Origin of the sequence: Flavobacterium glaciei (assembly GCF_003350545.1) — a bacterium.
Taxonomy (GTDB): Bacteria; Bacteroidota; Bacteroidia; order Flavobacteriales; family Flavobacteriaceae; genus Flavobacterium; species Flavobacterium glaciei.
The window spans coordinates 64413-122083 of record NZ_QQBA01000010.1 but is presented as its reverse complement, the minus strand read 5'-3'; the positions used below and the strand labels follow the sequence as shown (position 1 = coordinate 122083).

At 32.4% G+C, this 57671-nt stretch carries 58 protein-coding genes (2 of these 58 cut by a window edge); 39 read left to right on the top strand and 19 right to left on the bottom strand.

Translation table 11 applies throughout. The annotated features are described in order from the left end of the window. Positions 1-706, top strand: partial view of an acyl-CoA dehydrogenase family protein gene (locus DFR66_RS10160; protein ID WP_114754733.1) — the 3' end only. The gene continues 1100 nt to the left of window position 1, outside the view; only the last 706 of its 1806 coding nucleotides appear in the window; its start codon lies beyond the left edge, outside the window; it ends in the stop codon at positions 704-706. Positions 707-852: 146 nt separating this feature from the next. Here DFR66_RS10160 and DFR66_RS10155 read toward each other — a convergent pair whose 3' ends face one another. Then, the gene (locus tag DFR66_RS10155) at positions 853-1773 is read right to left on the bottom strand and encodes a YihY/virulence factor BrkB family protein (RefSeq protein WP_114754732.1); all 921 of its coding nucleotides are present in this window, start codon (positions 1771-1773) and stop codon (positions 853-855) included. Between the two features lie 400 nt (positions 1774-2173). Between DFR66_RS10155 and DFR66_RS10150 the strand changes: the two genes are divergently transcribed. Both DFR66_RS10150 and DFR66_RS10145 read left to right on the top strand, forming a co-directional pair. Next, positions 2174-2797, top strand: a complete 624-nt coding sequence (locus DFR66_RS10150) for a superoxide dismutase (protein WP_242008666.1) — start codon at positions 2174-2176, stop codon at positions 2795-2797. Between the two features lie 271 nt (positions 2798-3068). Next, a complete protein-coding gene (locus DFR66_RS10145) occupies positions 3069-4274 on the top strand; it encodes an LETM1-related biofilm-associated protein (protein WP_114754730.1) in 1206 nt (401 codons plus the stop codon). Between the two features lie 286 nt (positions 4275-4560). Here DFR66_RS10145 and DFR66_RS10140 read toward each other — a convergent pair whose 3' ends face one another. After that, positions 4561-5040 carry a Dps family protein gene (locus DFR66_RS10140; protein ID WP_114754729.1) on the bottom strand — a complete coding sequence of 160 codons (480 nt, stop codon included), beginning with the start codon at positions 5038-5040 and terminating at the stop codon, positions 4561-4563. A 97-nt stretch (positions 5041-5137) separates the two neighbouring features. Here DFR66_RS10140 and DFR66_RS10135 point away from each other — a divergent pair, with 97 nt between their 5' ends. Next, a complete protein-coding gene (locus DFR66_RS10135; protein WP_114754728.1) occupies positions 5138-6079 on the top strand; it encodes a LysR substrate-binding domain-containing protein in 942 nt (313 codons plus the stop codon). A 30-nt stretch (positions 6080-6109) separates the two neighbouring features. Here the strand turns inward: DFR66_RS10135 and DFR66_RS10130 are convergent, their stop codons facing one another. Continuing rightward, on the bottom strand, positions 6110-6307 hold the full coding sequence (locus tag DFR66_RS10130; protein WP_114754727.1) for a hypothetical protein: 198 nt from the start codon (positions 6305-6307) through the stop codon (positions 6110-6112). A gap of 171 nt (positions 6308-6478) precedes the next feature. Next, the gene (gene mnmD / locus DFR66_RS10125) at positions 6479-7141 is read right to left on the bottom strand and encodes a tRNA (5-methylaminomethyl-2-thiouridine)(34)-methyltransferase MnmD (protein WP_114754745.1); all 663 of its coding nucleotides are present in this window, start codon (positions 7139-7141) and stop codon (positions 6479-6481) included. Between the two features lie 309 nt (positions 7142-7450). Between mnmD and DFR66_RS10120 the strand changes: the two genes are divergently transcribed. Further along, positions 7451-8518 (top strand): branched-chain amino acid aminotransferase, encoded by a 1068-nt coding sequence (locus DFR66_RS10120; protein WP_114754726.1) that lies wholly within the window; start codon positions 7451-7453, stop codon positions 8516-8518. 99 nt (positions 8519-8617) lie between these two features. Here DFR66_RS10120 and DFR66_RS10115 read toward each other — a convergent pair whose 3' ends face one another. Further along, positions 8618-9004 carry a pyrophosphohydrolase domain-containing protein gene (locus tag DFR66_RS10115; protein ID WP_114754725.1) on the bottom strand — a complete coding sequence of 129 codons (387 nt, stop codon included), beginning with the start codon at positions 9002-9004 and terminating at the stop codon, positions 8618-8620. A gap of 80 nt (positions 9005-9084) precedes the next feature. Here DFR66_RS10115 and DFR66_RS10110 point away from each other — a divergent pair, with 80 nt between their 5' ends. The 5 genes from DFR66_RS10110 to DFR66_RS10090 all read left to right on the top strand — a co-directional run bounded on the left by DFR66_RS10110 (position 9085) and on the right by DFR66_RS10090 (position 12186). After that, positions 9085-9273: a hypothetical protein gene (locus DFR66_RS10110; protein WP_114754724.1), complete on the top strand. Its 189-nt coding sequence runs from the start codon at positions 9085-9087 to the stop codon at positions 9271-9273. A gap of 220 nt (positions 9274-9493) precedes the next feature. After that, entirely contained in the window at positions 9494-10624 is a 1131-nt protein-coding gene (locus DFR66_RS10105; protein ID WP_114754723.1) for an SRPBCC family protein, read from the top strand. Positions 10625-10685: 61 nt separating this feature from the next. Next, positions 10686-11228 carry an RNA polymerase sigma factor gene (locus tag DFR66_RS10100; protein WP_114754722.1) on the top strand — a complete coding sequence of 181 codons (543 nt, stop codon included), beginning with the start codon at positions 10686-10688 and terminating at the stop codon, positions 11226-11228. A gap of 33 nt (positions 11229-11261) precedes the next feature. Further along, the gene (locus DFR66_RS10095; protein ID WP_114754721.1) at positions 11262-11675 is read left to right on the top strand and encodes a hypothetical protein; all 414 of its coding nucleotides are present in this window, start codon (positions 11262-11264) and stop codon (positions 11673-11675) included. A 49-nt stretch (positions 11676-11724) separates the two neighbouring features. After that, a complete protein-coding gene (locus DFR66_RS10090) occupies positions 11725-12186 on the top strand; it encodes a sensor of ECF-type sigma factor (protein ID WP_114754720.1) in 462 nt (153 codons plus the stop codon). A gap of 65 nt (positions 12187-12251) precedes the next feature. On the opposite strand, the gene DFR66_RS10085 is transcribed toward DFR66_RS10090, so the two are convergent. Continuing rightward, positions 12252-13307 carry a WD40/YVTN/BNR-like repeat-containing protein gene (locus DFR66_RS10085; RefSeq protein WP_114754719.1) on the bottom strand — a complete coding sequence of 352 codons (1056 nt, stop codon included), beginning with the start codon at positions 13305-13307 and terminating at the stop codon, positions 12252-12254. Between the two features lie 116 nt (positions 13308-13423). Between DFR66_RS10085 and DFR66_RS10080 the strand changes: the two genes are divergently transcribed. The 3 genes from DFR66_RS10080 (at position 13424) to DFR66_RS10070 (ending at position 18387) form a co-directional block, all read left to right on the top strand. Continuing rightward, positions 13424-14848: a hypothetical protein gene (locus tag DFR66_RS10080; RefSeq protein ID WP_114754718.1), complete on the top strand. Its 1425-nt coding sequence runs from the start codon at positions 13424-13426 to the stop codon at positions 14846-14848. Between the two features lie 117 nt (positions 14849-14965). Next, the gene (locus DFR66_RS10075; protein WP_114754717.1) at positions 14966-16951 is read left to right on the top strand and encodes a KUP/HAK/KT family potassium transporter; all 1986 of its coding nucleotides are present in this window, start codon (positions 14966-14968) and stop codon (positions 16949-16951) included. 179 nt (positions 16952-17130) lie between these two features. Beyond that, on the top strand, positions 17131-18387 hold the full coding sequence (locus DFR66_RS10070) for an RsmB/NOP family class I SAM-dependent RNA methyltransferase (protein WP_114754716.1): 1257 nt from the start codon (positions 17131-17133) through the stop codon (positions 18385-18387). Between the two features lie 106 nt (positions 18388-18493). On the opposite strand, the gene rho is transcribed toward DFR66_RS10070, so the two are convergent. Beyond that, a complete protein-coding gene (gene rho, locus DFR66_RS10065; RefSeq protein ID WP_114754715.1) occupies positions 18494-20302 on the bottom strand; it encodes a transcription termination factor Rho in 1809 nt (602 codons plus the stop codon). A gap of 183 nt (positions 20303-20485) precedes the next feature. Between rho and DFR66_RS10060 the strand changes: the two genes are divergently transcribed. From DFR66_RS10060 to DFR66_RS10050, 3 genes are all read left to right on the top strand, one after another. Beyond that, positions 20486-20899 carry a DUF4293 family protein gene (locus DFR66_RS10060; RefSeq protein WP_114754714.1) on the top strand — a complete coding sequence of 138 codons (414 nt, stop codon included), beginning with the start codon at positions 20486-20488 and terminating at the stop codon, positions 20897-20899. A gap of 158 nt (positions 20900-21057) precedes the next feature. Further along, complete coding sequence (locus DFR66_RS10055; protein WP_114754713.1) at positions 21058-21720, top strand: response regulator; 663 nt, start codon at positions 21058-21060, stop codon at positions 21718-21720. A 56-nt stretch (positions 21721-21776) separates the two neighbouring features. Further along, positions 21777-23504, top strand: a complete 1728-nt coding sequence (locus DFR66_RS10050; RefSeq protein ID WP_114754712.1) for a tetratricopeptide repeat-containing sensor histidine kinase — start codon at positions 21777-21779, stop codon at positions 23502-23504. Here DFR66_RS10050 and DFR66_RS10045 read toward each other — a convergent pair. Beyond that, complete coding sequence (locus DFR66_RS10045) at positions 23479-23976, bottom strand: metallophosphoesterase family protein (protein ID WP_114754711.1); 498 nt, start codon at positions 23974-23976, stop codon at positions 23479-23481. The genes DFR66_RS10050 and DFR66_RS10045 overlap by 26 nt on opposite strands. Before the next feature lie 244 nt (positions 23977-24220). On the opposite strand from DFR66_RS10045, the gene truA reads away from it, so the two are divergent. The 16 genes from truA to DFR66_RS14180 all read left to right on the top strand — a co-directional run bounded on the left by truA (position 24221) and on the right by DFR66_RS14180 (position 43639). Next, positions 24221-24955, top strand: coding sequence for a tRNA pseudouridine(38-40) synthase TruA (gene truA / locus DFR66_RS10040; protein WP_114754710.1), 735 nt, complete (start codon positions 24221-24223; stop codon positions 24953-24955). A gap of 81 nt (positions 24956-25036) precedes the next feature. After that, positions 25037-26791 carry an ABC transporter ATP-binding protein gene (locus tag DFR66_RS10035; RefSeq protein WP_114754709.1) on the top strand — a complete coding sequence of 585 codons (1755 nt, stop codon included), beginning with the start codon at positions 25037-25039 and terminating at the stop codon, positions 26789-26791. Between the two features lie 20 nt (positions 26792-26811). Further along, complete coding sequence (locus DFR66_RS10030; protein WP_146841160.1) at positions 26812-27387, top strand: hypothetical protein; 576 nt, start codon at positions 26812-26814, stop codon at positions 27385-27387. 161 nt (positions 27388-27548) lie between these two features. After that, a complete protein-coding gene (lpdA, locus tag DFR66_RS10025) occupies positions 27549-28937 on the top strand; it encodes a dihydrolipoyl dehydrogenase (protein ID WP_114754744.1) in 1389 nt (462 codons plus the stop codon). 226 nt (positions 28938-29163) lie between these two features. Further along, positions 29164-30000, top strand: coding sequence for a serine O-acetyltransferase (locus tag DFR66_RS10020; RefSeq protein ID WP_199755509.1), 837 nt, complete (start codon positions 29164-29166; stop codon positions 29998-30000). A 2-nt stretch (positions 30001-30002) separates the two neighbouring features. Continuing rightward, the gene (gene cysK / locus DFR66_RS10015) at positions 30003-30920 is read left to right on the top strand and encodes a cysteine synthase A (RefSeq protein ID WP_114754707.1); all 918 of its coding nucleotides are present in this window, start codon (positions 30003-30005) and stop codon (positions 30918-30920) included. 641 nt (positions 30921-31561) lie between these two features. After that, entirely contained in the window at positions 31562-31915 is a 354-nt protein-coding gene (locus DFR66_RS10010; RefSeq protein ID WP_242008662.1) for an endo-arabinase, read from the top strand. Between the two features lie 325 nt (positions 31916-32240). Then, entirely contained in the window at positions 32241-37496 is a 5256-nt protein-coding gene (locus tag DFR66_RS10005; protein ID WP_114754705.1) for an endonuclease, read from the top strand. 687 nt (positions 37497-38183) lie between these two features. Then, positions 38184-39173, top strand: a complete 990-nt coding sequence (locus DFR66_RS10000) for a 2-hydroxyacid dehydrogenase (protein ID WP_114754704.1) — start codon at positions 38184-38186, stop codon at positions 39171-39173. Between the two features lie 614 nt (positions 39174-39787). Further along, on the top strand, positions 39788-40078 hold the full coding sequence (locus DFR66_RS14095) for a YceI family protein (protein ID WP_262510420.1): 291 nt from the start codon (positions 39788-39790) through the stop codon (positions 40076-40078). Positions 40079-40187: 109 nt separating this feature from the next. Further along, positions 40188-40358, top strand: a complete 171-nt coding sequence (locus DFR66_RS14090) for a YceI family protein (RefSeq protein WP_262510419.1) — start codon at positions 40188-40190, stop codon at positions 40356-40358. 54 nt (positions 40359-40412) lie between these two features. Beyond that, on the top strand, positions 40413-41306 hold the full coding sequence (locus DFR66_RS09990) for a DnaJ C-terminal domain-containing protein (protein WP_114754703.1): 894 nt from the start codon (positions 40413-40415) through the stop codon (positions 41304-41306). Continuing rightward, the gene (locus DFR66_RS09985; protein WP_114754702.1) at positions 41303-41596 is read left to right on the top strand and encodes a chaperone modulator CbpM; all 294 of its coding nucleotides are present in this window, start codon (positions 41303-41305) and stop codon (positions 41594-41596) included. The genes DFR66_RS09990 and DFR66_RS09985 overlap by 4 nt, the downstream gene beginning before the upstream one ends. A gap of 187 nt (positions 41597-41783) precedes the next feature. Beyond that, entirely contained in the window at positions 41784-42119 is a 336-nt protein-coding gene (locus DFR66_RS09980) for a universal stress protein (RefSeq protein ID WP_114754701.1), read from the top strand. Continuing rightward, on the top strand, positions 42109-42618 hold the full coding sequence (locus DFR66_RS09975) for a universal stress protein (RefSeq protein WP_114754700.1): 510 nt from the start codon (positions 42109-42111) through the stop codon (positions 42616-42618). The genes DFR66_RS09980 and DFR66_RS09975 overlap by 11 nt, the downstream gene beginning before the upstream one ends. A 769-nt stretch (positions 42619-43387) precedes the next feature. Next, positions 43388-43639 (top strand): sodium/calcium exchanger protein, encoded by a 252-nt coding sequence (locus DFR66_RS14180; protein ID WP_338419548.1) that lies wholly within the window; start codon positions 43388-43390, stop codon positions 43637-43639. A 33-nt stretch (positions 43640-43672) separates the two neighbouring features. Here the strand turns inward: DFR66_RS14180 and DFR66_RS09965 are convergent, their stop codons facing one another. Then, positions 43673-44797: a cysteine desulfurase family protein gene (locus DFR66_RS09965; RefSeq protein ID WP_114754699.1), complete on the bottom strand. Its 1125-nt coding sequence runs from the start codon at positions 44795-44797 to the stop codon at positions 43673-43675. Between the two features lie 20 nt (positions 44798-44817). Then, positions 44818-45738 (bottom strand): EamA family transporter, encoded by a 921-nt coding sequence (locus tag DFR66_RS09960; RefSeq protein WP_114754698.1) that lies wholly within the window; start codon positions 45736-45738, stop codon positions 44818-44820. A gap of 201 nt (positions 45739-45939) precedes the next feature. Between DFR66_RS09960 and DFR66_RS09955 the strand changes: the two genes are divergently transcribed. Beyond that, the gene (locus DFR66_RS09955; protein ID WP_114754697.1) at positions 45940-46884 is read left to right on the top strand and encodes a hypothetical protein; all 945 of its coding nucleotides are present in this window, start codon (positions 45940-45942) and stop codon (positions 46882-46884) included. 138 nt (positions 46885-47022) lie between these two features. Here DFR66_RS09955 and DFR66_RS09950 read toward each other — a convergent pair whose 3' ends face one another. Next, positions 47023-47574 carry a Smr/MutS family protein gene (locus tag DFR66_RS09950; protein WP_114754696.1) on the bottom strand — a complete coding sequence of 184 codons (552 nt, stop codon included), beginning with the start codon at positions 47572-47574 and terminating at the stop codon, positions 47023-47025. After that, positions 47567-47749, bottom strand: coding sequence for a hypothetical protein (locus DFR66_RS09945; RefSeq protein WP_114754695.1), 183 nt, complete (start codon positions 47747-47749; stop codon positions 47567-47569). Before DFR66_RS09945 ends, DFR66_RS09950 begins: the two co-directional genes overlap by 8 nt. A gap of 101 nt (positions 47750-47850) precedes the next feature. Between DFR66_RS09945 and DFR66_RS09940 the strand changes: the two genes are divergently transcribed. Beyond that, complete coding sequence (locus DFR66_RS09940; protein ID WP_114754694.1) at positions 47851-48129, top strand: DUF2752 domain-containing protein; 279 nt, start codon at positions 47851-47853, stop codon at positions 48127-48129. A gap of 34 nt (positions 48130-48163) precedes the next feature. On the opposite strand, the gene DFR66_RS09935 is transcribed toward DFR66_RS09940, so the two are convergent. Next, entirely contained in the window at positions 48164-48862 is a 699-nt protein-coding gene (locus tag DFR66_RS09935) for a DUF1003 domain-containing protein (RefSeq protein WP_114754693.1), read from the bottom strand. A 383-nt stretch (positions 48863-49245) separates the two neighbouring features. Here DFR66_RS09935 and cysM point away from each other — a divergent pair, with 383 nt between their 5' ends. Beyond that, positions 49246-50133: a cysteine synthase CysM gene (gene cysM, locus DFR66_RS09930; RefSeq protein WP_114754692.1), complete on the top strand. Its 888-nt coding sequence runs from the start codon at positions 49246-49248 to the stop codon at positions 50131-50133. A gap of 124 nt (positions 50134-50257) precedes the next feature. Then, positions 50258-50950, top strand: coding sequence for an SGNH/GDSL hydrolase family protein (locus DFR66_RS09925; RefSeq protein ID WP_242008661.1), 693 nt, complete (start codon positions 50258-50260; stop codon positions 50948-50950). A gap of 79 nt (positions 50951-51029) precedes the next feature. Here DFR66_RS09925 and DFR66_RS09920 read toward each other — a convergent pair whose 3' ends face one another. The 3 genes from DFR66_RS09920 to DFR66_RS09910 form a co-directional block, all read right to left on the bottom strand. Then, positions 51030-51440, bottom strand: a complete 411-nt coding sequence (locus DFR66_RS09920) for an OsmC family peroxiredoxin (RefSeq protein WP_114754690.1) — start codon at positions 51438-51440, stop codon at positions 51030-51032. A 95-nt stretch (positions 51441-51535) separates the two neighbouring features. Beyond that, entirely contained in the window at positions 51536-52588 is a 1053-nt protein-coding gene (locus DFR66_RS09915) for a sensor histidine kinase (RefSeq protein WP_114754689.1), read from the bottom strand. 670 nt (positions 52589-53258) lie between these two features. Then, a complete protein-coding gene (locus tag DFR66_RS09910) occupies positions 53259-53486 on the bottom strand; it encodes a hypothetical protein (protein WP_114754688.1) in 228 nt (75 codons plus the stop codon). A 299-nt stretch (positions 53487-53785) separates the two neighbouring features. On the opposite strand from DFR66_RS09910, the gene rlmD reads away from it, so the two are divergent. The 3 genes from rlmD to DFR66_RS09895 all read left to right on the top strand — a co-directional run bounded on the left by rlmD (position 53786) and on the right by DFR66_RS09895 (position 56624). Next, positions 53786-55201, top strand: a complete 1416-nt coding sequence (rlmD, locus tag DFR66_RS09905; protein ID WP_114754687.1) for a 23S rRNA (uracil(1939)-C(5))-methyltransferase RlmD — start codon at positions 53786-53788, stop codon at positions 55199-55201. A gap of 81 nt (positions 55202-55282) precedes the next feature. Beyond that, positions 55283-55819 carry a DUF6452 family protein gene (locus DFR66_RS09900; RefSeq protein WP_114754686.1) on the top strand — a complete coding sequence of 179 codons (537 nt, stop codon included), beginning with the start codon at positions 55283-55285 and terminating at the stop codon, positions 55817-55819. 13 nt (positions 55820-55832) lie between these two features. Then, entirely contained in the window at positions 55833-56624 is a 792-nt protein-coding gene (locus DFR66_RS09895) for a DUF6048 family protein (protein WP_242008660.1), read from the top strand. Between the two features lie 51 nt (positions 56625-56675). Here DFR66_RS09895 and DFR66_RS09890 read toward each other — a convergent pair whose 3' ends face one another. The 3 genes in view from DFR66_RS09890 to DFR66_RS09880 are tightly spaced (at most 58 nt apart) and all read right to left on the bottom strand, a layout consistent with a single transcriptional unit that may run on beyond the window. Next, positions 56676-57032: a four helix bundle protein gene (locus DFR66_RS09890; protein WP_114754684.1), complete on the bottom strand. Its 357-nt coding sequence runs from the start codon at positions 57030-57032 to the stop codon at positions 56676-56678. 54 nt (positions 57033-57086) lie between these two features. Next, on the bottom strand, positions 57087-57323 hold the full coding sequence (locus DFR66_RS09885) for a hypothetical protein (protein ID WP_114754683.1): 237 nt from the start codon (positions 57321-57323) through the stop codon (positions 57087-57089). Between the two features lie 58 nt (positions 57324-57381). Continuing rightward, on the bottom strand, positions 57382-57671 hold the end of the coding sequence (locus DFR66_RS09880) for a THUMP domain-containing class I SAM-dependent RNA methyltransferase (RefSeq protein WP_114754682.1). 886 nt of this gene lie beyond the right edge of the window; only the last 290 of its 1176 coding nucleotides appear in the window; its start codon lies off the right edge, out of view; the stop codon is at positions 57382-57384.

The following is a 57671-nucleotide window of genomic DNA, read 5'->3' as shown; positions in this document are numbered from 1 at the left end:
AGCCGTTTCAGAAGATGTTCAAAACTGTTCTGATGAAGGAATTCAAATTTTTGGAGGTATGGGATTCTCTGAGGATACTCCAATGGAAAGCGCATGGAGAGATGCAAGAATTGCTCGTATTTACGAAGGTACAAATGAGATTAACAGAATGCTTTCAGTAGGTATGTTAATTAAAAAAGCAATGAAAGGGCATGTCGATTTATTAGGACCTGCTATGAAAGTATCTGAAGAATTGATGGGAATTCCATCATTTGACACACCAGACTACTCTGAATTATTTGCAGAGGAAAAAGAAATCATCAAAAACTTGAAGAAATCTTTCTTGATGGTTGCTGGTAGTGCTGTTCAAAAATTTGGAGCGGACTTAGATGCACACCAACAATTATTAATGGCTGCTTCCGATATGCTAATTGAGGTTTATATGGCAGAAAGTACTATATTAAGAACTGAAAAATTGGCTAAAAAAGAAGGAGAAGATAAAGTACAAGAACAAATTGCAATGGCTAAACTGTATTTATACAAAGCCGTTGATATTGTAAACCAAAAAGGAAAAGAAAGTATTATTTCTTTTGCTGAAGGTGATGAGCAACGTATGATGTTAATGGGATTACGTCGTTTTACAAAATACACAAACATGCCAAATGTAGTGGCATTAAGAGAAACAATTACTGCTAAACTAGTAGCAGAGAATGAATATTGTTTCTAATAAAAGTTAGTTTTTAGTTTTTTTTTAACCGCCTTGTACCTGCAAAAAAACAAGGCGGTTTTTTAATGCAAACTATTTTTAAACAATCTACTATTTCTTAAAAATGATATTTAAATAAAGTAAGCTCCAATAAATATTCGAAAAAATTATTTCACCTCATTCACCTCTATTACTTCTACTTTAATAGCTACCGCATAATCATTTGGGACAATTTTATTGCCATGAGCATTCGCATATACTTTAGTAAACTCGGCACCAAAATATAATATGATTGCCGAATAGTATACCCAAACTAAAATAATTACAATAGAGCCTGCTGCACCATAAACAGTAGCAACCGTTGACCTTCCTAAGTAAAAACCTATTGCAAATTTTCCTATCATAAAAAAGAAAGAGGTAAAACCAGAACCTATTAAAGCATCTTTCCACACAATTTCACCATCCGGTAATGTTTTAAAAATCACCGAAAATAAAATGGTTGTGGTTATAAATAACACGATAATATTCAATACATAAAAAATATAAACGGTAGTATCCGGAAAGTTAATAATCAAACGTGCATTGATTACATCCATCATTGTATTAAGTATTAAACTAACCATGAGCAAGAATCCCACCGATGCAATCATTGAAAAAGACATCAATCTGTTCTTAACAAACTTCATGAAACCTTTATTAGGTTTAGCTCGTAAACCCCAAATAAAATTAATAGAACTTTGAATTTCAGCAAAGACTCCCGATGCCCCAACAAGGAGCATAATCCCACCAAAGAGGGCAGCAAAAGTATTACTATCTGAAAGTTCAATGTTTTTAATTGTTTCTTGAATTTGCAAAGCGGCTTGATTGCCAACCATCCCGTTTATTTGTCCGAAAAAACGCCCCGTAACAGCTTCTTTTCCAAAGAAAAAACTAAAAATTGAAAGTATAATAATGAGTAACGGCGGTAACGAAAAAATAGTGAAATATGATAAAGAGGCACTCAATTTTATAGCGTTATCATTTTCAAACTCTTCGTAGGTTCTTTTTAAAATACTCCAGCCGTCTTTAGCTAATTTTCTTTTTTTCATTTAAATAAAATGTATATGTAAATATTCAATTGAGATCTAACAATGATGTTGCTAACAACAAATATTTGATTTTCAAAATTACAAAGAAGTACGACACAAAATAGAAATGAATTTTACATAATTTAAACTAAATCATATATCAACAACCTGTAATCCTAAAACATCTCAAAATTTAAGTCTTTCTTAACCCCTTTTGAAATGTATTTCCATAATTTTATAGAGTAAATGAATAAAGACATTAGATATGAAAAACAATAACAGTAGAAGAAACTTTTTAAAACAAACGGCAATACTTTCAACAGGAACTATATTAGCAAGTAGCGTATTACAAGGGGCTTTTGCAAATACTACGTCTTCCCTACTTGAAGATGTAACACATAAAATTGAAGATAAAAACACTATCGAAGGCGCATTTGTTCTTCCTAAATTACCTTATTCTACTGATGCTCTTGAGCCTCATATTGATAAAACTACAATGGAAATTCATTATAGTAAACATCATCAAGCCTACGTGACCAACTTGAATAAGGCAATAGGAACTCTAGATAAAAAGCTCATTGAATATTCTAACTCGCTCGAAACTATATTTGAAAAAATGTCACAGTTTCCGGATGCTGTTAGAAATAATGCGGGAGGCCATTACAATCACACCTTATTTTGGGAGTTACTCTCGCCTGCTGGAGGTGGTTTGCCAAAAGGAAAACTCGCCGAAGCAATTACAAGTAGTTATGGATCATTTGATGAATTCAAAAAACAATTTGCTGATGCATCTATGAAACGTTTTGGTTCTGGTTGGGCATGGTTAGTGGTTAAAGATGGGAAATTAGTTATTGGTTCTACAGCAAATCAAGACAATCCATTAATGAGTTTACGAGGTAAAGGATTAAAAGGAAGACCTATTTTAGCTCTAGACGTTTGGGAACACGCTTATTATCTAAAAAATCAAAACCGAAGAGCTGATTATATAGCTTCTTTTTGGAATGTTATCAATTGGGATGCTGCTGAAGCTTTATTCAATTCTTAAATACCTGAAAGGCCCTGTTTTATTGCAATTCAGGGCTTCTTATTATAAAACACTTGTTGCATCAAAATCCAATTTTACAAATTTAATTCATATTTGAAATAAATAAAGGTTTGATTCTGAGTGTTTTTTTATCAAAAATTATAACATTTAAATTTAACTTGTTTAAAACTATTAAAACAATACTAATTAATTGTAGTATGTGTGTTAAACTAAAAAGCTCCAGTTAAAACTATCGCAAAAAAGTATAGCTTTGTACCTTCAAATTAAAGCAATGATTAACCCTTCGGCATCAGGTTGGATAGATAAATTTTTTATAGAACAAAAAATTTCAGAAAAAACGGTTTCTAAAACTACTGATACATTTTATCAAAAAGTTAGAGATACAGGGTTTATTTATGGCCACATAATTACATTTGATACCGTAAATACAATTGAAACTAAAGGCTGGTTTAAAGAGGAAATCTCTAAAGTTGCATTATTAAATACTTTATATGGTGTTTTTTGTTTGACCAAAAACGAAATAAGTTCTGAAAATTTCATCAAACAAACAGTTACTTTTTATAACCAAATGAATCCTCAAGGTTTCAATTTATTTAAAAAAATACTTCCTAAAAATTCACTTTCATTAACACTCGAAAAAATAATTGATGAGCGTGTTCAAACGAATGACAGTATTATCAGTAAAAATTTTTCACATCTGGTAACAAATGCTTTACTATTTATAGATGTTTTGGCCTTTCGCCAATACTTAATACATGGTGAAATACCAGAAAAATATCTTAAGAAAATAGAAGAAACAATTGTAAATATTGTGACGCTAGCTTTAAAAACTAAATCTAAAAAATCACAATATGATGATTTATTAATAAAACTATTTGAAGCTTCTATACGGTACAGTAAATTTTCCAGAATCTCTGTACAAAGTTTGGAAACACTACAATTAGATTATTTTACGAATGAATTAGAACAATATTATTTAATAGATATTGCTGGAATGGCTTTATGGAGTGATGGCAAAATTGAGAATAACGAAGCTTATTTTTTACATACATTGGCAGAAACAGTATCTATTTCAGATAATTTTGTAAGGCAAAGTATAGATAGCACTGATGCATTTATAACCAAACATAAAAAAGAAATACCGTATTTCAACTATTCAAATCCTATGAAGCATTTTTATGATCAAACGACTCAAAGTGTTGTTACGCTCATAAGCCGAAATAAAAATAGGTTGATAAAGGAAATTGTGCAAAGCAAAGAATTAATGGTGTTATTAGCTTATTCCACCCGAAGAGATCTTGATGAAAAAGAAAAGAAAAAAGTTAAAAAACAATTGTTAGAAATTTGTAAAACCATTCCGTCCCTGACTATTTTTTTGCTCCCAGGAGGAAGTCTACTCTTGCCTATTTTAATCAAATTTATACCTACATTATTGCCATCTACCTTTAATGAAAATCTGGATAAGGATAACTATTAAAAAACACTATTCTTAACAGTCCTAAGAAAAATTAGACAAATTAATCATTAATTAGGATATTAATAAACTTGATATTTTTTCGGGTTTATCTTATTTGAATTTCACTAAATTCTTTATTTATTAAAATTAATTTACTCATTGATTTCTTAATTTGTTTGTTACCTAAATTTTAGTTTTGAACATAAAAATAGTAGGTATTAATATTCAATTCATAAAATTAAAAAAAACAGAAAAACCAGATAAAATCATCCGATTTTATCTGGTTTTTTAAAATTCGACAATAAATTTACAAGGTTTCCTCTAACCAAGCTTGCATCATCCAAATAGTTTTTTCTTGTTCTGATATAAAATCACTCATCATTGAATTTGTACCTTCATCATTAATTTCACCCGTTTTCGTCAGGATTTTTCTTTCTATCTTTAACAAATGAGACAACGACGTAACTATCAAATGTACTGCTTCCTCATCTTTTGAAACATTTTTACCTACAACTAACTGATTGTTTTTAATGTAATCCTCAAAAGTATGCAATGGCGTTCCTCCTACTGTAAGAACCCTTTCAGCAATTAAATCAATTTTAATTTGAGCATCAGTATATAATTCTTCAAATTTAACATGTAAATCAAAAAAACGTTTCCCCCTTATATTCCAATGAATACCTCTTAAATTTTGATAATACACTTGAAAATTAGACAACAAAATATTCAATTCACTTACAATCAATTCTGATTCTTTAATTGGTAATCCTAAGATATTTGTTTTCACAATTTAAATTTTTAAACAAAATTACGCAATAAAACACCACTTTACACTATAAGTCAAATTGATTGTTTTTATATTTGCATCAGAAATTACTATAAAAATGACAATAACTCAATTAAAATATGTTTTGGCTGTTGCCGAATACAAAAATTTCACGCTAGCTGCCGAAAAATGTTTTGTAACTCAACCTACATTGAGCATGCAAATTCAAAAAATAGAAGAAGAGTTAAGCATTCAGATATTCGACCGATCAAAAAAACCAATACAACTCACTGATATTGGTCAAAAAATTGTCAATCAAGCAAAAAATATTGTCAATGAAGCTGATCGAATTCAAGACATTGTAGAGCAACAAAAAGGATTTATAGGTGGGGAATTCAGATTGGGAATAATTCCAACCATTATGCCTACACTTTTACCTATGTTCTTGAATAATTTTATAAAAAAGTATCCTAAAGTAAAACTCATAATCGAAGAGTTGAATACGGACGAAATAATAATAAAACTCAACAATGGTCATCTTGATGCCGCCATTGCCTCTACTCCATTGATGGAAGAAAAAATAAAGGAAATTGTATTGTATTACGAACCTTTTGTAGCATACATTCCAGAAAGCCACCATCATTTTCAGAAAGAAGAAATTGAGGTTTCAGACTTAAACTTAGATGAAATTTTGCTATTGCAAGACGGACACTGTTTTAGAGATGGAATTTTAAATTTATGTAAAAATGTAACTAAAAATGAAACAAGTCGTTTTCAAATTGAAAGCGGAAGTTTTGAAACTCTTATTAAATTAGCAGATGAAGGTTTGGGTACAACTTTGCTTCCTTATTTGCACACCCTTGATTTGAAAGAAACCGATAAATTAAAACTGCGCCATTTTAAGGAACCTAAACCAGCTAGAGAAGTCAGCTTAATTTTTCCTAAAAGCGAATTAAAAATACAAATAATAGATGCTCTTAGAAATACAATTGCAGGAGTCATAAAAGGTGCCATCGTATTTCAAAATGTACAAATTATAAGCTCACTTCCTAAAAAATAAAAAAAGGAACCTTTTTGAGGTTCCTTTTTTTTATGAATTTACTATTAATAAACATTGTTTTAATTCTGGTTTTCCAATGGTAAAATTTATTAACCATTCTCGCAATTGCTCCATTTCGTATGGTAGTAATGTTTTTATGGCTTTTTCTAATTCCTTGCAAAAAAGCAATGGATCAAAACTCACTCTTTCTAAAATTGATTTTGTATAATCATACATGATTTTTGACATAGTAAACGTTGATTTTAGTTAGATTTTGATTCTAAAGTGTGGTAAAAATACATATTTATTTTTTACAACATCATTATTTAACTTAGTTTTAATTATTTTTATTTTACATGATCAAACTTGCACAAAAAAAACAAATAAATTATTGAAAACAAGAGATTTAAACAATAATCATCACCCTTTATTAGCACGAAACATTTCTCTTTTTCCGGGTGGCCCAGCAAGTTTTTCAACAGTAAAGCCCACTTCAATCATACTCCTTTTTACAACTCCTCGAGCGGCATAAGTAACCAGTACACCATTCGCTTTAAGCGCCTTATACATCTTCTCAAAAATAGCAGTGCTCCACAATTCAGGTTGTACTCTATAGCCAAAAGCATCAAAATAAATCAAATCATATCTATCAATATCGTCAATTTCTTCAAAAAATTGTTTCCTTTTCGTAAGTGAAAAATCATCTCTTAAATTAATTTTTTCTCCCCAATTACTTTCATGCATTTTATCGAAAATTGCACTTTCTGGCATTGCATTTAATTCTGTAACATAATTCATCAGTAAAACTTCATCTACCGAAATTGGATAGGCTTCTACTCCAACATAATCAATTGATTGCTGCATTTTTTTTGCCTCCAGCAACGTGATAAAGGCATTTAAACCAGTGCCAAAGCCTATTTCTAAAATAGAAACATTTCTGTTTTGAAATAACGAAAGACCATTTTTAATAAATACATGTTGTGCTTCCTGTATGGCGCCATGTTTAGAATGATAACATTCGTCCCAATCTGCTAAGTGAATGGTCGTTGAGCCATCAAGTGTTTGGATTATTTCTCTTTTCAAAACTGGAAATTTGAGGTTGTTGTGAATTAAAAACTGTAATTGATGTCCAAAATTAATCAAAATCTAATACGTTTGACTCTGAAAAATTTAAATTTATTGTAGAATCAATAGAATTGGCCATAATTTTTTTGTTTTGTCTAAAATGCAAACAAATCTTAGTTACATACAATAATTAAAAGTTTTTTGACAAGTCTTTTGTTGATTTTTATTTAATTTTGCAAAGATTAAACCGCAACTTATAAAACAAAAGTCTTTTTTATTAAGTTCCAGTTTGTCATTAAAAAAAAAACCAAAAAACAATATATTACTATGAGTACTACTCAAACTAACAAAATTGAAACAATAAAAGCTTCCTCTACAAAAATAAACGAGGTTGATTTTTCAAACTTAAGCTTTGGTTCTGTTTTTACAGATCATCTATTTGAATGTGATTATAAAAACGGGGAATGGCAAAAACCGGTCATTAAACCTTACGCACCTTTTTTGTTAGACCCATCTACAAGAGTATTTCATTATGGTCAAGCAATTTTTGAAGGTATGAAAGCTTACAAAGATGAAAATGATGACGTTTGGCTTTTTAGACCTGATGAAAACTACAAGCGTTTTAATACCTCGGCAGTAAGAATGGCTATGCCAGAAGTTCCCGAAGATATATTTATGAGCGGTTTAAATCAATTGTTGCAATTAGACGAAGCTTGGATAAAAAAAGGAAAAGGAAATGCCATGTATATCAGACCATTTATGATTGCAACTGGTACTGGAGTTATTGCTAATCCTTCTGATAACTACAAATTCATGATTATTTTATCACCTGTTAGTTCGTACTATTCTGGTGAAGTAAAGGTTCTTATAGCAGAACATTACAGTAGAGCTGCAAATGGAGGAATAGGAGCTGCAAAAGCTGCTGGGAATTATGCAGCTCAATTTTACCCAACTAATCTAGCCAATAAAGAAGGTTTTCAACAGGTAATTTGGACTGATGATGCAACACACACTAAACTGGAAGAAGCGGGTACAATGAATGTGTTTTTTAGAATAAACGATACATTACTAACTGCTCCGGTAAGCGAAAGAATTCTTGATGGTGTGACTAGAAAAACACTTATTGATCTAGCAAAAAGTATTGGTATACAAGTAGAAGTACGTTCTGTATTAGTATCTGAACTTGTTGAAGCTGCTAAAAACGGATCTTTGAAAGAAATTTTTGGTGCTGGAACTGCTGCTGTAGTAAGTGTTATTTCTGGATTTTCTTATCAAGATGTATATTATGAATTACCGAAGATTGAATTTACAATGGCTTTACAACTTAAAACTAAATTAGAAAATATTCAAAATAAATTGGAAGAAGATAATTTTGGATGGACTGTTAAAATATAAATCCAATATTACATAATTTTAAAAAAGCGATTTTCAAGTTGAAAATCGCTTTTTTTATAGCATAGTTTATGATCAAATAAAAACTTTGTACGCCACAGTTTATTCTTCAATTATTTTTGAAAAATCAGGTTTAAAATAATTTGGCCCTTTCATGACTTTCCCATCTTCACGATAAATAGGCTTTCCGTCTTCGCCTAATTTACTCATATTACTTCGTTGGATTTCATCAAAAACTGCTTCTATTTTATGTTGCAAACCATGTTCTATAATGGTCCCGCACAAAATATACATCATATCACCCAATGCATCCGCAATTTCTACTAAATCATTGTTTTGAACTGCTTCAAGATATTCTTCATTTTCCTCTTTCATTAAGTTGTAACGAAGTGTGTGTTTGCTTTCACCTAAATTAGCTTTAGGTATTTCACTATGACCTATTTCAAAAGCCGTGTGAAATTCTTTAACTGAGTTTATCTGTTTTTGCATATTTTATTTTGTTAAATGAAAAGGCAAATTAGCAACTATTTCTAAACTATTAACTAAATTTGCTGGAAATAATTTATACTATGTTTAGTCAAGGTCAATTAGTGTTTGCAGGATTATTTTTTGTTGCTTTTGTTATTGCTGCAATTTATGCCTATCGAAAAGATTTAAAAATCCACAAAGAATTTTATAAAGGGAATTACAAAATTCTAATAGGATTTGTGGTTTTTATTGGGATTCTGTTTTTGATAAAAGTATTTTTCAAACGCTAGTTTTTAAAATACTTGACAAAGTAAATTACAATTCTTACCTAGTTTTCTTCAAAAAAGCATCAGATACAAACAATTGAAAATTGTAAAATCATCTATAATTTTGCACATTAACATAGTGTAAAATACGATTGATTTATAAATTAATCCATATTTATTTAACACTTTCGATGACTTGTAAATAAAACCTTTAACTTTACAAAAATTAACAAACCTGTATATTATGAGGATTTTAAAATACTTATTTCTTTTACTATTGCTAAGTTTTGTGGCGTTATCCATTTTTGTGGCAACTCAAAAAGGAGATTTTACCGTAGAAAGAAGTCAAATCATAAATTCTCCTAAATCAACTGTATTTAATTTTGTTAATGATTATAGAAACTGGGAAGATTTTAGTTCTTGGGTTCTTGATGATCCAGCAATGCAAATTAGATATGCAATAAAAACAACTGGTCCCGGTGCTAACTTTTCTTGGGAAGGCAAAGAAAGTAGCGGTGATATCATGACTCTTTCAGTAAAAGAAAATGACAGTATTGTTCAAAAAATGAATTTAGATGGAACTTCATCATCTGTGTTGTGGAGTTTTAAAGATACAATAGGCGGAACAAAAGTAACCTGGAAAAATACTGGTAAAATGAGTTTCACCATGAAAGTTTACTCTACTTTTAATGGGGGAATACATAAAATAATGGAAGAAATGTATGAAAAGAGTTTAGCTAATTTAGATAAAAACCTTGATTTCGAAATTAATACACATACTGTTAAAGTAAACGGATTAGTAAAAAAACTTGGCACTTTTTACTTGAGACAGACTTTTACTAGTGAGATTTCTAAGGTAACTAAAAACTCCCAAATCGTGTTTCCAAAAATAATTGCTTTTTGTAAACAAAATAATATCGAATTAAACGGAAAGCCATTTATAATTTACCACACCTACGATACAGTAAATGGATTGACTAAATTATCCTTTTGTATACCTATAAAAAATCAAATTCTAACAAGTTCAGGAAGTGATATTTTAACAGGAAAAATGGAACCATTTGACGCCATTAAAACAACTTTAACTGGAGATTATTCGCATACAAAAAAAGCTTTAGATAAAGCTAAAACACACATTAATACTAATCGAATTACTCTTGACCCAACTTTTTCTCATGTTGAGAATTTTACCATAAGCAAAACCGAAATTAAAAATCCTTCAAAATGGGTTACGGAAATTTATTATCCAATACAACCTAAAGCAATTCCAGTAATACCCGCAAAGGTTTTCACTACGACAGTTCCTAAGACTGCTGAAGCCATCAAAACGCCTGCGCCGATAATAAATAAGGAAGAAGAGGAATCTGAATTTTAATTTTTTTATTAGCTAAATAAACCTTTTTCATAAATTCTATTCTAACTCTTAAATAATCGCTTTGCAAGAAGAACAGGAATTTATAAAACAATTGTTAAACCCTAAAACGCAAAATAATGCGTTTCAGCAGTTATTACAAGATTATCAAAAACCGTTATACAATCATATACGCAACATAGTCTTAAATCACGATGACGCTGATGATGTCTTGCAGAATACATTTATAAAAATATTTCAAAATGTGAAAAATTTCAAAGGAGAAAGTAAACTTTTTTCATGGATGTATCGCATTGCAACTAATGAAGCCTTGACATTTTTGAAACAAAAATCAAAAATAAGCGGTATTTCATCCGAAACTTTACAAAACAAAACTATTGATAATCTGGAAGCCGACGTTTTTTTTGACGGAAATGAAATTCAAATCCAATTACAAAAAGCTATTGCATTATTGCCTGAAAAGCAACAATTAATTTTTAAAATGAAATATTTTCAAGAACTGAAATATGAGGAAATTTCAGAAATTCTGGGAACCACTGTTGGAGGATTAAAAGCATCCTATCATCTTGCAGTAAAAAAAATTGAAGCTTTTGTTTCTTCAAATTAAACCTTTTAGCTAGAACACGGTCTAAATAATATTATGAAAACATTTAAATTAGAGAACGAACCTAAAATTGAAACTGGATTTAAAACTCCAGAACATTATTTTGAAAATTTTTCAATCAAAATGATGGAGCAATTGCCTACAGACGAGCCTAAAGTAATTTCTATTTTTCAAAAAAGAAAAACTTTAATCCTATCAGTAGCTGCAGTTTTAATACTTGCTCTGATGATTCCAATTTTAAGTCCTTCTTCGACAAACACACAAGAATTAGATGCTGTGGCATTAGAAAATTATATTACCTATCAATCTAATGTAAATCAATATGATTTGATAAGTGTATTAGAAACCGAAGATATTAATAACATAAAAACAGGTATTGTTATAGAGGATGAAGCTATCGAAGATCATTTATCAACAAATTCAAACTTAGAGAATCTCATTTCTGAATAAATCATATATGTACAGCTTTCTTTTAAAGCTATAATTAAATAAATAAAAAATGAATCTAAAAAAATTATTACCAATACTATTGCTATTTGTTTCCTTCAACTTTTACGCTCAAGGCGAAAGTATGAAAGAGAAAAAAATGCAAATAAAAGCCTTAAAAGTAGCTTTTTTTACAACTGAATTAGACTTCACTACCAATGAAGCAGAAAGATTCTGGCCCATTTACAATGCATTTGATGATAAACAGTTTGAACTGAGACATCAAAAAATGAAAACCTACATGAGAAGAATGAATGATGGCTCGCTTGACAAAATAACTGAAAAAGAAGCTAATATCTTTTTAGCTCAAATAGAGGATACTGAAGAAGAGTTGTTTTTGTTGCGAAAAAAATTCATGAAAAATGTGAAAACCATTTTACCAGCCGTAAAAATAGTTAAACTCAAAAAAGCCGAAGAAGATTTTAATAGAAAATTGCTACAACAATATCGAAACAAAGGTCACAAAAGCCATTAATCTTATTTTATTAATTCAAAAAAAATACCCTAAACACTAATTGTATTGGATTTAGGGTATTTTTATTATTTAAAATTGATGCGAATCATTTTATTTTGTCCAGCTGCAATTGCCGTATCTTTATCAATAAACCTGATGGTATTAAGAGTAGAATCAGTAGATAATTGCTTCCATGAAACACCCGCATTGGAGGAATAATAAACTCCTGAAAAGCCAACAGTTACAAGACCATTACCCTTACTTTCGGGAACATATTGCACACAAGAAGCATATCCAAAAGCTTGATTTTCTGCTACTAACTTCCATGTTTTCCCCCCATCAGTTGTGATTGCTTTATTAGAAAAATTTTGATTGCGTACCTCATAATCTCCACCAGTTATAAACCCAGTTTGAGCATCATAAAAATCAGCAGTAAAAATTCCAGTCATCGACTTGCCTTGCACTATTGGAGTTTCATAAACAGTCCAAGTATTCCCTTTATCTGGAGAATAAAATACTCTCGATTTTTTGCCGCCGGAAGCAATCCATGTGTTATTCCCTTTGATAATAATATTTGTGTTACTTGCCGCAAAAGCAGCTTCTCCATCCATCACTTTTGGTAAACTTTTCGAGGGAACTTTATTCCATGAATTTCCGCCGTCACGAGTGATTATTATATTCAAACAATCGGCTATTGGGTCTCCCATAGCTATTCCTTCTTTATCATTCCAAAATTGCATACTATCATAAAACACTTTTTCATGATTTTCTTCATACACTAATTTCGTCTTTTTTCCGTCTTTAGAAATTTGATATAATAAAGCTGGATTTCCAACATTTAAAATAAAAACATGCTTATTAGTTTTGGCATTACTTCTAAACTCAAGCTTAAGAGAATCTTTGATAATTTTGCTTTCAAATTTTTGATTGTTATCCAAATCAAAAAAACCAAATCTTCCTTTATCAGCAGCATACCAAATTTTATTTGCATCAACCACAATAGCTCTAATACTTATTTTATCCTGAAATAATGTATCAATCACAATGGAATTAAACTCAGCATCGGTTTTTGCAACAATATTAGCTATTTTACAGGATACTAAAACATTTGAAATCAACAGAATCAAAAAAAAAGTTCTCATTTTTTATACATTTTCTGCTAAATTACAATTAATAATAAGAATAGAAAATAAGGATAAAATTAATTGGCATAGTAATTGGATAATCAAAAAAAAGAATAAACTTAATTCAATTAATTATGAAAACGAAACTATTTCTATTGAGTCTATTGACTACTGTTTTCGCAACACAAATACAGGCGCAGGATAGAACATCAGTCAATGCAATGAATAACGAAATCAGCGACAATCTTGATTTGAGAGCTGTTGCTTCTATTTTTGGTGACTCAAGAAATCTACAAGATTTTGAACGTCGCCTTAATGATCCTGAACTACAAATATCAAATCTAGATTTGAATAATGACAATGAGGTAGATTATTTAAGAGTTATAGAAACTGTTGAAAATAGGACTCACGTTATTATAATTCAATCTGTTTTAGACAGAGACGTGTATCAAGATGTCGCTACGATTGATGTTGAGAAAGATAGAAATAACCAAATTCACGTTCAAGTAGTAGGAGATGTTTACATGTATGGGCAAAATTATATTTATGAGCCAGTATATTATAATACGCCATTAATTTACGCATCATTCTGGTCTGCTAATTATAGCCCTTATTACTCTAGCTGGAATTGGGGATATTATCCATCCTATTATTATGCTTGGAATCCGTTCCCAATTTTTAGATATAGAAATAATATCAACATTTGTTTAAACATTAATAATAATTACAATTATGTTAATTACAGGAGAAGTGAGCGAGCAATTGTTCTTCACAGTTCCAGACGTTCTAATGGTTATGAAAGACAACACCCAAATCAATCGTTCTCCAGAAGAAATGCTACTGTAACAAACCGTTATGAGTTAGAACAAAGAAGAGGTCCAAGAAATGAAGTTGGTTACTCTAACAGAAGAACAGGAAATCAAATAGATAATTCTCAAAACAGAACTAGTTCATCCAGAGAAACAACTCCACAAAGGTCTAGTTCAACAAGAGATTATTCTCAAAATAGAACTAATTCTTCGAGAGAAATAACAGCTCAAAGAGGAAATTCTCAAAGAGATTATTCTCAAAACAGAACTAATTCTTCGAGAGAAATAGCAGCTCAAAGAGGAAATTCTCAAAGAGATTATTCTCAAAACAGAACTAATTCTTCGAGAGAAATAGCAGCTCAAAGAGGAAATTCTCAAAGAGATTATTCTCAAAATAAAACAAGTTCTTCTAATCAAGTTGCGCCACAAAGAGGGAATTCTCAAAAAGATTACTCTCAAAATAGAGTAAGTTCTTCTACTCAAGCTGCACCACAAAGAGGAAGTTCTCAAAGAGATTACTCTCAAAATAGAGCAAGTTCTTCTACTCAAGCTGCACCACAAAGAGGGAATTCTCAAAGAGATTATACTCAAAATAGAACAAGTTCTTCTACTCAAGCTGCGCCACAAAGAGGAAGTTCTCAAAGAGATTACTCTCAAAATAGAGCTAGCACTTCTACTAAGGCTGCACCACAGCGAGGAGAGTCACAAAACAGAGGTAATTCTTCTAGAAATGATAACAAAAGGTCATAAAAAAACTGCTTTAGAAAATTATAAAAACACGGCTCTTTCGACCGTGTTTTTTTATAATATAAAAGGCGCTAATTTATTATAAAAGTGTAAATTTGAAAACTTTTTTAAAATTTTTTCATGGGCAATTCGCATAAAAACATACACAGTCAACTTTCCGCCGCAGGTCTGTTAATTACTTTAGGAATTATATATGGCGACATTGGTACATCACCGTTATATGTAATGAAATCCATTATTGGAGAAAGTGCTATAAACAAGCAATTAATATTAGGTGGATTGTCCTGTATATTTTGGACACTGACTTTACAAACTACACTAAAGTATGTAATCATTACCCTTAATGCTGACAATCATGGTGAAGGTGGTATTTTCTCCTTATATTCTTTAGTAAAAAAAACTAAGATACAGTGGTTAATCGTTCCTGCCATTATTGGGGGGAGTTTATTATTAGCCGAAGGGATTATTACACCTCCTATTTCCGTTTCCTCTGCCGTTGAAGGATTGCATATTTTCAAACCCGATATCCCAACAATCCCTATTGTTATTGCCATCCTTTTTGTGTTGTTCAGCATTCAACAATTTGGAGCCAAACTGGTCAGCAAGTTCTTCTCACCTACCATGTTAGTTTGGTTTTCTATGCTTGCAATTTTAGGATGTATCCAAATTTTTAAAAATGTTGAAATTTTTAAAGCCCTTAATCCGTATTATGGCTACAAACTGTTAACTTCAGATAAAGGTGGTGAAGGTTTTTTAATTCTAGGAGCCGTATTCCTGTGCACAACAGGAGCTGAAGCATTATATTCAGATATGGGACATTGCGGACGACGTAATATCCGAGTGAGTTGGATTTTTGTAAAAACCACATTAATCCTTAATTATTTTGGTCAAGGAGCATTTTTACTGCTACACGAAGGAAAAACATTGGCACAATTAGGAAGTTCGAATCACAATCCATTCTATCTAATTATGGCGGACTGGTTTCAGCCTATCGGAATTATAATTGCCACATTTGCTGCTATCATTGCTTCTCAAGCTTTAATCAGTGGATCATTTACATTGATAAATGAAGCGATGCGTTTGAATTTTTGGCCAAAAGTAAAAATCAATTATCCAACTGATGTTAAAGGACAACTATATATCCCATCAATCAATTGGTTGCTTTTTGTAGGATGTGTTGGAATCATTTTATATTTCAAGGAATCCAAATATATGGAGCATGCCTACGGCCTATCTATAATTTTAGGGATGATGATGACTACAACGTTATTGAATTATTATTTGATAATGAAAAGAGTCAAATGGTATTTTATGACGCCATTAATTACATTATATGCTACCATAGAAATTGGCTTTTTGTATGCTAATATCTCAAAATTCATGGAAGGTGGATATGTAACTTTATTTGTAGCAATATTCATGATTTTCATTATGAGCACTTGGTTTTTAGCTAAAAAAATTAGCAAAACTTATACGCAAATTGTTAAAATTGATGATTATACAAAAGTATTAGGCGAGTTAAGTCATGACGAAACTATACCAAAATATGCTACGCATTTAGTGTATATGACAAATGCTACTCGTTCAGATGAAATTGAAGAAAAAGTGATGTATTCAATCCTTCGAAAAAGACCAAAAAGAGCTGACATATACTGGTTTATACATGTAAATGTGCTAAACGAACCTTATAAAAAAGAATATCGAGTAACTGAAATCTTAAAAGATGATTTATACAGAGTTGATTTTTACTTAGGCTTCAGAGAACCTACAAAAATCAACTTAATGTTCAAAGAAGTAATCAAAGATATGGTTAGCAAAGGCGAAATGGACATTTCTAGCCGTTATGAATCGTTAAACAAAAACAATATTATAGGTGATTTCAAATTTGTATTGTCAGAAAAATTTCTTTCTAATGATAGTGATTTAACTTTCTTTGAAAAAATTGTAATGAACACATATTTTGTTTTGAAAAAATTCAGTTTGTCTGAAGGGAAAGCTTTTGGTTTAGACAATAGTTCCGTAAAAGTAGAACAATTCCCTATGGTGCTGCATCCACCGGAAATTATCAATATGAAAAGAATAGAACGATCAAATACTAATATGTAATTTCCGTTATTATTCTATCACAATTAGCATTTAAAAAAGTTTTTTTCTTATAAAGAAAAAAACTTTTTTTGTTTACCTACATTTCACAATAATTTTCAAGCAGGACTAGTTCAAACTCGTAAACCACAAATACAAAAATTCACATAAAAAAAACTACCTTTGCACCTCAATTATTTAAAATGAGATTACACAGAAATTTAGTTTACACAACAATAGACGCCTTAAACGCCATTTTTAACGAAGGTGAATATGCGGACAAAGTAGTTGCAAGATCCTTAAAAAAAGACAAACGTTGGGGAAGTTCTGACAGAAAGTTTGTTGCCGAAACCATCTACGAAATTGTACGTTGGAAAAGATTATACGCAGAAATAGCCGAAGTAAAAGAACCATTTGACAGAGATAATCTTTGGAGAATGTTTTCTGTTTGGGCAATCTTAAGAGGCTACCCTATTCCTGATTGGCGCCAACTGGAAGGAACTCCAGAACGAAAAATAAAAGGACGTTTTGACGAACTTTCAAAAGTGAGAGCTCTAAAAGAGTCAATTCCAGACTGGATGGATGAATTAGGAGTAAAAGAATTAGGAGAGAAAGTTTGGGCAACTGAAATAGCAGCTCAAAACCAACCCGCTAAAGTTATATTAAGAGTAAATACACTTAAAACTACCAGAGAAGCGTTACGTGCTATTTTGATGGATTTAAACATTGAAACAGAAACATTGAAAAATCAACCTGATGCTTTAGTTCTTAAAGAAAGAGCCAATGTTTTCCTGACTGATGCTTTCAAACAAGGTTTCTTTGAAGTTCAAGATGCTAATTCACAATTAGTAGCTGCTTTTCTTGATGTTAAACCTGGAATGCGAGTTGTTGATACTTGTGCTGGTGCTGGTGGAAAAACACTACACATTGCTTCTTTGATGGAAAACAAAGGGCAATTAATTGCAATGGATTTGTACGAAAGTAAATTAAAGCAATTAAAAATCAGAGCTAAAAGAGACGGTGCTTTCAATATTGAATATCGCATTATTGACTCTACAAAAATCATAAAAAAATTATACGAAAAAGCGGATCGTGTTTTAATTGACGCTCCATGTAGCGGTTTAGGAGTTTTGAAAAGAAACCCAGACGCTAAATGGAAATTGAAACCAGAATTTATTGATAACATACGTAAAGTACAATCGGAAGTTTTAGAAAGCTATTCTAAAATTGTAAAACCGGGTGGAAAATTAGTGTATGCCACTTGTTCAATATTACCATCAGAAAATCAAGAACAAGTAGAACGCTTTTTGACAACTGACATTGGAAAACAATTCAATTTTATAAAAGACCAAAAAATATTGGCTTCAGAATCTGGTTTTGATGGGTTTTATATGGCTTTGTTAGAACGTAAAGAAAGCTCAGATCAGAAAGAAAAAAGAGTCCAAAAAGAAATAGAATAAAACATAGATTTTAGACTCCAGAATTCACAAAAAAGTCCTCGAAATTTCGAGGACTTTTTTTTATGCGCTATATCTATTTACTTTATTCTTTCTCTTTTTACTATTCCTAATCATTCATAGAGATCAAGAACTCCTCATTAGTTCTTGTTTGTTTGAAACGATCATTTATCAATGTCATCGCTTCTACAGGATTCATATCCGAAAGCATTTTACGCATAATCCACATGCGTTGCAAGGTTTTCTGATCCAATAACATATCGTCGCGTCTTGTACTAGAGGATGTTAAATCGATTGCTGGAAAAATACGTTTGTTAGCAATTTTTCTATCCAATTGCAATTCCATATTACCGGTACCTTTAAATTCTTCAAAAATAACTTCATCCATTTTCGAACCAGTTTCTGTCAAAGCTGTAGCGATAATACTTAATGAACCTCCATTTTCTACATTACGGGCTGCTCCAAAGAAACGTTTTGGTTTTTGCAATGCATTAGCATCAACACCTCCACTTAATACTTTTCCTGACGCTGGCTGAACGGTGTTGTAGGCTCTTGCTAAACGGGTAATAGAATCTAATAAAATGACCACATCATGACCACATTCTACTAATCTCTTAGCTTTTTCAAGGACGATATTTGCTATTTTAACGTGTTCCTGAGGCTCTCTGTCAAAAGTAGAAGCGATTACTTCACCACGCACACTTCGTTGCATATCGGTAACCTCTTCTGGGCGTTCATCAATCAATAAAACAATCAAATAAACTTCAGGATGATTTGCTGCAATAGCATTGGCAATCTCCTTCAATAACATGGTTTTACCCGTTTTAGGTTGAGCAACAATCATTCCACGTTGTCCTTTTCCTATTGGTGAAAACAAATCTATAATTCGGGTTGAAATAGTACTTTGTTTTTCGGCCAATTTAAATTTTTCTGATGGAAAAACAGGCGTTAAATGTTCGAATGAAACTCTGTCACGAACCACTTGAGGATCGTGCCCGTTTATTTTTAAAACTCTAACTAACGGGAAAAATTTCTCTCCTTCTTTTGGCGGACGAACCACTCCTTTTACGGTATCTCCTGTTTTAAGACCGAACAATCTGATTTGAGAAGTCGATAGATAAATATCATCCGGAGAAGCCAAATAATTGTAATCCGAAGACCTTAAGAAACCATATCCATCAGGCATCATTTCAAGAACACCTTCACTTTCTATAATTCCGTCAAATTCAAAGTCTGATGCTGCAAAATTATTTTTTTTATTTTTAAAATTTGGATTTTGATTCCCGTTCCCATTTCCGTTCCCGTTTTGATTGGGATTCGTATTGGGATTTTGGTTCGGGTTCTGATTTACATTTTGCTTCAGTAATTGGTTTGGATTTATCTTTTTTACTGGAGCAACAGGAGTTTCAGTTTTTTCGTTTGTTGCTGTATCTGCAACAATCACATTTTCTCTGTTCCCTTCTTTTACTTCTTCTTTATCCTTTTTTAATGCGATTTTCTTTTCGTAAGCTGATTTATTAAATTTAATAATTTTACCTACTTTTTTATCATTCCCTTCAGATCCTGGCTTTGAAGCCAATTCTTCTTCTTTTGAAACAGGTTCAATAGGAAGATTATTTTCTAATGGAGTACTTATTTCAGCAGCAACTTGTTCTGTTTCAAAAAGAGAATTTGGTTCCGCTTTTTGAATTGCTGCCTTTTTAACAGGAACTATTCTAATCCTTTTAGGTTTATCATCATCAAGGTTATTTTCTTTCTTAGCCTCTAATGCTGAATCAACGCTTGCCACTTGATGTTCTAAAATATGACTTATTAATGTCTCTTTTTTTACACCGTTAAATTTTATGGTTTTAGCTGATTTAGCTATTTCTTGAAGCTCAGAAAGCTTCATTTCTTTTAATGCAGAAATATCAAACATGAATGTTCTATGAGTTTAATTAATTTTTGGAAAAAAATGTAAAAGATAGGTAGTAAACTTTATTTAGAATCAACCGCAGTATGAAGTGCTTACGGTATTATGATGCAATAATACGAATAAAATTTAATCAGACAATAGTATTTATTAAAAAGAAAATATATTTTTGTAAAAGATATTTAACAAATGATACAAAGAATTCAAACTATTTATTTACTACTTGCTTTTGTAACAACAGGCATCTTACTTTTTTTTATTCCGTTGTGGACAATGAGTGATGAAAAAGAGTATTATTTTATGCAAAACCAAGTTTATACCATACTATTGGGATTAAGCACTACGCTGACTTTGTTAAGCATAGTTTCCTATAAAAAAAGACAAAATCAATTTGTTATTGGCAGATTGAATATCATATTAAATTTGATTTTATTAGGATTGTTTGTATATCGTTCACTAAATCTATCTGGAGAAACACCTGCTGTTTCGGAGAAAGGTATTGGGATGTTTCTACCTGTAGTTGCTATCGTGTTATTAGTCTTGGCTAATAAAGCTATCAAAAAGGATGAAGATCTTGTAAAATCTGTGGACAGATTGAGGTAAACCTATAAATTTTAGTTTATTAGTGCGAAGGAAACCCGAATGTAATAGTTCGGGTTTTTTTGTGTCCTGTTTTTATTTTTGAAAATAAAATCGAATAAAAATCTTATAAAATGATATTCTGCTATTTTTTTTATAAATTTGAATATAGTAATCCCAATATGTTACAAAAAATTAGAATCCACCTTGCTGATGACCATCAAATACTTATTGATGGCATTAGTACGTTGTTGCACACCTTACCTGATGTTGAAGTAGTTGGATTCTCTCTCAATGGAGACACAATTTTTCATGAAGTCACCGAAAATAAAGCCGACATTCTTATTTTAGATATAAACATGCCTGAAAAAGATGGAATCGAAGTCATTAAGGAATTTGCAGAAAAAGGATTTCCTTGCAAAATTATTGTATTGTCCAGTTACGATGATTTAAGAATAATAAAGGAAGTCATGAAATTAGGCAGCAGTGGTTATTTAACAAAAAAATGTGCCGGTGAAAATATCGTTGAAGCCATTCAGGCAGTATCTAGAGGTGAAGAATATTTTTGTAAATCAGTAAGAGAAAAAATATTTAATACGGTCACAAAAGACAAAGTAAAATTAATCAAAAATGATTCTGCTATAAACTCTATTTTAACAGATCGTGAATTAGAAATCATAACTTTAATATCCCTGGAGTATAGTGGAAAAGAAATTAGTGACCAACTATTTATCAGCATGAACACCGTTGAAACTCACCGTAAAAATATAATGAAGAAACTAGGTGCAAAAAACTCCATAAGTCTTGTTAAATACGCCCTCAAAAACAAATTAATCAAATCTTGAGGTCTCTATACAAATACGATTTACTTTTAACAAAAAATAGAAAAACTAAAGTATCTATGCCATATAAACAAATAGCTATAGCATTGATATTTTTACTTAATTTCTCTGGAATTACTGTTTTTGCAAATACAAAATCACCCAATAAGGAAGAAGTTACACAACTTGCAAAAGAGGCTAATAAGCAGATGAAAGCTGGTAATTTTGAAAAATCATTAATACAATCAAGACTTGCATTAACATACGCTATAGCCTTAAAAGATGATAATCTAATTGCAACAACTTACAACACAATTGCTGCAAATTTTGATCAATTATCAGAATATGAAAAGGCTTTTTTTTATTACAATAAAGGATTAACCCATGCCAATAAAACGAACAATGATGTTTTAAAAAATTGGATAAATAATAATTTGGGAAACATTTATTGCTTTGACAAAAAACAATATGAAAAAGGAATTTACTACTACAAAAAATCACTGCAATACAGCACAAAAACACATGATTCAGCTGAAATAGTATTTACTAAACTCAATTTAACTTGGGCCTATTTTGACATAGGCCGTTTTGAAGAGGGATTCCCACATTTAAAATACATCAACAAACACCATAAAAAACATGGCGATGAATCAACCATTGTAGCGCTTAATATGTTGAATGGTATGTATCATAGTTATAAAAATGACACCCAAAAGGCATCTTTTTTTTTCCAAAATGCCATTAAATTAGGAACTGAGGGAAATGAAAAGTCAGATTTATCATATTCACATCATGAGTATTCTAAATTTTTATTTAAAAATGGTGATTATGAGAATGCATACATGAATTTGGCAATTTACAATCAACTAACGACTCAATTAAACAATGAAGAAAAGCTTAACAAAGCTAATGTTGCCGGAATAAATCTTGAAATTGATGAGTATAAAAGAGAAATTGATAAAATAGGAAACGATTACAAAACCAAAGAGTACTTACTAATACAAGAGCAATCACGAAACAAAAAAATTGTAATCATAATAATTCTCCTTTTATTATTTTTCTTTTTCCTTTTTTATATTTTTTCAGAAAATTCAAAGCTTAAGCAAAAAAATAAAATCAAAGACATACAAAGTCAATTACAACAGAATACGATCAACGCCTCCATCAACGGACAAGAATTAGAAAGAAAAAAAATTGCTTCATTTTTACATGATAACATCAGTGCTTTGCTATCCTCTGCAGGATTGCATCTCAATGCATTTACCTCTCAAAACAATACTAATGCCGAAGAAATTATAAAAACTAAAACTATTTTAGAAGAAGCACACGATCAAATAAGGGATTTATCTCATGAACTGATGCCAACACTTTTAGCTCGTTTTGGTTTATTTTACGCTTTAGAAGATTTATGTGAAAAAAATTCAAACTCTGTAATTCAATTTAAATATTACATTGTAGTGCCTTCAAAAACACGCTACAACGAAGATTTTGAAATGAAAATGTATTTTATCATCATGGAACTACTAAACAATATTATAAAACATAGTAGTGCCACTCAAGCAAATTTGACTATTCAAGAAAACAATAAGTCACTAAAAATCAATATTGAAGATAACGGCAAAGGCTTTGACACTGATAAGTTTTATATAGTTGAAGGTTTTGGAATCAACCAAATCAAAGCAAGAATAAATAACCTAAAAGGAACAATCGCAATACATTCAAAACTTAATTTAGGAACAATTGTAGCAATTGAAGTGCCTATTACTTATCAAAAAAAAACAACTACACCCGTTTTTCCATCTCAATAATTTCCATATCCTTAATTTTATCCCCTTCAATCACAAAACGCAACATCGTGCGTACCTGATGAAAACCACTTTTCCCGGTAGCACCAGGATTCATGTGCAATAAATTATATTTCTTGTCAAATATCACTTTCAGGATGTGCGAATGACCACAAATAAACAATTTTGGAGGGTTCGATTGAATCTCTGCTTTGATATTAGGATTGTATTTTCCGGGATACCCACCAATATGAGTAATCCAAACATCAACTCCTTCACACATAAAACGATTGTGCAACGGAAATTCCAGTCTGGCTGTGGCATCATCAATATTTCCATACACACAACGCAACGGTTTTAGCTTTTTAATTGCATCGGTCACGGACAAATCACCTATATCGCCCGCATGCCAAACCTCGTCAGCCTGTGCAACATATTTCAAAATCGTATCATCAATATGACTGTGCGTATCAGAAAGCAAGAGTATTTTTTTCATATTTATAGTATCATTACGAAGTACGAAGTAATCTGGAGCAAGTTCCAGCTATCCGTTTCAATCTTTATTGTTTTAAAGGAAAACAATAAAGGATTTCCACTGCTATCTGGGCTAGTATTTTGTGGTAAAAATAAACATTCGGATTCCAAATAAAAAATGAAATCATAACTTAACAAAGTTTGCAGCTGTGCGACTTCGTGGCAAAAAAATTAATAAGTATCTTTGTGGCTTCAAAAAAATTGACTTGAGATATTTCATCAAATTAGCTTACAACGGAACCCATTATCACGGCTGGCAATACCAACCCAATGCCGCTTCTGTTCAGGAAACAATGAACAAAGCGTTTTCGGTAATATTGAATACAACCGTCAATTTGATGGGAGCTGGAAGAACAGATACAGGCGTTCATGCCAAAGAAATGTATGCTCATTTTGATTTTGAAAAACCGTTTGACAGAACAAGTATAGTGCACAAACTCAACTCTTATTTACCCAAAGACATTGTTGTTTATGACATTATTCCGGTACATGATGAAGCGCATACTCGTTTTGATGCTACAAAAAGAACCTACGAATACCACATCAATACGTTCAAAGATGTTTTTTCGCAAGAGCAAAGTTGGTATTTTCATCAAAAACTAGATGTCGATTTAATGAATGAAGCGGCACAGCTACTTTTTAATCACACTGATTTTCAGTGTTTTTCAAAAGTAAATACGGATGTGAATACTTTTGACTGCACGGTTTTTGAAGCCTATTGGAAGCAAGAAAACGGCAACCTAATTTTCACTATTTCGGCCAATCGTTTCTTACGAAATATGGTTCGTGCTATAGTGGGAACATTAGTAAACATAGGATTACACAAGATTACACTGGCAGATTTTACTGCCATCATAGAAAGTAAAAACCGAGATAAAGCAGGTTTTTCGGTTCCGGCGCATGGTTTATATTTAACCAAAATAGAATACGATTACATTTAATTATTATGAATTAAAAATTACGAATTATGCATCTAAGATTCACATCGTAATTAATAGTTCGTAGTTCGTAATTCACAAAATATGAAAGCAAAAGCATTTGATACTAGACTATTCAAGCGAATATTAAAATTCACAAAACCCTATCAATGGCGTTTTAATGGCGTGATTATTTTTGCCATTTCACTATCCATTTTTGCGGCATTACGTCCGTATTTATTGAAGCAAACCGTTGATGGTTACATTGCAACGCAGGACCAACAAGGATTATTAATGTATGTCATCCTGATGGGAATTGTGCTTTTACTGGAAGTATTCTCGCAGTTTTACTTTGTGTATTGGGCAAACTGGCTGGGACAGGATATTGTAAAAGATATTCGAACAAAACTGTTTCAACACATTCTAAGTTTCCGAATGAAATATTTTGATCACGTTCCGGTGGGCCAACTTGTAACACGTTCGGTTTCTGATATTGAATCCATTGCCCGAATTTTTAGTCAGGGCTTATTTATGATAATCAGTGACTTGATGAAAATGGTTGTGGTACTTGCTTTTATGTTTTACATGAACTGGAAACTAACTTGGATTGTGATTGTGGCAATGCCAATTCTGGTTTTCTTTACCCGAATTTTCCAAAAGAAAATGCAAGTCGCATTTGAGGAAGTGCGAACTCAAATTGCCAATATGAATTCTTTTGTGCAGGAACGAGTAACAGGAATGAAGATTGTCCAACTTTTTAACCGCGAAAAAATTGAGTACGAAAAATTCAAAAGCATCAATGACAAACATAAAAAAGCGTGGATAAAAACCATTCTTTACAACTCCATCTTCTTCCCTATTGCTGATATTATTTCCTCATTGACTTTAGGATTTATCGTTTTGTATGGTGGAATCAAAATATTAAACGGAGATAATTTTACCACTTTTGGTGATTTATTTTCATACACGATGTTTATAGGAATGTTGTTCAATCCGTTGCGTCAAATTGCGGATAAATTCAACGAGATGCAACTGGGAATGATTGCAGCCAATCGTGTTTTTGACATTTTAGATACCGAAGACCAAATTCAGGATACCGGAATTATCGAAGCACCCATTTTCAAGGGAGATATCAAGTTCAAAAAAGTTCGTTTTGGTTATATCCCAGATGAAGAAGTGATAAAAGGAATCGATTTAGAAGTTAGTGCCGGTCAAACAATTGCAATTGTTGGCTCTACAGGTGCTGGAAAATCTACGATTATTAACTTGTTGAATCGTTTTTACGAAATCAATAGCGGTTCGATTTACATCGACAATCACAACATTGAGAATTACACATTGAGTTCGTTACGAAAACAAATTGCAGTTGTATTACAAGATGTTTTCCTTTTTGCCGATACAATTTTCAACAACATCACCTTAAATAATGCTGAAATTAATCGGGAACAAGTTTTGGCTGCAGCCAAAAAAATTGGCGTACACGAATTTATTATGAGTTTACCCGATAATTATGATTTTGATGTTAAGGAACGCGGCGTTATGCTTTCCTCTGGTCAACGGCAATTGATTGCTTTCTTAAGAGCGTATGTTAGTAATCCCAGTATTTTGATTCTGGACGAAGCCACCTCATCGATTGATACGTATTCTGAAGAATTGATTCAACGTGCTACCGAAACAATTACTAAAGGTAGAACCTCTATTGTTATTGCACACCGATTAGCAACGATTGTCAATGCTGATAAAATTGTGGTTATGGACAAAGGACTAATTGTTGAGCAAGGAACACATCAGGAATTAATCAACCGCGAAAGTGGATATTACAAGAATTTGTATGATTCCCAGTTTTCGGTAGCGAATTAATAGCAAAATTCTCAAATGATATGATGCAAAGCATAAAACGATTGGATAAACTAATAAAAAATATTTGTTTTTGCCTTCTAATTTTTCTTTCTCATTCTTGTATCCCGTTGCGCGTAGCCCCAATAATTGAGGGTGACAAAATTGTACAAGCTAAAAAATTTAAAAAAGATCTTCCAAAATGCTATGGTTTTGTATTTGAAGACAAAAAAAAGGCTGATGAATTTTATAATTTCATCAATACCAAATACAATTTAAAACACAGCAATGTAGATTCAAATGTTCCTATTGTTATTGACAACAAGACTTTTTATATGTCTTTTTTTGAAAGAGAAAGAGTCACTAAAACGTTGAATTTAATTCCAATTGCTGTTGACGCCAGTTTACAAAACAAGGGAAATGATCCAATCTTTGAGGACAATTATACTTCTAGAGACGGATTTTGGTATATAATCATTTCAGTTCGTGATGCTGAAATCAAGGACTGTCTTGACCCAAGTAATCCCGAACAAGCAATTGTAATCAAACATTTAAAAAAGCTTAAGGACGAGTATTTCATGACCACAAATTATGTAGAAGCCTATTTAAAAATGAAATGATTTAGTTGTTGCAATCAACAATACTAATAAACTTATAAAACGGTTAATTTTTTTTAAAATAAATCCTTAATTTTGCTAACCGAAGAATGTATTTAAGAACTCGTGTAAGTGAGTCTTTAGCTACTGCCTTTTTATCAATAAAAAAACAAAAAAACTTTACAATGAAATACGATATTATAGTTTTAGGAAGTGGTCCTGGAGGTTACGTTACAGCTATTAGAGCTTCGCAACTAGGTTTTAAAGTAGCCGTAATAGAAAAAGAAAACTTAGGTGGTGTATGTTTGAACTGGGGATGTATCCCAACAAAAGCATTACTTAAATCGGCTCAAGTTTTTGATTATTTAAAACATGCTTCGGATTACGGATTAACTGTTTCTTCATTTGATAAAGATTTCCCTGCTGTGGTACAACGCAGTCGCTCAGTAGCTGAAGGAATGAGCAAAGGAGTTCAATTTTTAATGAAAAAAAATAAAATTGATGTGATTGATGGTTTTGGAAAACTAAAACCAGGAAAAAAAGTTGATGTTACTGACAAGGACAATAAAGTTACAGAATACAGCGCAGATCACATTATTATTGCTACTGGAGCTCGCTCTCGTGAGTTACCAAACTTACCACAAGATGGCGTAAAAGTAATTGGGTACAGACAAGCGATGACTTTGCCAACACAACCTAAATCAATCATTATTGTAGGTTCTGGAGCAATTGGGGTTGAGTTTGCTCATTTTTATAACGCAATGGGTACAGATGTAACAATTGTAGAATTTATGCCAAACATAGTTCCTGTGGAAGACGAAGACATTTCTAAACAAATGGAGCGTTCTATGAAAAAAGCAGGTGTAAAAATCATGACCAACTCTTCTGTGGAACGTATTGATACAACTGGCGCAGGCGTTAAAGCTTTTGTAAAAACGGCAAAAGGAGAAGAAGTTCTTGAAGCTGATATTTTGCTATCTGCAGTTGGAATTAAAACCAATATTGAAAACATAGGATTAGAAGAAGTAGGAATTGCTACTGATAGAGATAAAATTTTAGTTAATGCGTACAATGCAACTAACATTCCTGGTTACTACGCCATTGGTGATGTTACTCCAGGACAAGCATTGGCACACGTTGCTTCTGCTGAAGGAATTAACTGTGTAGAAAAAATTGCGGGTCTGCATGTAGAACCAATTGATTACGGAAACGTTCCAGGTTGTACGTATGCAACTCCAGAAATTGCATCGGTAGGTTTAACTGAAAAACAAGCTAAAGAAAAAGGATACGAATTAAAAATTGGTAAATTCCCATTCTCAGCTTCAGGAAAAGCAAAAGCAGCAGGAACCCCTGATGGATTTGTAAAAGTAATATTTGATGCTAAATACGGAGAATGGTTAGGATGTCACATGATTGGAGCCGGAGTTACGGATATGATTGCTGAGGCAGTTGTGGCACGTAAACTGGAAACTACAGGGCATGAAATCTTAAAATCTATTCATCCACACCCAACGATGAGTGAAGCCGTTATGGAAGCGGTTGCAGATGCTTACGGAGAAGTGATTCACTTGTAGATTTCAAGAATTTAGACTAAAGATTTTAAGTTAGATATGAATCCGATTTGTGAAAGCAAATCGGATTTTTTTATGGACAAAATTCCAACACAAAGCATCCATTTTGTGGGGATTTAACATATTAACATTTATTTACAAAGCAAGGTTATGAAACTATTCAATTCTAATCTATATTTGTATTTAGGGCGATTTTACTCGTTCAATTTTTGATTTTATTCCATTATATATGAATACTGAAACCAACCGTTTTTCAAATACACTACATGAAAACCAAAATAAAAATTGGGTAAGAGCTATCGATTCTTCAAAAATCATCAATTGGATTGATGATTTATTTAAAATATTATTTCCGGAGAAAGCTTTGGAAACCATACAAATCGAATTGCTTTTGGACCAAAACAAAGCTAACTTTATAGCAATCCTTTCGGAAATTGTAAAAGACAAAACAGCTAATGAAATTTTAGATGATGCCGAAGCTTTTTACACTGGGCTCCCAGAATTGTACAACTCGATGCAAAAAGATGCACAAGCCATTCTAGATACCGATCCTGCAGCTGATTGCATTCAAGAAATCATCAACTCATATCCCGGTTTTTTTGCTATAGAAGTGTATCGGGTAGCCAATGCAATTGCTTCAAGAACTACGTGTCTTTTGCCACGAATTCTTACCGAATATGCCCATAGCAAAACCGGAATCGACATTCACCCGAGTGCCACCATAGACGTTCCTTTTATGATTGATCATGGAACCGGAATTGTAATTGGAGAGACCACAATCATTGGGAAATATGTCAGTATTTATCAAGGAGTGACTTTAGGAGCACTACAGGTTGAGAAAAGCATGCAGGAAAAAAAACGTCATCCTACTGTAGAAGATCATGTAATTATTTATGCTAATGCTACCATTTTAGGCGGAAGCACCATCATAGGAAACCATAGTATTGTAGGCGGAAACACGTTTATCACAAAGAGTGTGAATCCCTATTCGTTTGTCATGCAATCCAATAAAAATACGGTTTTGAACCAACAGGAAATAAAAGATATTAATTTCTTCTCTATTTAATTATGACAAAATACAACAATATACTCGAAACAATAGGCAACACGCCACATGTCAAAATCAATCGTTTGTTTGGTAACAATCGTAACATTTACATCAAACTAGAACGCGCTAATCCCGGAGCCAGCATCAAGGACAGAATCGCACTTGCGATGATTGAAGATGCAGAAACCAAAGGATTATTGAAAGCAGGAGGCACCATAATTGAGGCTACATCTGGAAATACCGGAATTGGACTCGCAATGGTGGCTGCCGTAAAAGGCTATCAATTAATACTGGTGATGCCAGAATCCATGTCAATAGAAAGACGCCGACTCATGAGTCTTTATGGTGCCGAGTTTGTGCTTACGCCAAGAGAAAAAGGAATGAAAGGCGCACTAGAAAAAGCCAAAGAATTAGTCTCCGAAATGCAAAATGCTTGGTCACCGCTACAATTTGAAAATCCTGCTAATATTGAAATTCATAAAACTACCACCGCAAAAGAAATTATAAAAGCATTTCCTGACGGTCTGGATTATTTGATAACAGGTGTAGGAACCGGTGGTCACATAACGGGTTGCGCCGAAATATTGAAACAACATTTTCCCAACCTGAAAGTTTACGCAGTAGAACCGGAAGCTTCGCCCGTAATCAGCGGAGGCGCACCTGCTCCCCACCCTATTCAAGGAATTGGTGCAGGATTTATCCCCGCTAACCTGCATACTGATTTACTGGATGGAACCATTCAAGTAAGTAAAGACGAGGCTTTCATATATGCCCAAAGAGCTGCCAAAGAAGAAGGCATGTTCGTAGGAATATCATCGGGAGCATCTCTTGCAGCTGTGGCCAAAAAACTACCTGAAATTGCGCAAGACGCCACAATACTCACCTTTTGTTACGACACAGGAGAACATTATTTGAGCATTGAAGGCTTATTTGTATAAAAGAAAATAATTTTTACTACGAACCGATTTGTGAAAACAAGTCGGTTTTTTTGTGTTATTTTTTGGGTGTACCCTTATTGTAGTGCTATTTCATACATTACTTGTTATAGTTTGGCAAAAAAGTCAGGCTATCTCTACAAATGAAATTCACTAAACTCCACAAAAAAAAATATATTGTAAAATAATCTTTTGTTGCACGTTCAGGTTATTTCTATTGTGTTTACACTCAAAATTTTAAAAAAATAGCTGAAATCTCTAATAAGCTAATAGCAATACCTTTATTGACTTTAATACTATTCTAAAATCCACAAAAAAACATTTGGAACTATTTCGTATAATTTATTTGCAAGAAAGGATGCTCCAATGAGAACTAGGCTTGACTGAGAAACCTTTATTAAATCTAACAATTAAAAGAACATATTACACAGCTACACTAAACTATAATCAACTGATTGGTTGTTTGTTTCTATCTTTCAAAACAATATATTTACTTAAATTAGCCTTAAAACTAAAAAGACAATTATTCAATTCTAAAAACAACAACAAAATGAAGTGGACATCATCTTTTTTTTCTTATCCTATTGATCACCACGGCAAGTTACTGTCAGAATATTGATGAAACTGAAGTTATAAAAAAATTATTGGAAAAAGAGTCTGCAACATGGAGAGCAGCCGATAGTAAAGGTCATTCAGAATGCTGGTACATACAACCCTATAGCCGAATATTAATTTCCACCCCCGAAGGAGTTACGATGGATATTCCTCCTACAGTTATGATTAACACAAATCCTAATGCTATGGGTAATGGTGGTTTTTCCGTAAATACAAACTATAAAATGAGTATTAATGGGAATAGTGCATGGGTAAGCCATGACGAAGAATCAACCGCTAAGGATGGTAAAAAAACTTTCTCTCATGAAATTCGATTATTAGAAAAAATTGAAGGACAATGGAAATTAGTAGGGCAATCCATCCACATTTATAATCCAAAATAATTTATAAATATTCAACTTCAATAGGTTGTCTAGTCTACAAACAAAACAATTTCTGATTTGGAAGACAATAAAAACATTTAATTTTTACCAAAAAAAGAAAATTGTTTATAAATTTTCTTGTTTAAAAATTATGTAATAAGACAACATATCAAATATAAAAATAGACTTTAAATCAACAAATCACTAATTATTAATCAATTCTATTAAATAAACGTTTGTAAATCAATAAAAAATGTTAATAATTTTAACAATTTGTTAATAGTATTCAGTAGATATAAAAACTATTATTTATAGTTTTACAGTCCAACAAATTACAAAAACAATTATGAAGCAATTTTACTTAAAGACACAGTTCTTACTTGCAACTGTATGTATTTTTTTAAGTTTTATTTCCAATGCTCAAGTTCCCACTTATTATAATGGAACTAACATTAGCCAAACAGGAAATGCCTTAAAAACAAGTCTGTCAAATTTAATCATTTCAACCCACTCTACTTATTTGACTTACACTCCTGGAGTTTGGGATGCACTGAAACAAACCGATTTAGACCCTAACGACCCCACAAAAGTTTTACTAATTTATGGTTATAATGACAGCGACGCTGATTTAATAAATGACCGAACCCGCTCCAAAGATAAAAATGGTGGTAATCAAGGGGACTGGAATAGAGAACATGTATTTCCTAGATCATTAGGAAATCCTAATTTAGGAAGTGAAGGTCCAGGAAGTGATGCACATCATTTAAGAGCCTCTGATGTAAATTTTAATGCAACTAGAAACAATTATCCATTTGGTACTGGATCTGGAAATGCAAAATTAGTCAACAATATATTTTATCCCGGCGATGAATGGAAAGGTGATGTTGCCCGTATGATTATGTATATGTATTTGCATTATGGTTCACAATGTCTTCCTAGTGTAGTAACTGTAAGCTCGCAGAACTATAGCACTGATATGACCGATATTCTATTAGAATGGAATGCCGAAGATCCTGTTTCCCAAGTAGAAATTAATAGAAATACAATTTTAGAGGGAGTGCAAGGAAATAGAAACCCTTTCATTGATAATCCTGCTTTTGCAACAACAATTTGGGGTGGACCACAAGCTCAAAATAGATTTGATGGTAGTATTCAATTGGACACAGAAATTCCATCTGTGCCTACTAGCTTAGTTGCCACAAATACAACTGCATCTGGAACTACACTTACATGGGTTCAGTCTACTGATAATGTGGGCGTTTTAGGATACCGAATTTATAACGGATCTGTTCTGATTGCATCTACTGCAAGCGCTAATTATGTTTTATCAGGACTTACAGCAAATACAAATTATACATTATCTATAAAAGCATTTGATGCGGCTGGAAACATTTCAAACGCTAGTAATAACGTAGCTGTAAAAACTCTAGCAGTTACACCACCACCAACTCCAACCACTTCTGTTGTTTTTATAAACGAAATTCATTATGATAACGCTGGTACTGATGTAGGAGAAGGTGTTGAAATTGCTGGAACAGCTGGAACTGATTTAACGGGTTGGAGCATTATTCCTTACAACGGAAATGGCGGTGCATCATATACTCCTGCAGGAAGTTTATCTGGTATAATTCCGAATCAGTCTAATGGATTTGGAACTGTTTTCGTATCTATAAATGGATTACAAAATGGAGCACCTGATGGCCTTGCATTAGTAAACAACTTAGGAAATGTTATTCAATTTTTAAGCTACGAAGGAACTTTTGCTGCTACTAATGGACCCGCTAACGGAATGACAAGTACGAATATTGGCGTTTTTGAAATTGGAACCGAACCAATAGGCTTATCATTACAGTTGAAAGGAACTGGGAATCAATATAGTGATTTTACATGGCAAGCATCAGTTGCTAGCACGTATGGAAATATCAATATAGGTCAATCTTTCGCAATGATTGCAGAGCCTCTAACAGCTCCAACAAATTTAGTTGCAACTAATATTACTGCTACTACTGCAACATTATCTTGGACAGCAGGTACATCTAACGCTTCTTATGAAGTTTATAACGGAGGTACATTATTAGCGGCTACAACTGCTACTAATTTCACCCTTAACGGTTTAACCCCAAACACTACTTATACATTAACAGTGAATGCGTTAGACGCCAATGACAACGCTTCAATAGCTAGTAATGTGGTTACCATTACTACTCTAAATAACCCTTTACCTTCTCCAGCTGGAACTGTTTTTATCAATGAAATTCATTATGATAATGCAGGGACAGATATTGAAGAGGGAGTTGAAGTTGCTGGGCTTGCTGGAACGGACTTAACAGGATGGAAAATCATCCCTTACAATGGATCAGGAGGAGCGAGCTATACTCCAATAGGAAATTTGTCTGGTACAATTCCAAATCAATTAAACGGATATGGAACAGTATCAGTTGCTATACCAGGACTACAAAATGGTTCTCCCGACGGAATTGCTTTAGTAGATGCAACGGGAAAAGTCATTCAATTTCTAAGTTACGAAGGTGTTTTTAAAGCGACCAATGGCCCTGCGATAGGAATGACAAGCATTGATATTGGTATAGCAGAAGCAAGTACTGCAACTGTTGGAAATTCACTTCAGCTTATTGGTAAAGGAACTAAATATACTGATTTTACATGGGTAGCAGCACCAAGTACTTTTGGAAAACCTAACAAGGGAGAAAAATTTGGTGAATTAGTTTTTATCAATGAAATCCATTATGACAATGCGGGAACTGATATTGGTGAAGCAGTAGAAATTGCTGGTTACTCAGGAACTGATTTAACAGGGTGGAGTATCATTCCTTACAATGGATCAGGAGGAGTTAGCTATACTCCAATAGGAAATTTATCCGGAAGTATTCCAGACCAATTAAATGGTTATGGTACTGTATCAGTAAACATTCCTGGATTACAAAATGGTTCTCCTGACGGAGTTGCATTAGTAGATGCTTCTGGAAAAGTTATTCAATTTTTAAGCTACGAAGGTACTTTTACTGCTACTAATGGTCCTGCTGCAGGAATAAAAAGTACAGATATAGGTATTGCTGAAGCAAGTACTGCGACAATAGGAACTTCATTACAATTAACTGGAGTAGGATTTACTTATGCTGATTTTACTTGGCAAGCGGCAAATAATACTTTTGGAGCTATAAATAAAGGGCAGTTTTTTGGTGATGCTTCTGATATTATTGTGGTAATTCCAATTGCGGAAGCTAGGGCAAAAACAGATGGTGAAATAGTAACAGTATCCGGAGTCTTAACTGTTTCTGACCAATTTTCAGGATCAGCTTACCTTCAAGATGCTACAGGAGCGATAGCTATTTTTGATAAATCGGTTCATGGAACTGGACTTTTTAAAATAGGAGATTCTATTACGGTTACAGGAACGAGAAGCTCTTTCAGCGAGCAAATACAAATAAGCCCTGTAAGTGCGGTTACCAATAATGGATTACCTAATCAACCTATTGTTCCTCTTACTATCACTTTGAGTGAAATGGCAAACCACCCTGCTGAATTAGTTCGCATTGAAAACACAACTTTCCCTAAGCCTGGTGCCATGATGTTTGGTAATTCAAACACAAATATAACAGATGCTAGTGGAACAGCTCAATTGAGAATCGATGCAGATGTAAATGATCTTACAGGTTTTGCACAACCAGAAAATTGTTCAGAAATAGTAGGTGTTGTAGGAAATTATTTTGCAACTCAACAACTATTACCTCGAATGAGAACCGACTTACCATGTGCAAATAAATATGAACAAACTGGTAATGATTTAGCAATTTCAAAAGAAAAAACTTTGGATATTGCTACTTGGAATATCGCTTGGTTTGGTGATGAAACCAATTCGCCTGCGGCAGGAAAAACCAACTCTGATGCCATACAAAAAACGGCTGTTAAAAATGTTTTACAACAATTAGATGCTGATATTTATGCTGTAGAAGAAATCTCTGACGATGTTTTGTTTGCTCAAATGGTTAGCGAAATGAATGATTATAGCTATGTTTTATCAGAGGCTACGTCTTATCCTAATGATTTTAGAAGTCCAAAACAAAAAGTTGGATTTATCTATAAAAATAAAACAGTAACACCGCTGAATACCAAAGTCCTATTAAAAACTATTCATCCAATTTATAATGGTGGTGATGTTTCATCGCTTACAAATTATCCTGATGCAGATAAATCTAGGTTCTTTGCTAGTGGTAGATTGCCATTTATGATGACTGCAAATGTTACTATTGAAGGTAATCAAAAACAAATCAATATAGTTAATCTTCATGCTAGAGCAAATACCAGTGGTGATGCACAAGGCAAATATGACATGCGTAAATTTGATGTAGAAGTTCTAAGAGACACATTGAATGCACAATATCCAGATGCAAACTTAATATTACTAGGAGATTATAATGATGATGTAGATTATACAGTGTCTAATGTTACAACTACAGCTTCTACATATGAAGCCTATGTGAATGACAGTTCTAATTTTAATGTACTTACTAAAACATTGAGTGAAGCTGGTTTTAGATCGTATGTTACTTACGAAAACATGATTGATCACATAACAGTTTCTAATGAACTTGCTCATTTATACATCAATGAATCCGCCAGAGTACATTATGAATTTTACGATAGTGATTATCCTAAAACAGCATCGGACCACTTTCCAGTTTCTGTAAGATTGCAATTAAAAGAATTTACTCTTGACGCTAGCAGTTTCACAAATATTACTTGCAACGGCGAAGCTAATGGTACTGCTACTGTTTCTGTGTCTGGCGGAATTACACCATACACTTATACTTGGAGTACTGATGAAACAACAAATACAAACTCCATATCTAATCTTAATCCAGGAACTTATACTGTAATTGTTAAGGATGTTTTAAACAATAAATTGACTGCTAATTTCACTATAACTGAGCCTTCAATGATTGTTATTCCATCCACAAATGAGGTAACTGTTTATAATGGATATACTAATGCATCGTGCACAACACTTTCGGCCGGTACAGTTACAGGAGGAGTATTACCTTATACATACCTATGGAGCACTGGAGAAACGACAAGTAGTATTGCAGTTTGTCCTACAGCAACTAGCACCTACACCCTAATTGTGAAAGACGCTAATGGATGTATATCTGCTACAGAAAAAATTGTCAATGTTATTGATGTACGTTGCGGAAATAATTCAAAAAATCCAAAAGTAGAAATATGTCACAACGGAAAAACAATTTGTGTAGACGAGAATGCAGTTGCAAGCCATTTAGCCCATGGAGATCGTTTAGGTGGTTGTGCATCACTAAATAATGATTCCATATCAATAACTGATGTAAATGTATTTCCAAATCCATTCGTGGATAATGTAGATGTAAGCATTAACATTTCTGAAAATGCGAAGGTTGACTTTTTACTTTATAACTTCAACGGACAGTTACAAAAACATAGCAGTCAAAAAGTTAAAGCTGGAAAATCTACAACAAAATTAACGTTATCAGAATTGAGTAAAGGATACTATTTCTTGAAAATCGCTATAAATGGTAAAGTCAAAGACATCAAATACTTGATTAAACAATAATTTTATATTTAGAGATTAAAAAATTTTCTTTATTAACTAAAGCCATCAAAAGTAATTTTGATGGTTTTTTTTTTGATTGGCACCAAGTATCATTTCTATTTTAATTCTACTTCAACTTTCAGAAAAAGATACCATTTGTAATCTAAAAATTCAAAATAAAGAGATACATACGAGATTAGTAATTACTTTAATTTAAGAAATGAACATGATTTTACATTAGTAACAATTCCTTAAAACTTAACACATAGCTTCACAGAATAGCCTTCCTATAAGTCATGATAAAACAAAAATGTCAGCTCTTGCAAATGTGCAAAATTTCACATCTGAATAATGGTAGTTATTCCTGAAATACTGAGGAAGTTTCATTATTCATACCGAAAGAGGTTTTCAATTTACTAACAAAAAACGGAGAAACATTAACACGAACAATACATATTAGCTACATCAGAATAATAAGCCATACTGCTTTAAAACAAGTATCTATTTAAAAGTTAATTAGACACAAAAAATGAAGCTTAATATAATGCGTAGTTTTATTTGTAACCAAAGATTCATTTTATCCTTATTCGAAAATATTATAAAGGTTTGTTTCTTCAAACTAAAAAATAAGAATTGAAATTTGTGAAACAAGTCTAATGAAAAGAACTACCTTAACAAATATTATTTTAGAAATGAAAAATAGCAAAAATGAAAACACTAGTGTACAGCATATTAGGATTTGACAAAGCTTTTTTAGAAAAAGAGTCACATGGTAATCAGGAATTAGTTTTTACGGAGCAGTTTCTAAACGAAAATACAGCATTGCTAGCCAAAGGATTTGATGCCGTTTCACTTTTTACATCAGATGACGCTTCAGAAAAAGTTTTACAAAAACTATCTACTTATGGCGTAAAATATATTGCCTTGCGTTCCGTGGGCTACGACCATGTTGACTTAACAAAGGCTAAATCACTAGGGATGAAAGTGGCAAATGTTCCCGAATATTCGCCTAATGCCATTGCAGAACTCGCCGTAGCTTTAATATTGGCACTAAACAGGAAGCTAGTTTTAGGACAAAGTTTGATGCAAACTGGCGATTATCGATTGGATCACTTAGTGGGATTTGATTTACATGGAAAAACAATAGGTATTGTAGGAACTGGAAAAATAGGAGCTGCATTTGCAAAAATAATGAATGGTTTTGGTTGTAAAATAATAGCATTTGATATTAAGGAAAATAAGGAACTCATGGATGAAATTCCATTAACTTATGTTTCACTCGAAGATTTATGCGCTACTGCTGATGTTATATCTGTGCATTATCTACTTAATGCAAAAACGACCCATCTGTTTAACAAAAGTACTTTTGCATTAATGAAAAAAGGAGTGATTTTTATTAATACTGCTCGTGGAGGAATCGTAAATACCAAAGATTTAATAGAAGCTATCGAAAATAAAACCATTGGTGCAGCAGGATTAGATGTTTACGAAAAAGAAAAGCCAATATTTTTTCTAGATCATACGGATACTCCAATAAAAGATGATTTATTTTTAAAACTTCGCTCCCATCCTAATGTGATGATTACTGGACATCAAGGTTTCTTGACAAACGAAGCATTAAAAGGAATTACACACACTACGATTGCTAATTTGAATGCTTGGGACAATAATGGTATTTCTGAAAATGAGGTGAACTGAAACCGGTTTTGAATTCATTTTTAATCAAATAACCATAGTGTTGTTTGTTTGTTTTAAAATGTACTGAGAATAGCAGTAATTAGCCCGAAGATAAAAAGTTTCTTTAAAATCAGAAAAGTTTAAATGTATTAGAATATTCGTACACTAAACATTCCGTTTATCATTTTCTTAAACAATCAATTAGGGTAAAATGCCACTAAAACACAAGAGTTAGCACTGTTATGTAAAGCCTTTACTTTTTATCAAACGAAATCAGTTAAGCTTTATTAAAAAAACACACCTCTTCAAAATTATTGCTCAATGCCAAAGCATAACATCTGATTCATTCAAAATCAAAAATAATGTACTGAATAGTACAATCAACTTACTGTCGTATTGTATTACTCGAATAATAGAAATAATAGCTACATACACTCCATACACATAACTTATTGTAATTAAGCAACTTATTATTATTTAAATACCTAGAAATTGATTAAATTTGACAGACAAAAATGTGTAACAATTACAAGCATTTGTACTGTCACTTTTACACCTACAAAAATTGATAAAAACGAGATTACAACCTCCAAACTTCTTTATAAACTCTCAAATAATTAAAAAAGTAATGCCACATGAAAAAAATAAGCACAATTATCATAACATTGTTTTTCTCTACTTTTCTACTGGCACAAACAACATGGAAAGTAGATCCAATGCATTCCAAACTCACTTTTAGCACCGTACATCTCGGCATTTCAGATATAGCCGGCTTATTCAAAAAATTTGAGATAACAGCAACAACTACTAAAACGGATTTTAGTGATGCTGTACTTGAACTTTCGACTGACGAGGCCTCTATTGACACCGAAGTGGAAATGCGTGATAATCATTTGCGAAGTGCCGATTTTTTTGATGTGGAATAATATCCAAAAATGACTTTTAAAAGCATCTCCATAAAAAAATTGGAACGACAAATACAAACTTATTGGAACACTCACATTACATGGAATAACAAAACAGGCAATAATTACTATGTTGTATAGAGGAACTATAGTGAATGAACAATCAAAAGCAATTACTGCTGGGTTTCAGTTTAGCGGAATTTTAAAACGTTCTGATTTTAATATAGGCCAAAAATTTCCTTCAGAAATGATTAGCGACGAAGTAAAAATTAAAGCAGATTGTGAGTTCATTAAACAGTAAATACCTTCGATTAAAATATTATTAAAGCCCGAAAATTAAATAAAAAAAATCCAGATGGCATTTATAGACTATTACAAGATTCTTGAGGTGGACAAAAAAGCAACCGAAGCCGAGATTAAAAAGGCATATCGCAAAATGGCCCGAAAATACCATCCCGACTTAAATCCTAACGATAAAGAAGCCGAAAGAAAATTTAAGGAAATCAATGAGGCCAATGAAGTATTGAGCCATACCGAGAATCGTAAAAAATATGATGACTACGGCGAAAACTGGCAACATGCGGCAGAATTTGAAAAATCAAAACAACAACAGCAGTACCATAGAGGCGGTCAACAGGATGGCTTTGGCGGCGGCGGTGATGATTTTTCAGATTTTTTTGAATCAATGTCTGGAGGCCGCTCGTCAGGAAATGGAAGTCGTCGCAGTGCACAGTTCAAAGGGCAAGATTTTAATGCTGAACTGCATCTGGACCTAATAGACGTATACACTACACACAAACGTACCTTGACAATTAATGGCAAAAATATTCGGATTACTATTCCTGCTGGAGTCGAAAATGGCCAACAAATAAAAATTAGCGGACAAGGCGGCGATGGTACTGGCGATGGACCTAAAGGAGATTTGTACATCACTTTCAATATTGAAAACCATACCAACTTTAAGCTGGATAAACACAACCTCTACTCCTCCGTTACCTTAGATTTATATACTGCCATATTGGGTGGCGATATCACCGCAGATACTTTTGACGGAAAAGTAAAACTAACCGTAAAACCCGGAACTCAAAACGGAACAAAAGTAAAACTGAAAGGAAAAGGATTTCCTGTCTATAAAAAGGAAGGGGAATTTGGAGATTTATACATTACCTATCAAGTGCAAATACCCACAAATATTACTGAGAAAGAAAAAGAATTATTTACGGAACTCGCTAAGTTAAAAACGTCATGAACATAGAAAACCTTATCGCTATACCTGCATTATGTACCCATTATAAAGTAGAATTATCCTTTTTTAACAATCTCAGTGAAATGGGTTTACTCGAAGTAAAAACAATCGAAGAAACACAATATATCCATCCTGACGCAATCAATGAAATTGAGAAAATGATACGCATCCATCAGGAATTAGATATTAATACAGAGGGAATTGATGTCGTATTTAATTTATTGCAAAAAATTGATGCTTTACAAAATGAGCTGAATTCCGCTAAAAACAGATTGCGTTTGTATGAAAGTTAAAAAAAATTTGGAATTAAAAGCGCTAACAAAATGATACCACCATTATATATTTAAACTCGGATTAGTTTCTAGCTATCAAATAAAAGGCTTATATTTAATTTTTGATAGTAATAACAACAGACGATACCGACACCTAAAATAGAGAGGTGAAATAATAAGCAACCTTCTTTAAATAATCTGAACAATTATGAAAACACTACTTGTACCGACAGACTTCTCCATACCAGCTGATTCCGCTATAAATTATGCCATACAGTTAGCAGCGCTTTGGGATGCTTCATTAATTTTATACCATAGTTTTATTCCTTTCGAGAGTGGATTTTATTCACATTCACTCAGCCAAAAAGAAAATCTCGAAAATGAAAAAAAATTAATGGACAGGCTAGCTACCATTCAAAATGAAATTTTGAAAAAAAACCCGTCTCTTTCTATTTCAATTCACGTTGATCAAGGTCCTGAAGGTGAAAAAATCATTAAATTTTGCAAGAAAAAAAAAAATAGATCTGATATTAATGGGTACTAGTGGCGCCAGCGGTTTAAAAGAACAATTAATTGGCAGTTTTACTGCTGAAGTAATGACCAAGGCACCTTGTCCAGTATTAGCCATACCAAATAAGTATAAATTTAGAATTCCCAAAAAGATTATGTACGCAACTAATTATACCCAAAAAGACAATAAGGTTCTTGAAGTACTACTAAAGTTTAACGAAGTCTTCAATGCTTCCATTAATATTTTACATGTTGATTGGGGAATAACATTATTTACTGCAGATGAAGATTATGAAAAGTATAAAAAATCAATCCAAAATCATTTTAAAGATTTTGAATTTACGTTTAATCATACTGCTGGAAAGGACATTTCAAAAACAATCTTAGAAGAAACCTTATTGGATAAAACAGAAATACTAGTAATGAACCCATTAAAACGGAAAGGAATGTGGAATCGTATATTTGAAAAAAGTGTTACAAAGAAAATTGCTTACCACGTACCTTTTCCGCTACTGACAATCCCAATGAAATAAGACCGCTTTGGCACTATTGAAACACACACATTCTTCCTAAAAAAAGAACAAAATAATTACAATTTCTCCGACATAAAACAACCAACAGTATTGCTTACAAAAACAAAAATGCAAGTATAATTAAAGACAATAACGAAATAATTATTTTGAGGTGAATTCAATAAATATTAATAGTTTAGGTATCTTGACAGCAACCGGAGTTATAGTAGCGACAAATTCTAAGCTATCAAAACATGGAAATATGATGACTGATATCATTTGTTGGTGCAAAATGTTTATGGGAATTATTCTTTAATCATCTGTGGCATATATGCCGGAGTTAATGAATGGAATAAGCTCTGTGGTATTGCTCGATTCGCCAAATCTCGCTGTTGGAGGTATTGTAGGAAGTTGTGCTTTTAATATCCTAATTATTTCTATAATGGATTTATTGTATAATCATAAAAAAAAATCATGTTCATATCACAAACGTGACTTATCATAACCGCTTCGTTTGAAATAATACATTTGACTTTTCTGGCAATTGCGATCTTAATGCCTACAACTTTAGGGACTATATTTTGGATTGGAGAATTGAGTTTGATGTTTCTTTTCTTTTACTTAATTACTATCAGAGTATCGTTTTTTGTACGATAAAAAAGATAGAAAAAAAACAACAAAGTAAGAAACATTTCAATTCGCTAACACTAAAACAAGTAGTTCTCCGCTATGCACTTAATGCTTTTTTTTGATGGTGTCTACCATATTATAGCCATATTTTGGTGAGCGTCTGGCGGAGGCAAGTGGTTTGGTTCAAAGTTTTTTTGGTACATTATTTTTAGCCGCCTCCACATCGCTTCCCGAGGTTGTTGTGCCCATAGCCACCATCCGCATAAGAAAAATAGACTCGACAATGACAAATATTAACGATGCTAGTTTGCGTCTCAATGAAAATATGGAAGCTTTGAAACACAATTTTCTATTTCGGGGTTATTTTAAAAAACAGGAAAAAGCAAAATTGAAAGAACAAAAAAATAAGTGACAATAAATGACACCATTTTTTCGAGCTCAATTTTTATATTGTTTTCAACGCATCAATAAGTAAATCAATATCCCCTTTTGTATTGAAATGGCTGAAAGATATACGCAAACTTGGTTTTTTCAAATCCTCTACAGAAAGCATTTCAGCTAAAACATGCGAAGGCTTTATGCTTCCTGACTGGCAGGCACTTCCTCTAGATACCGCAATTCCTTTCATGTCTAAATGAAATAATATCATAGCCGTTTTTGTTTCGGAAAAAGGCAAAAGAACATTCAAAACAGTGTAAAACCCATCAGGTTTTCCATTGATTTTACATTCAGGGAATTCAATTTTGAGTTGGGCAATCAAATAGTTTTTCAACTCAGCAATATGATTTTGCTCAGCTTCTAAGTTGGTATAGGAAACTTCTAATGCTTTAGCCATACCAGCAATTTGATGCAATGCTTCGGTTCCAGCACGCAATCCTTTTTCTTGTTCGCCACCAAAAAATAAAGGTTGCAACCCAGAATTTTTTCGAATAAAAGCAAAACCAACACCTTTTGGTCCATGAAATTTATGTGCACTTGCCACAATAAAATCAACAGGAATAGTTTGCAAATCAATCGTTGTTTTTCCAATGGATTGCACCGTGTCCGAATGAAATAAGGTATTATGCTCTTTACAAATGCGACCTATTCTTTCTAAATCCAGAATGTTTCCCGTCTCATTATTCACATGCATCAGGCTGACCAATGTTTTCTTTTCCTCTGAAAGCAACTCTACTAAATGAGTAATATCTATATCTCCATTTGGTTTCACATTCACATAATCAATTTGAATATCATATTCTTTTTCTAAGACTAAAGCTGTGTATAAAACTGCATGGTGCTCTATTTTACTGGTAATAATTCGTTTAACCTGTAAATCTCTAACCGTAGAACGAAGTATCCAATTGTTAGCTTCGGTGCCACAAGAGGTAAAAATAATTTCCTGGGCAGTCGCATTTAGATTCCTAGCAATTGATTTTCTGGAAAGTTCCAATATACTTTTGGCGGCACGACCCAAACCATGAGTTGATGATGGATTTCCATAATCTTCCGTCATTACTTTGGTCATTTCCTGGATTACTTCGGCACGAATTGCAGTTGTGGAAGCGTTATCGAGATATACTTTTTTCATTTTTTTTGGGAAATTATAAATTATTTTAAATCCGCTATTTCTACTGGAATATTTGAAGCTTTTCTAGAAAAAATTAGCTTTTCATTAAAAACTACTATCGAAATCATAATTAGGAAATAGGAAAATAACTGCAGTGTGCTTACGTTTTCATGGTAATAAAAGATGGCTAATAGAAAACCAATAATCGGATTAACATAAATCATAATCCCAACTGCAGAAGAGTTAATTCCTTTTAATGCGTACAAGTTTAAAAACAACGGAATTATCGTAAAAAAGACTACAATAACTAGTAAACAACTATAAAACAAAGCCTCTGTGGGTAAATCTCCACTATAATTAGGATAAAAAGGAAGTAGAATTATTGCCGTAAATATTAATTGAATTGTCAAAATAAGGAATTTATCCAATTCACTATTTTTTCGTTGACTCACTAAATACATCGCATACGTAGCTGCCGTTACAAGACTATAAAAAATGTCTTCAAAATGATTCAATGACAATAAAACACAACTTAAAGCGCTTATCATTACTGCAAACCATTGCCATTTACTCAATTTCTCTTTTAATACAAAAAAAGCTAATATGGTCGTTAAAATAGGACAAATCATATAGGCTAATGAAGCAGCTTTTACACTAACGTGATTCATTACATAAATAAATACAAACCAGTTTGAGGATAAAAATACACCACCGACAAGTGTCAAAATAGTTACGCTTTGCTTTTGTTTTGCAGTCATCGCATTGAAATGATTCCAATTTTGCAGGATTATTTTGCGTCGGAAAGCAACATTAATTATTATCATGAGCACCACACTAAAAAAAACACGGTAGAATAAAATGTCTAACGAAGGATAATTGTGTAATGGTTTTAAAGCCAAACTAAAGAAACCCCAGATAAAAAAGGCGGAGAAAGCAGCTAAATAAAATTTGTTGGGTTTCATTATAGAGTGAAATATGTGCAAATATAATGATTTCTATTTGCATTGAATTCATCCAATACAGGCATTACATCAAAGCATAAGCTTTTTTAAAACCCATAATTGAAAATTAAAAACCTAATATCCTGTTAAATAATCTATTTTTGAAGGGGAATGCAATTGTAACAAATTAAAAATTCTATTTTTGTTACAAATATTATAAAAATGAAAAGAGTTGTAAGCCTATTGGTTTTTGCATTACTATTAAATGGTTGTGATGATGGTGATTTAATTCAAGAAGACATTAGTTTTGAAGATGTTACTACACAAAATTGCACTAAGAATGACATCATCTACAAACTAAAAGATAATGAAGCTCTAATCCTTGAAGTTGTTGGGTTTACCTTCCCAACTGAAACTAAATCCCAAGAATTAGACATTAGCACATCAAATCGTGTATTATATCGTTTTTATAATGGTGCCGTAAATTCTTCTACAATCTGCGAAACTATTCCGCCGGCATCACCAATTGTGGTGGATCAATGGACCACATCTGGTGGGAAAATAGTTATAAACACTACAGCTATCAAAACAACAAATACAACTGATAACAGCACAAAAATTACAGGTTACAATCATAATATCACGTTCAAAAACATCACATTTGTAAAAAGTGATGGGACACAAGTGTACGAAACATTCCCTTTTGGTGACTATGTTATCAGTGCCACGCCACTACCATTTGCATTCAATAAGACACTTGAACAATGTAATTCTACAAAACAATTGTATGATTATAATAGTAATGAAGCGCTTATTTTAGACATTGATCCTACTTTAATTGTAAATGAAGTTACTCCGTTAAACACTCCAAGAACGGGATTAATAAGTAATACAAAAAATAAACTGACCTATCGATTATTTTCTGGATTGCTAACGGGCGCTTATTTTTGCAACTCTACTTTTCCGACTACTCCTGCAGTAAGTGAAGAATGGATTGCTGTAGCTGGAGTAGCAAACGAAAGTGGAATTGTAGAAGTAACAACTACTACTTTAGGAACAGGTTTTAAACACACTGTTGTCCTTAAAAAAGCAAAAATGAAAAAAGGAAGTAGTGATTTTATTTTGGGTGATAATTACATTTACGGAGAATTATTGACTACAAATTAATCCCAAAAAAGAAGCAAAAATAGAGTCAAAAAACAACCGTTTTAGACACCAAAAAAAGTTCGATTTTTAAGTAATTTCTCTTGTGAAAAACGCTTAAAAATCGAACTTTTTTTTTGATTTTAAAAACAACAATAAAACCTACATAGCACTTTGCTTGATAAAAACTTCTGTAGCGCCTTGACCATATTTTTGATAATTCCCTTCTTGAAAAGCGATGTTATCATAGCGACCCAATAAAAAATCCAGCTCTGCTTTTAAAACTCCTTCACCCACACCATGAATAAAAACAATCTTTGGAATGCGATTCCGAATAGCAAATTCTATGTGACGTTTTGCCGTTTCAGTCTGCAAAGTCAGAATATCATAATTAGACATGCCACGTTTATTGGGCACCAGTTTTTCGATGTGTAAATCAAACTCCGGCGCTGGAATTTCGTGCTTCGATTTCTTTTCTTTTACAAAAATTCGCGGTTTTGGCGTCTCTTTTTCTTTAGCAATTTCACTTACATTAATTCTTCTTATAGAATCTAGTAAGTTACTGGAATCGTTTACTTTAATCAATTCATTGACAAAAAATGTCATCATGAATCCTTCCTCTGTTTCTATCGTAACTTGCTTCTCATTGACTGACAACACTACACCATTGATAGCCTCGTCAAGTACTGAAACCTTATCTCCATTGTTAAACATTTTCGTCTTCTTTATCTTGATTTTTACTTGGTGTTTTGGCACTCAATTGCATCATTCCCATCATGAAAATCACAATTGCAATTACCAATATATATACATTTTTTTCGGCACTCACCTGCTCGTATAAAGCAACTGTTATTGCCACTACCATTATTGGAATTATAAACTTTTTCATTTTTTAAAATATCAGTTTTCAAAAGTAATGAATTTAAAATTGCATTAATTATTATCACAACCGTTTCTTATTTTTTCGTAAAATTGTAAAAATAAAAACCATTGGATTTAGAAAAATTTATGCTGCCATGTTTAAGCAAAACACTCTTTGGAATTGAGTGTTTGGGATGTGGTTTTCAGAGAGGTTTTTTGTTGCTTTTGCAAGGGGATTTTATTGGTGCTTTTAAGATGTATCCAGCCATTTATACCACCCTATTATTTTTAGGAATTCTAGGTTTTAATTTTATCAACAAAAACAGGAATTACAAAAAACTCATTATTGGCTCGGCAATTTTAAATGGTGTTTTCATGATTGTAGGATATTATTTTAAGCACTACTAATAACTCTTTTTTAGACATATTTAGAAAAGCGAAATTATTTGATTCGAGTCAAAATATCATTCATCATTTCGATTTGCACTTTTTGAATTTCAATCAATTCTTCTTGTTGATGCATAATCAAATGATCCAGTTTTTCATGAAGCATTCTGATTTCAAGTTCTGATTTCAGATTAATCATATAATCTTTTTTAGCTCTTTCTCTGTCCTTCTCTTCCTGACGATTTTGACTCATCATAATCACTGGAGCTTGAAGCGCGGCAAGACAAGACAAAATTAAATTCAATAAAATAAATGGATATGGATCAAATCCTTTATTCAAGAGTATATAAATATTAGCTAAAATCCAAAGCAATATAAAAACTCCAAAGAAAATGATGAATTTCCAGCTTCCGCCAAAAGCTGCAACGTTGTCTGCCACTGTTTGACCCACCGTTCGAAATCCAATTTCATCTTCTACCACACTCACTAAAGACTTGTCTTCGTTTAAGGATCCAATTACCTTCGTTTCGAGATTCGACAACTCCCCTATCTCAACTACTAAATAATTCGTTATGTATTTCTCCCGATACATATTTAACTCCTCAATAGCTAAGTATTTCCCCTCATCAAAATTAGGATAATCTTTTTGTATCAGTGCCAGAATTGGGTTCCGAATAGTTTTAGCCGAAATTCTATCGGAAATTGAAAATTCTTTTTTTGAGATATCGCTGGTAAAAGTTGAATTAGATTTCATTGATTGTAATTTAAAGGCTAATTTAAAAAAACACTTCCATCAAAACTAATAAATCAGCTCTTACCCATTGAAAATAAAACAGATACACTCTATTTTCAACAAAAAAGGTCTCAAACAGCAATTCTCAATACAATTTATTTAACAAAAGCGTGCTAATTAACAAGATAGCTTTATACTTAGAAAAGAAATAATTTAGAATTAGTTCAATATCTTTGCAATTCGTTTTAAAACTCATGTAAATGTCACTGAATTACAAAAATATTCCTTTCTGCTATTGTTGTTGCTGTTTTTAAAATTCCCTCTTAAAAACTATTTTTTAAAAACGATTACCAATTGTAATTAAATCAAAATCTGATTGTCACAATTTTAAGATACCAAACAGCATGAAATCACAAAAAATATTAGACCTAATTGGAAATACGCCTTTAGTCGAAACTACTAAATTGATCAAAAATAAAAATGTAAAACTTTTACTAAAACTCGAAGGAAATAATCCCGGCGGTAGCGTAAAAGATCGCGCAGCCTACAATATGATTGCTTCGGCATTAGAAAGAGGTGATATTAAAAAAGGAGATAAACTTATTGAGGCAACTAGTGGCAACACCGGAATCGCTTTAGCCATGATTGCTCAATTATTCAATATCGAAATTGAATTGATACTCCCTGAAGATTCTACTAAAGAACGTACTCAAACGATGCGTGCTTATGGCGCAACAGTGATATTGACACCTGCAGATACTGGAATAATAGGTTCTAGAGATTATGCTGATAAAAAAGTAGCTGGAGGTGGTTATATCATGCTCAATCAGTTTGCAAATGACGACAACTGGAAAGCCCACTACAAAACCACTGGTCCAGAAATATGGAATGATACCGAAGGAACTGTAACTCATTTTGTTTCTGCGATGGGAACTACGGGAACTATTATAGGCACATCTACCTACTTAAAAGAAATGAATCCAGCTATTCAAATAGTAGGCGCTCAACCCAGCGATGGATCTCAAATTCCAGGAATCAGAAAATGGCCGAAAGAGTATTTGCCTAAAATTTTTGACGCCCAAAAAGTAGATACAATCATTGAAGTATCTGAAGAAGAAGCACGAGCCATGACTAAACGCTTAGCCCTAGAAGAAGGTGTTTTTGCAGGAATGAGCAGTGGTGGTTCAGTTGTAGCAGCAATTAAAATGGCTGAAAAACTAGAGTCAGGAGTCATTGTAGCCATTATCTGCGACCGTGGTGATCGGTATTTATCTTCGGACTTGTTTGACTAAATGGTAACAAAATTATAAAACAACCTTCCTTTTCTGTATTTTTAAGATATAATAAGGAAGGTTGTTTTGTTTTAACTTGGTTCTACAAAATTTCCTTTTTCAAAATTTTCAAATTCTTTTACAAATGAAAAAGATTCAATTAAGATATATCATATCATTTTTATCAATCGTTATGGGAGGAAAAGTACAGGCTCAAGACTGGCCAAATTTAAATAAATATCAAAAACAAAATGTACAACTAAAACCGTTACAATCAGGAGAAAATAGAATAGTTTTTATGGGCGATTCTATAACTGAATTTTGGAGTGTCATAAATCCTGAATATTTTGCCGGAAAGCCATACGTTAATCGCGGTATCAGTGGTCAAACCACACCTCAAATGCTGGTACGTTTTAGAGCCGATGTTATAGCCTTAAAACCCGCCGTAGTGGTTATTTTAGCTGGTATAAATGACATTGCCGGTAATACTGGTCCTGCAACACTGGATATGATTGCAAATAATATTTTCTCCATGGCCGAATTGGCAAAAGCAAACCATATAAAAGTGATTTTGTGTTCTGTGTTGCCTGCTTACGATTTCTCGTGGAAACCCAATCAAAATCCGGCTGATAAAGTGGTGGCGCTAAACGAGATGATACAGAATTATGCTGAGGCAAATGAAATTCTATATCTTGATTACTTTTCGGCTATGGCAGATGAACGAAAAGGCTTGCCTGCATTGTACTCAAATGATGAAGTACACCCAAATAAAACAGGATATCAAGTGATGGCGCCACTAGCTGAAAAAGCAATCATAGAGGTTTTAGCAAAAAAATAAAGAAACAATAAAATACCTGTTTCATAAAAAAAGGCTCGATTTAATTTAAATCGAGCCTTTTAGTTATATAATTTTTTGGTTATGCCAAAGTAGCTGTACTCGAAATTACTGCATTCAATACTTTAGAAACAGGACAATTTTTCTCTGCTTTGGTAACTAATTGCTGAAAAGCATCTTCTGTTATTTCTTTAACTTTAGCTTGAACTGTTAAGTGTGATGTTACAATTGTTCCGTCAACGAAATCAATATCACATTTGGTTTCGATACTATCAATTTCAAAACCTTCTTCACTTATATAAGCCGAAAGTTGCATCGTAAAGCAACCTGCATGTGCCGCTGCAATCAATTCTTCGGGATTAGTCCCTACTCCTTCTTCAAAACGGGATTTAAACGAATATTGTGTATCTTTTAATGTGGTAGTTTGTGTAGTAAGTTTTCCAGCTCCTTCTTTAAGTGAGCCATTCCAGACTGCGGTTGCATTTCTTTTCATAATTATAGATTTATCTTTTCTCAAATTTAGTTCATTTGTAAAAAAACAATTTCTGAAGTAGGTTTTTTTAACGAAAATTTAAAGTTCTTGCATTTTTAAGATTTCTTAAAAATAATGGAAAAAGTGGCGCCTTTATTAATTCCTTCACTTTCTGCTAAAATTTGCCCATCGTGTTTTTCTATTATTTTTTTGCACAGATACAACCCAATTCCTGTTGACGGCTCATTTGCTGTTCCTAACTTACTCATTTTTGAGAATTTTCTGAATAGTTCTTGGCTTTGCATTTGATCAAAACCTAATCCTTTGTCAGATATTTTAAAAATTAGCCTATCATCTTGAACATAAACACGAACTTTTATCTCATTATCCGGAAATGAGAATTTTATTGCATTATTAATCAAATTCACTAATACTCTTGTCAATAAAATTTTATCAATATCTAGAATTGCCTTTTCAACTTCAATCGACAAATCTAATTTAATGTTCTTATGACTTAGTAATTGATTCAATTGCTTTGAAACAACAGCAAAAACAGCAAATAACTGAATCGTTTCATTTTTTGATTTTTTCTCTATAATTTGATCCTGCTCTTTCAGAAGCTTTATGAAATTTTCAATATAAATGTATTGTTGTTCTGTTGACTCAAGTATTAGCTGGGCCAATTCCGTTATGGCTTCTGAAGGTTCTTCCTCTAAAATAAGTGATGCACCCAATTTAGAGTTACCTACAAAGTTTCTTAAATCATGGGAAAGTAAATACACTAAATCTTGTTTTTCAGTAATAAAATTTTCATTTTCCGTAATTGAATCCTGAATATTACGCATCAACAAACCCACTTCATCGGAGAAACTATATGGTAATGACGGAACAATTCTATTTTTTCTATACATGTGCAAGGCTTTAGAGGCAACTTCAATTGGCTTAATTAGGCGCTTTAAAAATAACAACGTAGCACCAGTAGCCACAAGAGTTAAAATAAGGGCAACAATTAAAATCGTATCAGCTGAAATAGCTTTACTGCCATAAAGTACAAAAAACAACAACCCAATCAACGGAATATGAATTCCTATGAATGCGACAAACAAAAATTTAAATGCATAACTATTTTTAAGAAAACCAACATGGGATAATTTTTCATACAACTTCATAAACTAAATAATTTCTGTTTTTTAATTGATAATAATAAATAACATCACAAATCATTAATGCTTGTTAATGCTCAAAGTTTTTTACTTAAAATATCAAACTAAATATTTTATGTCAACTCACATACGTTTAAAAAGAGTATTTGGTTCTTAATATGGACATAATTATTTTATTCTATGATTTTTACATAAATTAAATAATAACTGAACCTCTCTCAAATCTTCCCTGAAGAAAAAAATCTAATGCTCCACTTCAATTTCCTTCAGCTGAACACTTCATTTAATTTTTATTTTTTATAGTGATGTTCAGTGAACTTTGTTCGCATCAAAAAACACGCAGTTAGGAAAGATTTGAGGCACTTTTCGGTAAAGAGTCACCTGCGGAAGCTCCTTTACGGGAGTAGTGTTGCTACATAAGGTACGAAGCTTTGTAATTTAAAGCAGGAATTGGCCAAAATACAAAAACTTGAAATCAATACTACTTCACAATTTGAGTTTATAAAATGACAGCACTATAAACATGCACAATCTATAACCTCTAACAATAGGATACCACAATTAAGTATTTATTGTAAATGATTAAAAATAAAAAAACCAGTATAAATTAAACCTTATCGAAGGTCAATTTATACCGGTTTATTAATTACTTATCTTAGAGGAGCATCAGTAGAAATTAGTTACTACTTTTACCTCTTACAAGAGCAACAATAATTATTATAAAAACTGCAGCACCTACAACCATAATCCATGGCTCTGCGTACCAGTCACTTCCTCCTTTATCTAGATTCAAGTTTACATCCACTGTTTTATCTTGTGCCCAAATAAGACTTTGAGAAAATAAAAGTGTAATTAATAATAAAGACTTTTTAAAAGTTGCGCTAATATTTGGTAATTGCATCATGTTGAATAGTTTTAAGTTTATATTAAATAATATTAATCATTTCGTTATGTCAAATGTATTGATGCTATCACAACGAAATGTTATTCAATTAAACAAAAAAATTGCATAATTCACATTTTAAAAATTCACATCTAAAACCATTTTAAATGAGTAAGTATTTACATTTATTAACTAAAGCTCGCTAGTGCAGCAATGCAGTTACAGCGAAAAGTAGAAATAGCATCAAATAAAAACACCTAAAAGTGAAAATATTTCACAATTTGAATTTATAAAACCATTCAAACACTTATTTTTGCGCTATGGCTAAGAAAAATACAGACAAAGTTGTCTTTCATCAAATAAAAGTCCTTGATGCTGGTGCAAAAGGCGTTTCGGTAGCAAAGGCTCCCGATGGAAAAGTAGTTTTTATCCCAAATGTGGTTCCGGGAGATGTGGTTGATGTGCAAACTTTCAAGAAGCGCAAAGCATATTACGAGGGAAAAGCAGTTCATTTTCATGAGTTTTCAGAGCATCGTGTAGAACCTATTTGCGAGCACTTTGGTGTTTGTGGAGGTTGTAAATGGCAGAATATGAAATACAGCCAACAGTTGTATTACAAGCAAAATGAGGTGAAAAATCATTTGCAACGTATCGGAAAAATAGAACTTCCGGAATTTGAATCAATTTTAGGTTCCGAAAAACAGTTTTTTTACAGAAACAAAATGGAATTTTCGTTTTCGAACAGCCGTTGGTTAACCGAAAAAGAAATTGAAAGCACTGAGGATTTAGGAAACAAAAACGCACTTGGTTTTCACATTCCCAAAATGTGGGATAAAATTCTAGATATCAACAAATGTCATTTGCAGGAAGATCCTTCTAATGCTATTAGAAACGAAGTGAGAGATTTTGCTAATGCAAATGGACTGACTTTCTTTAATCCAAGAGCACACGAAGGTTTATTGAGAACTTTGATGTTGCGTACGGCTTCGACTGGTGAGATCATGGTTTTGATTCAGTTTTTCGAAAATGACAAAGCCAACAGAGAATTGATTCTAGATCATCTTTACGAGAAATTTCCGCAAATTACTTCGCTACAATATGTGGTGAACAATAAAGCGAACGATACTTTATACGATACTGATATTAAATTATACAAAGGTCGTGATTACATTTTAGAAGAAATGGAAGGTTTAAAATTTAGCATTAATGCTAAATCTTTTTACCAAACCAATTCAGACCAAGCGTATGAATTGTATAAAATAACACGCGATTTCGCTGGATTGACAGGAAATGAAATTGTTTACGATTTATATACCGGAACTGGGACGATTGCGCAGTTTGTTTCGAAAAAAGCAAAAAAAGTAATTGGTGTAGAAAGTGTTCCTGATGCGATTAAAGACGCTAAAGCTAATGCCGTACGCAATGAAATTACTAATTGCGAGTTCTTTGTAGGAGATATGAAAGTAGTTTTTAATGATGATTTCATCGCTCAACACGGTCATCCTGATGTGATCATCACAGATCCTCCAAGAGACGGAATGCACAAAGATGTAATCGAACAGATTATGAAAATTGCTCCTGAAAAAGTAGTTTACGTAAGTTGTAATTCGGCTACACAAGCGCGAGATTTAGCTTTAATGGATGAGAAATACAAAGTAACTCGTGTTCGTCCTGTGGATATGTTTCCGCAAACGCATCACGTAGAAAATGTTGTACTTTTGGAAAGAAGAAAATAGTAGTAGGTCTGCAGTTTTTAGTATTCAGTGCGCATAGTACTGAATACTAAAAACTAAACACTGAGTATTGAATATCATTATATGAAAAACACATTTTTATTTTTATTGTTTTTTGCTTTCACTTTCTCCAGTTGTGAGAAAGACGACATTTGCGATGCAAATACTCCCACAACCCCGCGATTAGTAATACAATTTTATGATTTTTTGAATCCTTCAGTTTTAAAAAATGTTACAAATCTAAAAGTAGTTGGTGAAGGAATGCAAGAGGGAATTGTATTTAATACGGCTACTGGAAATGCTAAATATCTGACAAACGGAAACGCTATTTCTATTCCACTAAAAACTGTAGGAACAAGTACCAGTTATAGTTTAACTTTAAATTCTGGAAATGTTAATCCAGCATTAGTAAACGTAGACAACATAAAATTTGATTACACAACTCAAGAATTATTTGTGTCAAGAGCATGTGGATACAAAACAATATTTACATTAAACCCAACAAATCCATACATCCATACTGATGCTGCCGTTGCAGATGAAAAATGGATAAAATTTATATCGGTTGAAAAAAGTAACTTAGAAAACGAAAATGAAACACACATTAAGATCTTTTTTTAGTATTTGTCTCCTCATGTCGTTAACTTTTGTTCAAGCTCAAGAAACGACTCCTGTCAAAAGTGATCCTAAAACTACCCAAACAGAAAAGATTATTCCTGCAACTCCTTTACCATTAGTTGAAATTAATCCAACTGCAAAAAATAACGATTCTATTCCCGTAAAGACAGACCGATATGGCGTACGCGTAGGTCTCGATTTATACAAACTAACTCGCGCTTTGTATGACGAAAACTATAAAGGAATTGAGTTAGTAGGAGATTATCGATTGACAAAAAAATATTTTTTGGCTGCCGAAATTGGAAACGAAAACAAAACCACAGATGATGATCGCCTTAATTTTACCACCAAGGGTTCGTACATAAAAGCAGGTTTTGATTATAATGCCTATGAAAACTGGCTGGATATGGAAAACATTATTTCTATAGGTATGCGCTACGGTTTCAGTACTTTTAATCAGCAATTAAACAGTTATCGGATTTATAATGCGAATCCATATTTTGGAGAAGTACCTGTAATTCCTTCTGGTAAAAAATTTGATGGATTATCCGCGAGTTGGATTGAAGTTGTGGCCGGAGTAAAAGCCAAAGTATTTGATAATGTGTTTGTAGGCTTCAGTCTTCGATTGAACAGATTGGTAACCAATAAAGAACCAGAAAATTTTTCTAACTTATATATTCCCGGATTCAACAGAACTTACGATGGTAGCTTTGGTGTAGGATTCAATTATACGGTAACTTACTTTGTTCCTATTTATAAGAAGAAAATAAAGCCTGTTGTGGTTGCTAAAAAAGTAGAGAAAAAGTAATTACGAATTAGGAATTACGAGAATTACGAGTGGAAAACCAGTAATTAAATCTTATTGATTTTTAGTACGTAAAGTTTTTTGAATAGAGCCAATAATTTTTAATAACTCGTTTATATCAAATAACAAACTTTCATTTTCTTTTTTAGAAATATAATCCGTATAGGTTAATAATCTAATCCAGTAATGAGTTTCTCTGGCTTCTTTATAAGCAATTGTTAGTTTTGCAAAAAAGTCTTTCTCAGTTTGCCCGCCAATTGCTTCCTCAATATTTGCGGCTATAGATGTACCAGAACGAAGTAATTGTTTACTCAAAACATACTCTTTTTTCTCTTCGCACAAGTATTTATAAACTTTAACAATCCGAACCGCAAAAGCATAGCTTTTAATCTGAATAATATTTTCTTTCATAAAAGCTATTTATTAGTTTTCGTAATTTTAAATTCGTAATTCCTAATTTCTAAACTATCCTATTTCCTTAATTCCCTTCATGAAAATCCATTTCATGAATAATTTCTCTCCGTCTTTGGTTTTTATCGCGTGAAATTTAGGCGACAAAAGTGTACCTATAACAAATGCGGTTAACGGAATCCAAAAACCAGTTAAATTAGTAAAATGTGCTACTATATATCGGGCAGAAATAAATAATATTGCAAAACATCCCAGTTGGTAAAGGAATGCACGTATTTGTAATTTGGTCATTTTTTTAAGTCTTAAAGTTTTAAAGTCAAAGGTCGAAAAGTAAAAAATTGAATATTGCTTATTCAGCACTATCAGTTGTTACCTGAAACTTTGTTCTCTTACTTCCTTCATACATTTCGTATTTTACTAAACGAGCTTCTAAACCAGCATTAAAAAGTTTGATTTTTCTCGAAGGTTTTAATCCTACATATTTCAGTGCTTCCAGATTTGCTGTAATCATCCAAGCATTTGTTCCTGGATAATTTTTCTTCAACGTATCACCTATATTTTTATAGAATTCTTCCATGTGAATGTCTAATCGCTCATCATAAGGCGGATTAAAAACAATATGCAGTTTACCTTCTGAAG

What these genes read in the sequence shown, in the direction of transcription:
- DFR66_RS10155 (WP_114754732.1), bottom strand. Translation starts at nt 1,773, where the DNA reads ATGAAAAAAAGAAAATTAGCTAAAGACGGCTGGAGTATTTTAAAAAGA.
- DFR66_RS10145 (WP_114754730.1), top strand. Translation starts at nt 3,069, where the DNA reads ATGATTAACCCTTCGGCATCAGGTTGGATAGATAAATTTTTTATAGAA.
- DFR66_RS10135 (WP_114754728.1), top strand. Translation starts at nt 5,138, where the DNA reads ATGACAATAACTCAATTAAAATATGTTTTGGCTGTTGCCGAATACAAA.
- DFR66_RS10130 (WP_114754727.1), bottom strand. Translation starts at nt 6,307, where the DNA reads ATGTCAAAAATCATGTATGATTATACAAAATCAATTTTAGAAAGAGTG.
- DFR66_RS10120 (WP_114754726.1), top strand. Translation starts at nt 7,451, where the DNA reads ATGAGTACTACTCAAACTAACAAAATTGAAACAATAAAAGCTTCCTCT.
- DFR66_RS10115 (WP_114754725.1), bottom strand. Translation starts at nt 9,004, where the DNA reads ATGCAAAAACAGATAAACTCAGTTAAAGAATTTCACACGGCTTTTGAA.
- DFR66_RS10110 (WP_114754724.1), top strand. Translation starts at nt 9,085, where the DNA reads ATGTTTAGTCAAGGTCAATTAGTGTTTGCAGGATTATTTTTTGTTGCT.
- DFR66_RS10105 (WP_114754723.1), top strand. Translation starts at nt 9,494, where the DNA reads ATGAGGATTTTAAAATACTTATTTCTTTTACTATTGCTAAGTTTTGTG.
- DFR66_RS10095 (WP_114754721.1), top strand. Translation starts at nt 11,262, where the DNA reads ATGAAAACATTTAAATTAGAGAACGAACCTAAAATTGAAACTGGATTT.
- DFR66_RS10090 (WP_114754720.1), top strand. Translation starts at nt 11,725, where the DNA reads ATGAATCTAAAAAAATTATTACCAATACTATTGCTATTTGTTTCCTTC.
- DFR66_RS10085 (WP_114754719.1), bottom strand. Translation starts at nt 13,307, where the DNA reads ATGAGAACTTTTTTTTTGATTCTGTTGATTTCAAATGTTTTAGTATCC.
- DFR66_RS10080 (WP_114754718.1), top strand. Translation starts at nt 13,424, where the DNA reads ATGAAAACGAAACTATTTCTATTGAGTCTATTGACTACTGTTTTCGCA.
- DFR66_RS10075 (WP_114754717.1), top strand. Translation starts at nt 14,966, where the DNA reads ATGGGCAATTCGCATAAAAACATACACAGTCAACTTTCCGCCGCAGGT.
- DFR66_RS10070 (WP_114754716.1), top strand. Translation starts at nt 17,131, where the DNA reads ATGAGATTACACAGAAATTTAGTTTACACAACAATAGACGCCTTAAAC.
- rho (WP_114754715.1), bottom strand. Translation starts at nt 20,302, where the DNA reads ATGTTTGATATTTCTGCATTAAAAGAAATGAAGCTTTCTGAGCTTCAA.
- DFR66_RS10060 (WP_114754714.1), top strand. Translation starts at nt 20,486, where the DNA reads ATGATACAAAGAATTCAAACTATTTATTTACTACTTGCTTTTGTAACA.
- DFR66_RS10055 (WP_114754713.1), top strand. Translation starts at nt 21,058, where the DNA reads ATGTTACAAAAAATTAGAATCCACCTTGCTGATGACCATCAAATACTT.
- DFR66_RS10050 (WP_114754712.1), top strand. Translation starts at nt 21,777, where the DNA reads ATGCCATATAAACAAATAGCTATAGCATTGATATTTTTACTTAATTTC.
- DFR66_RS10045 (WP_114754711.1), bottom strand. Translation starts at nt 23,976, where the DNA reads ATGAAAAAAATACTCTTGCTTTCTGATACGCACAGTCATATTGATGAT.
- DFR66_RS10035 (WP_114754709.1), top strand. Translation starts at nt 25,037, where the DNA reads ATGAAAGCAAAAGCATTTGATACTAGACTATTCAAGCGAATATTAAAA.
- DFR66_RS10030 (WP_146841160.1), top strand. Translation starts at nt 26,812, where the DNA reads ATGATGCAAAGCATAAAACGATTGGATAAACTAATAAAAAATATTTGT.
- lpdA (WP_114754744.1), top strand. Translation starts at nt 27,549, where the DNA reads ATGAAATACGATATTATAGTTTTAGGAAGTGGTCCTGGAGGTTACGTT.
- DFR66_RS10020 (WP_199755509.1), top strand. Translation starts at nt 29,164, where the DNA reads ATGAATACTGAAACCAACCGTTTTTCAAATACACTACATGAAAACCAA.
- cysK (WP_114754707.1), top strand. Translation starts at nt 30,003, where the DNA reads ATGACAAAATACAACAATATACTCGAAACAATAGGCAACACGCCACAT.
- DFR66_RS10005 (WP_114754705.1), top strand. Translation starts at nt 32,241, where the DNA reads ATGAAGCAATTTTACTTAAAGACACAGTTCTTACTTGCAACTGTATGT.
- DFR66_RS10000 (WP_114754704.1), top strand. Translation starts at nt 38,184, where the DNA reads ATGAAAACACTAGTGTACAGCATATTAGGATTTGACAAAGCTTTTTTA.
- DFR66_RS14095 (WP_262510420.1), top strand. Translation starts at nt 39,788, where the DNA reads ATGAAAAAAATAAGCACAATTATCATAACATTGTTTTTCTCTACTTTT.
- DFR66_RS14090 (WP_262510419.1), top strand. Translation starts at nt 40,188, where the DNA reads ATGTTGTATAGAGGAACTATAGTGAATGAACAATCAAAAGCAATTACT.
- DFR66_RS09990 (WP_114754703.1), top strand. Translation starts at nt 40,413, where the DNA reads ATGGCATTTATAGACTATTACAAGATTCTTGAGGTGGACAAAAAAGCA.
- DFR66_RS09985 (WP_114754702.1), top strand. Translation starts at nt 41,303, where the DNA reads ATGAACATAGAAAACCTTATCGCTATACCTGCATTATGTACCCATTAT.
- DFR66_RS09980 (WP_114754701.1), top strand. Translation starts at nt 41,784, where the DNA reads ATGAAAACACTACTTGTACCGACAGACTTCTCCATACCAGCTGATTCC.
- DFR66_RS09975 (WP_114754700.1), top strand. Translation starts at nt 42,109, where the DNA reads ATGGGTACTAGTGGCGCCAGCGGTTTAAAAGAACAATTAATTGGCAGT.
- DFR66_RS09965 (WP_114754699.1), bottom strand. Translation starts at nt 44,797, where the DNA reads ATGAAAAAAGTATATCTCGATAACGCTTCCACAACTGCAATTCGTGCC.
- DFR66_RS09960 (WP_114754698.1), bottom strand. Translation starts at nt 45,738, where the DNA reads ATGAAACCCAACAAATTTTATTTAGCTGCTTTCTCCGCCTTTTTTATC.
- DFR66_RS09955 (WP_114754697.1), top strand. Translation starts at nt 45,940, where the DNA reads ATGAAAAGAGTTGTAAGCCTATTGGTTTTTGCATTACTATTAAATGGT.
- DFR66_RS09950 (WP_114754696.1), bottom strand. Translation starts at nt 47,574, where the DNA reads ATGTTTAACAATGGAGATAAGGTTTCAGTACTTGACGAGGCTATCAAT.
- DFR66_RS09945 (WP_114754695.1), bottom strand. Translation starts at nt 47,749, where the DNA reads ATGAAAAAGTTTATAATTCCAATAATGGTAGTGGCAATAACAGTTGCT.
- DFR66_RS09935 (WP_114754693.1), bottom strand. Translation starts at nt 48,862, where the DNA reads ATGAAATCTAATTCAACTTTTACCAGCGATATCTCAAAAAAAGAATTT.
- cysM (WP_114754692.1), top strand. Translation starts at nt 49,246, where the DNA reads ATGAAATCACAAAAAATATTAGACCTAATTGGAAATACGCCTTTAGTC.
- DFR66_RS09925 (WP_242008661.1), top strand. Translation starts at nt 50,258, where the DNA reads ATGAAAAAGATTCAATTAAGATATATCATATCATTTTTATCAATCGTT.
- DFR66_RS09920 (WP_114754690.1), bottom strand. Translation starts at nt 51,440, where the DNA reads ATGAAAAGAAATGCAACCGCAGTCTGGAATGGCTCACTTAAAGAAGGA.
- DFR66_RS09915 (WP_114754689.1), bottom strand. Translation starts at nt 52,588, where the DNA reads ATGAAGTTGTATGAAAAATTATCCCATGTTGGTTTTCTTAAAAATAGT.
- DFR66_RS09910 (WP_114754688.1), bottom strand. Translation starts at nt 53,486, where the DNA reads ATGATGCAATTACCAAATATTAGCGCAACTTTTAAAAAGTCTTTATTA.
- rlmD (WP_114754687.1), top strand. Translation starts at nt 53,786, where the DNA reads ATGGCTAAGAAAAATACAGACAAAGTTGTCTTTCATCAAATAAAAGTC.
- DFR66_RS09900 (WP_114754686.1), top strand. Translation starts at nt 55,283, where the DNA reads ATGAAAAACACATTTTTATTTTTATTGTTTTTTGCTTTCACTTTCTCC.
- DFR66_RS09895 (WP_242008660.1), top strand. Translation starts at nt 55,833, where the DNA reads ATGTCGTTAACTTTTGTTCAAGCTCAAGAAACGACTCCTGTCAAAAGT.
- DFR66_RS09890 (WP_114754684.1), bottom strand. Translation starts at nt 57,032, where the DNA reads ATGAAAGAAAATATTATTCAGATTAAAAGCTATGCTTTTGCGGTTCGG.
- DFR66_RS09885 (WP_114754683.1), bottom strand. Translation starts at nt 57,323, where the DNA reads ATGACCAAATTACAAATACGTGCATTCCTTTACCAACTGGGATGTTTT.